The organism is Lelliottia sp. AC1, from assembly GCF_023278595.1.
Classification (GTDB): Bacteria; Pseudomonadota; Gammaproteobacteria; order Enterobacterales; family Enterobacteriaceae; genus Enterobacter; species Enterobacter nimipressuralis.
The window spans coordinates 1041840-1099510 of record NZ_CP025699.1 but is presented as its reverse complement, the minus strand read 5'-3'; the positions used below and the strand labels follow the sequence as shown (position 1 = coordinate 1099510).

Sequence of the window (57671 nt, the reverse complement as noted above, 5' to 3'; positions counted from 1 at the left end):
TCACCAAACACCCAGGAGAGGATTGCACCCGCAGTGGCTACCACGGTGTTCACAAAGGCCAGCGCGGCGATTTCGTTTGCAGCACTAGCTGAACCGGCGTTGAAACCGAACCAGCCAAAATAGAGGATTGCCGTACCGGTGAAGACCATCGGCAGGTTGTGCGGTTTAAACGCCTCTTTGCCAAAGCCCACACGCTTGCCAATCAGGTATGCCCCGACCAGGCCTGCAACCGCAGCGTTAATATGCACCACCGTGCCACCTGCGAAGTCCAGCGCACCGTGAGACGCCAGCAGACCGCCGCCCCAGACCATGTGTGCAATCGGCACATAAGAGAGCGTCAGCCACACCACCACGAAGATCAGCACGGCGGAGAAACGAATACGTTCTGCCAGCGCGCCGACGATCAGGCCGACGGTGATACAGGCGAATGACCCCTGGAACGCCACGTGGATGTACTGATAGAAGCTCCCCATCAGGGCAGTCAGCTGGATATTTTTCAGCATCGCCCAGTTGAAGTTGCCGAAGAAGGCGTTGCCTTCGCCGAAGGCCAGCGAGTAGCCGTAGACCACCCACAGGACGCAGACCAGCGCGAAGGTCACTGCGACCTGCGTCAGCATGGACAGCACGTTCTTACCGCGGATCAGACCGCCGTAAAACAGCGCGATGCCCGGAATTGTCATGAACAGCACCAGCGCGGTGCAGATCATCATAAAGGCGTTATCCGCCTTGTCGGCTACCGCAGGAGCCGCCATCGCCAGGCCCGGCAGCAGTGCCAGAGACCCCAGAGCTGTTTTGATTGTTGCTTTCTTCATTTTCTCGATCCCTATCACTGTGTGCCAGGAGTTACTTACAGTGCAGCTTCGTCAGCTTCGCCCGTACGGATGCGAATGACGCGCTGCAATTCGGCAACGAAAATTTTGCCGTCGCCAATTTTTCCGGTGTAAGCCGCTTTGCTCACCACATCAATCACCTCATCGAGTTGATCGTCAGCGATAGCCACATCAATCTTCACTTTAGGCAGGAAGTTGACGCTGTATTCGGCTCCGCGATAAAGCTCCGCATGGCCCTTCTGACGCCCAAAGCCTTTCACTTCGGTAACCGTCAGTCCCTGAATCCCCATTGAAGACAGTGCTTCACGAACGTCTTCGAGTTTGAATGGTTTGATGACAACCGTAACCAGCTTCATAGTTCCTCTCCAGTCAGAATTCGATAATGGCCGCGTTTTACAACAGAGGTATTGCAAGGGGTGTGCCAGAGTTTGAAAAGGCGAAGAAATCAGGCGGGAAAGGCAGGAAATGGCACTTCTGAAGAAATGGATAAAAAAAACGCACCATGACAGTGCAGGGTGCGTTTCATTTTTGCACCAACAGAAATCCCTGTTAGCGCGGTGCTTAATTTTGGTGCATCAGGCGCTCAGAGACTCCTCTTCGCGCGTGCTGGCGGCCAGCTCTTCTCCGGCCAGCTGCAGCTGGTACATTTGCCAGTATCGTCCTTTCGCTTCCAGCAGCTCGCGATGCGTGCCGCGCTCGACGGCTTGCCCGCGATGCAGCACCAGAATGGTATCGGCATCAACAATCGTCGACAGACGATGCGCAATCACCACCAGCGTGGTCTTCTCCCGCACTTCCGCCAGCGCCTGCTGAATGGCCTGCTCGGTGCCGGAATCAATGCTGGCCGTCGCTTCGTCTAGGATGAGCACCTGCGGCGTTTCAATCAAGACTCGCGCCAGCGCCAGCAGCTGCTTCTGCCCCACGGAGAGGTTATTGCCCTGCTCGCCCAGTTTGGTGTAGATCCCATCGCTCATGGTGCGTGCCAGCTCTGCCAGCTGGACTTTCTCAAGCACCGCCCATACCTGTTCCTCGCTAAACGGACGGCCCAGAGTGACGTTGGCAAAGAAGGAGTCGGCCATCACCACCGGGTCCTGCTGCACCATCGCAATCCCCTTACGCAGCACGTCGTGGCTCAGGGTGGAGAGCGGACGGCCATCAAGACGGATTTCACCGCTCGTGAGCGGGTAATACCCCATCAGCAGGCTGGCGAGGGTACTCTTACCGCTGCCCGTGTGACCTACCAGCGCGACAAAGCTGCGCGACGGGATATCGAGATGAATGTCCTGCAGCACCAGACGATCTTCGCGATAGGCAAAGGAGGCATGATCGATCTCGATCGTGCCGCTTTTCAGTTCGCGCTCGTCGTCGCCGTAGGTTTGTCGTGGACGATCCATCAGCTCGAAGACGCGTTCACCGGCGACCACCGCCTGCTGCAGAATGGATTGCTGTGTCGTCAGTTCGATCAGCGGCTCGTTCAGACGTCCGAGGTAGCTGATAAACGCGTACAGCACACCCACCTCAATCGTGCCGCCCGCGCCGAACCCAAACAGCATCAGCAGACCGCACAGCACCAGCGCCGAAAACAGGCTCAGCAGCGGACGCAGGAGGAAACCGTCCAGACGCAGGGTTTGCATGCGCGCCATATAGTGCGAGCGGCTCGCCTCGCCCATGCGTTCGCCAAAACGTGCCTGCTGGCGGAACTGCTGAATCACGCTCATGCCGTTGATGACTTCGTTAAAACCGTCGTTAATGTCCGCCAGATAAGTGCGAACCCGGCGCACAATCGGCGTGCTGTAACGCTGGTAAATCACCATGACGATCAGCACCGCCGGGAAGATGGTGATTGCCACCAGCGCCATACGCCAGTCGAGGCTGAACATCGCGACCAGCATGGCGCCGACGAGCGCGGCGCTGCGCAGCACCGTGGCGACCACGGTCACGTACAGGTCGCGAATCACTTCCGTATCGTTGGTGACGCGGGAGATCACCTGGCCGACGGGCTGGGTATCAAACTCGCTCAAGGGCTGGCGCAGAGCCGCATCCATCACGTCGGTGCGCAGCTGTTGCACTACGCCGACCGCCGCCTGGTTAAACAGCAGCGACTGAGCATAGTGCAACGACGCCGCCAGCAGCTGAAGCCCGACGTAAGCCGCGCCCAGTCCGGCAACCAGGCCCAGCGGCAAATAGCTTTTGGCGACCATGTTGTCGATGAAATAGCTGATCAGCAGCGGGCCACTGACTTCGGCAATCGCTGCCACCCACAGCATCACCACCGCGATAGAGAGCGGTTTTCGCCACGGCGAACCGTAGGCCAGCAGGCGTTTCAGGGTCGGCCACAGTTGGGTAAACTTACGCATGGGTGGCCTCCTCGTTAAGATCTGGCGCATCGTCCAGGGCCGCCTCCAGCTGTTGATAGCGGTGCATATCGCGATACCACCCGGGCTGTTCCGCAAGCTGATCGTGATGCCCGCGCTGGGCAATATGCCCGTGCTGCATCACCAGAATTTCGTTCGCTTCCGTCAGGGCCGAGAGACGGTGGGCGCTGATAATCACCGTCCGCCCTTCGCCCCACTGACGCAGGTTATGCAGGATCTGGTGTTCCGTGCGCCCGTCGACCGCGGAGAGTGCATCGTCGAGGATCAGAATTTCTGCATTCAGCAGCAGCGCACGCGCAATGGAAATACGCTGTTTCTGCCCGCCCGACAGCATCACGCCACGTTCGCCCACTTCGGTGGCATAACCCTGCGGCAGGCGCAGAATATCGTCGTGGACGCTGGCCAGGCGCGCTACGTGCTCAATCTCTTCCTGAGTCGCCGTGGGATGGCCCAGCGCAATGTTGTTGGCAACCGTATCCGAGAACAAAAACGGCGTCTGGCTGACGACCGCCAGGCGGCTGCGCCAGGCGTCCAGCTGCAGGCGCGTTAGAGGAATATCGTGAAAACGAATATCCCCCTGCGTGACATCAAAGTGACGCTGAATCAGCGACAGCACGGTGCTTTTCCCGGCACCGGTTGGGCCGCAGATCCCCAGCATCTGTCCTGGGCGCAGCGTAAAGTTGACGTTTTCCAGCGTCGGGCGTTCGGTTTGCGGATACGAAAACGCCGTAATCGCCACCTCCAGCACACCGCGCCCTTCCGGCACGGATTCGCTGCCGTCGTTCACCACCGGTGCTTCCGCCAGCATCGCGCGAATACGGCTGTACGCCGCGCTGCCGCGTTCGACGATATTAAACATCCACGCCAGCGCCAGCATCGGCCAGATCATCAGCCCGAGATACATGGCGAAGCTGGTCAACTGACCGAGGGTCATGGAGCCGTTGACCACCATCCAGCTCCCGCCGCCGATTGCCAGCAGATTGGCGGTGCCAATGGCGATATAAATCGTCGGATCAAAGCGCGCATCAATTCGCGCCACCCGCAGGTTTTTCGCCCCGGTGTCTGCGGCATCGGCGGCAAACTGCGCCGACTGGCGGTCTTCAAGGCCAAAGGCTTTGATCATGCGGATGCTGGTCATGCTCTCCTGCGTTCTGTCGTTCAGAGAGGAGAACGCCGCCTGGGCCAGCTTGAAACGCTCGTGTAACTGTTCGCCGAAGCGGTTGATCGCCAGCGCCATGAGGGGCATTGGCAGCAGGGCCAGCAGTGTAAGCTGCCAGCTGATTTGCGTCGACATCACGATCAGCACCGCGCAGCCCATCACCAGCGAATCAACCAGGGTTAACACCCCTTCCCCGGCGGCAAACACCACGCGATCCACGTCGTTGGTGGCGCGTGCGATCAGATCGCCCGTGCGGTGGCGCAGGTAGAATTCAGGATGCTGGCGGCTGAGCTGACGATAAAAATCTTCGCGTAGCTCCACGGCGAGCTGATACGACGCGCCGAAGAGCAGCACGCGCCAGACGTAGCGCAGCAGGTAGACAATCACCGCAGTCAGGACCAGCGTGCCGATCCACATCATCACCCGTGCGGTGGTGTAATGTTGTTCTGTGACGCCGTCCACCACATATCCCACCACTTTCGGCGGAATGAGCTGGAGAATGGCAATAATAATCAGCAGGGCCACTGCGCCGAGATAGCGTCGCCACTCCCGGCGGAAGTACCAGCTTAACTGAGCAAATAATCGCACGCGGTAAATTCCTGAAGGTATTGTTCCGGCAAGGCCTGGAAGTTATTCAATGGGTAAAGCGGTGGTGTATTTAATCTGTTCCATGGCGAAGCTTGAGGTGACATCCGACAAGCCCGGCACGCTGTTGACCAGCCGTTTGTAGAAGTCGTCATAGCGTTTCATGTCCGCCACCTGCACGCGCATCAGATAGTCGTATTCCCCTGCCATGCGCCAGAAACCGAGCACTTCGGGCATCTCGGAGACCTCGGTGACAAACCGGCAGTACCAGTCGCTGCTGTGGTGCTGCGTTTTTATCAGAACAAACGCGGTCAATCCAAGCCCCAGTTTTTCGGGATCGAGCAGCGCCACGCGGCCCAGCAAAACGCCGTCATCTTCCAGTCTTTTTAGGCGTTTCCAGCAGGGTGTGGTGGTCAGATTAACGGCATCAGCGAGCGCCTGCAAAGAGAGGGTGCAGTCCTTTTGCAGCAGAGAGAGCAGCTTACGGTCAATTTTATCTAACATACCCCGCCTCACAGAGAATAATTTTCTCCTGACATTCTATTTTAAAGGCCAGATAGCAACAATTTTTTCTGTGCTTTTCGCTATCCTAGGCACAAAATGACAAATGGATACACACGATGAATAGCACCTGGGTCAAACACGCAATCAGCGAAATCAATGCCGACTATCAGCGCTCGGCGGACACCCATCTTATCCGCCTCGCCCTGCCGGGGTTTTCCGGAATTCAGCTCTACCTGAAAGATGAAAGCACTCACCCGACCGGCAGCCTGAAGCATCGTCTGGCGCGTTCGCTTTTTCTGTATGGGCTGTGTAACGGCTGGATCAACGAGGGCACCACGATTATTGAGTCGTCGTCGGGTTCGACTGCCGTGTCCGAGGCCTATTTCGCCCGTCTGCTTGGCCTGCCGTTTATCGCCGTGATGCCCTCCTGCACCGCAAAACGCAAAATTGAGCAGATCGCGTTTTACGGCGGACGCTGTCATTTTGTTGAAAGCGCCTGCGAGATCTACGCCGCGTCAGAAATGCTGGCCCGCGAGCTGAACGGCCATTACATGGATCAATTTACCTTCGCCGAACGTGCAACCGACTGGCGCGGGAATAACAACATTGCCGACAGTATTTTCCGCCAGATGAAGAATGAACCGCATCCGGAACCGTCTTACATCGTGATGAGCGCGGGCACCGGCGGGACCTCTGCCACCATTGGCCGCTATATTCGCTGCCAGGGTTACGATACAAAACTGATGGTGGTTGACCCGCAAAACTCCGTGTTCCTCGACTACTGGCAAAACCGTGACGCCAGCCTGCGCAGCCCGGTGGGCAGTAAAATCGAAGGTATCGGCCGCCCGCGCGTGGAGCCGTCGTTTATTCCTGATGTGGTCGATGAGATGCTGCGCGTGCCGGATGCGGCAAGTGTCGCCACCGCTCACTGGCTGGAAACGCAGCTGGGCCGTAAAGTGGGGGCTTCCACGGGGACTAACATGTGGGGCGCGCTACAGCTGGCCGTGCGGATGCGCGAAGAGGGCAAGAGCGGTTCTATCGTCACGCTGCTGTGCGACAGCGGAGAACGTTATCTGGATACCTACTACAACGCGGACTGGGTGAAAGCCAATATAGGCGACATCGAGCCGTGGAAAGCGCAAATTGCGCAGATGACAAAATAAAAAAAGCCAGACCGATAAACATCGACGTCTGGCTTGCTGGAAGGGTCTCACTATTCGGGGGAATACGGGAGGTTTGGTTTATCCAGCCAATGAGTCAAAAAATGGGACACCGCTTCGTTACGGCAATGTCCGATAACCGGGAGATGCGACAGCTCAGCAATCAGCTGCGGCATCGCATTTCCCATAATCACACCGCGACCTACGCTGCCCAGCATTTCGCGGTCGTTCATGGCATCGCCAAATGCCATACAATCCTGCATCGTTAAACCGAGGTGTTCGCTCAGGACCGCCAGCGCAGACCCTTTGTTGCATCCCACCGGCAGCACTTCGAGACACTCCACCGCCGAGAAGGTCAGGTGCGCACGGTCGCCTAACGCTTCATTAAGCTGAATGCGCAGACGGCACAGATCGTCGTGATCGCCGCAGAAACAGATTTTCGTCACCGAGTGCGCAGGGATACGGCGCAGATCCGTCAGCTGGTAGCGAAAACCGCTGTAGACGTGCGCTTTCAGCAGTTCAGGGATCTCTTCGCCCGTCAGCCAGCCGGTGTCGTTAAACACGTGAATACTGGCCTGCGTATCCCAGGTGCTGTGCAGCACCAGATCCGCCACTTCCGGGTCCAGATCCTGACGATGCAACATTTCGCCTTCCACCGAGTGAATGCGCGTACCGTTGCCGGTGATGAGGAAAGCATCCATCGACAGTTTGCCGAGCAGGTGGCGCATCTCCAGAACATGACGGCCCGTGGCAAACGTCAGGGTGATATGACGCTCATGCAGCCGCTTCAGCGTGCTCAGGGTTTTCTCTCCTAAGCGGTGATCCGGCATTAAGAGCGTGCCGTCCATATCAAATGCTGCAAGCCGCGCCATGATGACTCCGAAAATGTGATGGGGTTAATCTGGGTATCAGTATTGCCCGCGATATACGGAAGTAATAGTGAATAGATGATTATTATTGTTCCGGGTTTTTTACAGGCGTTAAAAAACGCTGCGGTTGCAGCGTTTTGCTGGGGGAGAGTGTCAGGCGTGATTAAGAAGCAGGTGCTGAATAAATCCAACATGCAGTCTGACACCCGTCTGCAACGCCGCTTCATCCAGACGGAATCGCGGATTATGTACGCCGTAGGTCGCCCCGATGTGCTCATTGCCGCTGCCGATAAACAGGAAGCAGCCCGGTACTTTTTGCTGATAGGAAGAGAAATCTTCGCCGCCAAACAGGGGATGCGCAATCTCCCGCAGCGCCTGATCGCCGAGCGTGGCGCTAATCACTTTGCGGGCAATCGCACAGGCCTCGGGATGGTTATTGCCGCTGGCGTAACCCCGCGTCCAGTTCAGGGTAAACTGCGCGCCGTGCGCGGCGGTAATGCCCGCTATAATTTGCTCCATCCGCTGTGGCACCTGCTGACGCACGCTGTCGTGATGGGTTCGCAACGTCCCCGCCAGTTTGATGCGCTCCGGGATGACGTTATAGCTTTCGCCGCTCTGGAAGGTGGCGATGGTCAGGACCGGTACCTGAAGCGGATCGGTGCGACGTGACACCACATTCTGCAGGGCCGTCACCACTTCCGCGCCGATCACCACCGGATCAATGCACAGATGCGGCATGGAGCCATGCCCGCCCTTGCCCACAATGGTGATATCAAAATTATCCGTTGAGGCGCAGAAGACGCCCTCTTTCAGCCCGACTTCCCCCGTCGGGAAATTCGGCATCACGTGCAGCCCGAAGATTTTTTCCACCCCGTCGAGCACCCCGAGATCAACCAGCTCCTGCGCGCCTCCCGGCGGCACCTCTTCGGCGTGCTGGAAGATAAAACGCACCGAGCCATGCAGCATCGACTGGCACTGTGTCAGCACTTTCGCCGCCCCGAGCAGCATGGCGGCATGCGCATCATGGCCGCAGGCATGCATCACGCCCGGCACCGTCGAACAAAAGGCTTCGTCGTTCTCTTCCTGGATGGGCAGCGCGTCAATATCGGCGCGCAGCGCGAAGCACGGCCCGTCATACGCCCCTTCTAGATCGGCCATGACGCTGTTGGGCGTCAGGCGCGTCAGCGTTAAACCGCCAAAACTGGCCAGCGCATCGGCAATATAGTCCGCCGTTTTATGCTCCTGAAATGAAAGCTCTGGATGAGCATGAATGTGTCTGCGCCAGCGCAAAACGTCCTCTTTCACATCAGCCAGCATCGCTTCAATCGTAAATGCCATCACATGTCTCCTCAGTTAAGCCGCATCGCTCAAAGCGGGGCGCGTTTTCAGCGCCAGCGGCAACATGGCAAGCCCGGCAACCACCATTGCCAGCGCCAGAAAAACAAACGTCGAGAGGTAGTCGCGACTGACGGTAATCAAATACCCCATCGCAATCGGGGCAACAAAACCGCCCAGCGTCCCACCGGTGTTGATAATCCCCATCGCCGCGCCCATCACCTCCGGCGGCAGTCGTTTCATGGGTAAGGTAAATACGGTCACGAAAGCGGCCATCAGGAAAACATAACCAAAGAACAGCAGCAGCCCGGCGGTGAACGCCGAAGTGGAGGTGTAAACCAGCCAGATGCAAACTGCGCTTAGCAACGCGCAGCAAAAAATCACTTTTGGCTCCCTCCCCTGCATATAGCGCCCCACCAGCCATCCCGTCGCCAGCGACGAGATCCAGATACCCAGCCCTCCAGCGGCCACCACCAGCCCGGAAATATCCAGCGACATTCCGCGCTGCTGCACCAGATATTTCGGCAGCCACGCCATCAGGCCGTAGGACGGAATGTTGATGCAGAAGATCGCGACAAACAGCAGCACCACGATGGGATTTTTCAGCAGCTCACGATAGCCAGTGACTGCGCCGGAGTGCGTTTCGACCGGCGTCGGATTCGGTACCCACAGCATAATGGCGACGGCAATGGCAAAGGCCAGCAGACCGAGGATCGAAAAAGAGCCGCGCCAGCCGAGGGAATTCAGGCTGTAGACCGCAATCAGCGGCCCGGCGGTCATGGCGAAGCCGGCCGATGAGAGCAAAATCGACTGTGCGAAAGTTCTCTTCTCCAGGGAGAAGTTCGAGACCACCGCTTTGGCGCAGGAGCAGGGATAACCGGAATGGCCGATCCCGGATAAAAAACGAAAAGTGACCAGCAGCCCCAGGCCGAATCCCAGCATCCCAAAGCACAGGGCGAAGCCGCCGAGCAGACAGAGTGAGACGCTCAACACTTTCTTGTAGCCGAAGCGATCGTTCAGCCAGCCTGCGGGGATTTGAAACAGGGAATAGGCGAGAAAGAAGATCCCGGTGATATAACCCAACTGCTCAGGCCGAAGATCAAATTCACGTTCAATGGGCAACAGCGCAAAACCCATCACCGTCTTGTCGAGATACACCACCACATAACCGACAAAGAGCAGGAAGATCATCAGGAAACGATTTTTCATAGCCGATATCCCTTTTGTTATCACCCCGCCAGAGAGTTGTCGACAGGTGAAATTAAAATGCGACATGCATCACATAACAGACTGAACAACAACAGATTATGTGGATTCTTCATCGACGTTAGCAGCTTTGCCACCCGGCCATAAGATACAATTTTTGTACAGGTGATACTTTTTACTGATAGGGGTACGGGTTGCGCTATCTGCCGAAATTACAGCAACTGAAGGTTTTCCAGCAGGTTATCCGCAGCGGCAGTATTCGCGGTGCGGCCAGAGCTTTAGGGCAATCTCAACCGGCGGTCAGCAGAACGCTGCGCGAACTGGAACAGACTCTGGAGACGCGGCTGATTGTGCGCGGGAATCAGGGGATGACGCTGACGGAAACCGGGCGGGCGTTTTCTCAGCGGATGCAGTTTATTCTGGAGGAGCTGGAGCGAGCGGCCGATGAAATTCGCCAGATCGATCAGTTTTCCCAGGGGGCGGTGGCGATGGGCATTTCATCACTGCTGGCCCTGACGGTCTTTCCGGCGCTGAACGACGCCTTCCGGACACAGCTTCCTCACTCTACGCTGCTGGTAAAAGAGGGGCAGCTTTCGATGCTGTTGCCCGCGCTGCGGGAGGGACGACTGGATTTCGCCGTCGGAACGGCAGGCCCAGGCTTACCTCTGGACGATCTCGTGCGCGAGCCGCTGTTCAATGCCTCCTTCGGCATTATTGCCCGCAAAGGCCATCCTCTGGCGCAGGCCACCACCTTCGATGCGTTGCAAAATGCGCGCTGGGTGTTGCCGGAGACCGATATGGGGTATTACCAGCAGCTTCGGCTTTCAGCGAACGATTTTCTGCCACAGCTGGCGGAAACGCCCGTGCGCACGGACTCGATGATCTCAGGGCTGAGTCTGGTGTTACAGTCGGATTATCTGACCATTGTGGCGCGTGCGATGCAGGCTCCGTTCGGTTTACAGGATCAGCTCTGCCTGCTGAATATTGACGGCCTGCCGCAAGCCGAGTATCACGTGCTGTATTCGCAAAAATCGCCGCTGACGTTCGCGGCGCGCCGACTGCTGGATCTGCTGCGTCACCATTGTCAGGCGTATGACTGGCACTAACTTTTCAACGGGCACCGAAGATGCGTCAACTCAACAGACTGAATCAGTTTCAACGCCTCTGGCAGCCCTCTGCCGGTGAGCCGCAGCAAATTACCGTCGCGGAACTGGCGGAACGCTGCTTTTGCAGCGAGCGGCACGTGCGTACGCTGTTGCGCCAGGCGCAGGAGGCTGGGTGGCTGAGCTGGAAAGCACAGTCCGGGCGAGGCAAACGCGGCACCTTAACCTTTCACGTCACCCCGGACCGCCTGCGCAATGAGATGATGGAGCAGGCGCTGATGCGCGGGCAACAGCACGATGCGCTAGAGCTAGCGCAGCTGGCCGCACCGGAGCTGCGCGCCTTGCTGCACCCTTTCCTCGGCGGCCAGTGGCAAAACGATACGCCCACGTTGCGGATACCCTACTACCGCTCCCTTGATCCGCTCCATTCGGGCTTTTTACCGGGACGCGCGGAACAGCACCTGGTCGGACAGGTCTTTTCCGGGCTGACGCGCTTTGACGACGACAGCCGCGAACCTGCCGGGGATCTTGCCCATCACTGGGAAGTGTCAGCCGATGGCTTACGCTGGCATTTTTACATCCGTTCGACGTTGCACTGGCACAACGGCGATAAGGTCGAAACCGCACAGCTGCGCGCGAGCCTGATCGAACTCTTTGCCCTTCCCGCCCTGCGACGATTGTTTAACAGCGTGCTGAACGTTGAGGTAACGCATCCCCAGTGCCTGACCTTTGTATTGCATCAGCCTGATTACTGGCTGGCACATCGTCTGGCCAGTTATTGCAGCCGTCTCGCCCATCCGGAGCGTGCCCTGACGGGCTGCGGCCCGTTCCGGCTGACGGTGTTTGAACCCGATCTGGTGCGCCTGGAAAGCCATGAGCAATACCACCTCAGCCACCCGTTGATCAAAGCCATTGAATACTGGATCACTCCGCAACTGTTTGAGCAGGATTTAGGCACCAGCTGTCGTCATCCGGTACAAATCGCGATAGGGCAGCCGGACGAACTGGCTAATCTGCGTCTGGTCAGCAGCAGCACCAGTCTTGGCTTTTGCTATCTCACGCTCAAGCAGAGTGGCCGCCTGAGTAAAAGACAGGCGCAGCGGCTCATCACGATTATCCATCACACGACGCTTCTGCACACCCTGCCGCTGGATGAAAACCTGATTAACCCCGCGCACGAATTGCTGCCGGGCTGGACCATTCCCGAATGGCCGCAGTTGCGGGATGTTCCTCTCCCCGACACGCTGACCCTGATTTACCATTTGCCCGTTGAATTGCACACCATGGCTGAACAGCTCAAACAGTATCTGGCAAAGCAGGGTTGTACGCTCAACGTCATTTTCCATGATGCTAAAACCTGGGACGGCTGCGGCAATCTGGCCGAAGCGGATCTGATGATGGGTGACAGACTGATCGGCGAAGCGCCGGGATATACGCTTGAGCAGTGGCTGCGCTGCGATACCTTGTGGCCGCATCTGCTCAGCGCGCCGCAGTATGCCCATCTTCAGGCGACGCTGGATGCGGTACAGACGCAGGTCAGCGAGCACACGCGGCACAGCGGTTTGCAGTCGATTTTCACCCATCTGATGGAGAATGCGGTTTTAACGCCTCTCTTTAACTATCAGTATCAAATCAGCGCTCCGCCGGGAGTGAACGGTATTCGCCTTAATACCCGCGGCTGGTTTGATTTTTCGCAGGCCTGGCTTCCTGCCCCGAACGCGTGAAGAAGCTGGTCGCCACGCGTGCCAGACGTTACCATATTGTTTTTACCGATACTGTTGAGACCTATTTATGAAACGTGCCGTCGTCGTGTTCAGCGGAGGACAGGATTCCACCACCTGTCTGGTTCAGGCCCTGCATCAATATGATGAAGTGCATTGTGTGACGTTTGATTATGGTCAGCGCCATCGCGCTGAAATCGACGTGGCCCGCGAACTGGCGCTGAAACTGGGCGCACGTGCGCATAAAGTGCTGGACGTCACGCTGTTAAACGAACTGGCTGTCAGCAGCCTGACGCGCGACAGTATTCCTGTCCCTGACTATGAGCCTGATGCCAGCGGCATTCCCAATACCTTTGTACCGGGCCGCAACATCCTGTTCCTGACGCTCACCGCGATTTATGCCTACCAGGTAAAAGCGGAGGCGATCATCACCGGCGTGTGCGAAACCGATTTTTCCGGCTACCCGGATTGCCGCGACGAGTTCGTGAAAGCCCTTAATCACGCCGTGGATCTGGGTATGGCAAAAGAGATTCGCTTTGAAACGCCGCTGATGTGGCTCGATAAAGCCGAGACCTGGGCGTTAGCCGACTACTGGGGCAAACTGGATCTGGTGCGTAATGAAACGCTGACCTGCTACAACGGCATCAAAGGCGACGGCTGTGGGCAATGTGCCGCCTGTAACCTGCGCGCCAACGGTCTGAATCATTACCTGGCCGATAAGCCTGCAGTGATGGCGCTGATGAAGAAAAAAACCGGGCTGAAATAAGCCCTGGCGCGACCGGGTGAAGGACATTCACCCGGACGCAACATTATTCGATTAACAGATCGAGCTTCTCGCGTAACTCGCCTTCTAACGGCAGCGCTTTCTGCGTTTTTAAATCAATGCAGACAAAGGTAATCAGCGCATCAGCCACCACCTGCCCTTCGGGGTCCAGCGTCACGACCTGACTCAACACGCCGCTTTTACCGTTTAACTGCTGCAACTGGCTCGTCACCGTCAGGCGATCGCCCAGCACCGCAGGACGGCGGTAGTTGATATTGATATTGGCAACCACAAAAGCGATGTTGTGCGCCGTGAGCCACTGGAAGCTTTCGCTGTTTTCCAGCCCGTCCCAGCGAGCCTCTTCGAGGAATTCGAGATAACGAGCATTATTCACATGCTGGTAAACATCGAGATGGTAACCGCGTACTTTGATCTGAGTCTGCATAGCGCACTAGCCCTGAAATTGTTATAGGATGAGAGGTCATAACTGGTATGACCTCTTTATCCTGGCAAAATTTTGCCACTGTGCAAGTTATTGTGTGATTACAGTGTCAGGTGCGTGAGGTTGCGCTCAACCAGCGCGTTACCGATCCCCGGTACCTGCTTCAAATCATCGACGGTTTTAAACGGACCGTATTCGTCACGATAGCCGACAATGGCCTGCGCTTTTTTCAGCCCAACGCCATTCATGACGCGCGCCAGATCCTCTGCCGAGGCAGAGTTGATGCTGACCCTAGTACCTTCGTCGTCGGTCGCTTTATTGCTGGCGGTCGCCTTAGGCTGGGAAGCTGCCGCGTCCGGCGTGGTGGCTTCAGCCGTCGTCGCAACGGTATGCGCTTTCGCTGCCGGTGTCGCCGCCAGTGCGCTAAAACTCATCCCCGCTGTGGCGATCGCAAGCGTCATTAATAGTGCTTTGATTCCATGTTTCATGCTGTTTTCTCCTTGTTTGTTGACAGCGAAGCCACAATACCCGCCCTCAAAAACAACAACAAACAGCAGATTTCAGAAATGGAAAAGGCCGCGTAAGCGGCCTTTAAATATTGCAGTGCGTTGCGAAAATCTGCGAGCAGCGCCGTAATTACTGCTGCTGCGTGATGATATCGCCCAGCTTGATTTTAGCGTCTTTGCGCAGGTTGCTCATCAGTGCTTCGAAAGCGATCTGGGCGTTGTTCTGGGTGATGCCCTGAACCATCGCTTTTTTCTGCTCTTCCGGCATGGTGCCTGCTTTCACTTCGTCAAGCGCCAGCAGAACGATGTTGCCCTGCATGTCAGACGCCGTACCAAAGCTCGGTTTGTCTTTCGCAGGCAGGCTCAGGCCAAACGCCGCCTGGCTCACCGGATCCTGACCTGTACGGCTCAGGGTTTTCGCCTCACCGAAGCTCAGACCCGCCGCTTTCAGCGCCGCATCACCTTTACCTGCTTTCAGCTCAGCCAGCAGTTTTTCTGCATCCAGCTTCGCCTGCTGTTCAGCTTTGGTGTGTTTGACCAGAGTAGCAATCTGATCTTTCACAGCATCCAGCGGTTTGATGGTTTCGGCTTTATGCTCCGCAATACGCAGAACAAACGCACGATCGCCGTCAACGGTGATGATGTCAGAGTTGCTGCCCGGCGTACCGTTCTCACCCACCAGACCACCGTTGAAGATGGCATCGGCAACCGGTTTGAAGTTCAGCTCTTCAGGCAGGTTGTCGTGACCGAACCAGCCCGTTTCTACGGCTTTCACGCCAGCAGCCTGCTCAGCACCCGCCAGAGATTCGTTGTCGTTGCTTGCCGCGTCGCTCACTTTCTGCTGCAGCGCGTAGTACGCATCCAGCGCTTTCTCTTGCTTCACTTTCGCGGCGATATCATCGCGAACGTCAGCCAGCGGTTTAGTTTTAGCAGGCTGGACATCATCCAGACGCGCCACCAGGAAACCGACAGAGGATTTGATCACACCGGACAGCTGGCCTTTCTCTTTCAGGCCCGCGTTTTTCAGCTCGTCTGGTGTGGTAGCGTCTTCCAGCCAGCCCATATCACCGCCGTTTTTCGCAGAGATGATGTCGGTGGATTTCGTTTTGGCCAGTGTCGCAAAGTCGGCGCCTTTAGCCAGCTCGTCGACAACCGCCTTAGCATCGGCTTCAGTTTTGGTCTGAATGACGCTGTAACGGTTACGCTGCGCCTGAGTGAACTGATCCTGGTGCTGGTCGTAGTAAGACTGTACTTCGCTGTCAGACGCTGTTTCCGGCATCGCTGCGGCATCCAGCTTGATGTAGCTCACACGGAACTGCTCAGGTGCGGTGAAGTTGTTTTTGTTCTGCTCGTAGTAGGCTTTGATCTCGTCGTCGCTGACTGACTGTTTTGCCGCCAGTGCGTTGACATCAATCGTTGCGGTGCGAACGACACGCTGCTGAGCCACCAGGGCTGCCAGCTCGTCGGTTTCGCCCTTAAGCATGAAATCGGTACCGACTACCGCGTTAATCAGTTGCTGTGTGGTCAGCTGATTACGCAGCGCCTGAGCGTATTGATCCGGCGTCATCCCCATCTGATTGACGATGGCGGTGTAGCGGGAGTTATCGAATTTACCGTTAGACTGGAAAGCCTGGGTCGCGAAAATGGCCTTTTTGACCTGCTCATCGCTAATGCCCAGCCCCAGGTGTCGGGAATACTGATCGAGCAGCGCTTCGTCGATAAGACGATTCACGGTCTGCTGACGGAGGGTTTTCATGTAGCCTTCGTTCGCTGCAAGCTCAGAGAACTGTTCGCCCAGCTGTTGCTGCATGCGATTACGTTCCCCGGCAAAGGCATTTTCAAACTGCCCGCGGCTGATTTCCTGGCCATTCACTTTCGCGGCGTAGTTGCTACTACCGCCAATCAGGTATCCACTCACACCGGTCAAAATAAACGACACGATAATGATACCGAAAATAATCTTGAGCACGAGACTGTTAGCAGCCGTGCGTAAGTTGTCCATCATGGTGAAACCACACTCCGCTGTAGGTGACTGGTGACCTCACGCTGGGGAAAATCCTGACCGCAGCGCGTAAGGTTGTATTGTGACAAGAAACCGGGGTAAATGTCAGCCCACAACGCGCATAAACTCGCATAAAGTCGCGCTGGACAAACAAAAAAGGCACATCAAATGATGCGCCCTTGTACTTTTCAACTTCCCTTGAACGAGAAAGCGATCAGTTTACTGCGTCTTTCAGTGCTTTACCTGCACGGAAACCTGGCACTTTAGCGGCAGCGATGGTGATCTCTTTACCGGTCTGAGGGTTGCGGCCAGTACGGGCAGCACGCTCTTTAACAGCAAAAGTACCAAAACCTACCAGCGCAACGTCATCCCCGGATTGCAGAGATTCAGTTACAGAGGCAATTAATGCATCTAACGCACGTCCAGCCGCAGCTTTAGAGATATCAGCACCCGCAGCAATTTTGTCAATCAGTTGAGATTTATTCACTGTTCTCTTCCTCTCTTTATAATTTATATCGCGCCTGAATCCTTCACGACGCGACCGCGCAGCAGTTATATCAGGCCTGCCATGACCTTACAACACCCGTTGTTGATGGCTAACCCAATCAGCAATCTAAATTAGCTATACAAAAAAAGGCTGGCAAGTGAGAAATCACCTGTCAGCCTTGTTTTTCTTAGCGCTCTTTGCGCGAGGTCACTATTTTGCGGTTACGACCTGCATTCCAGAGGGCTCATTCTGCAGCGCAAGGCTCAGAACTTCCTCAATGCGTTTCACCGGATGGATATCCAGATCGGCGATTACATTGTCAGGAATCTCTTCCAGATCACGTTTGTTCTCATGCGGGATCAATACGGTTTTAATACCACCGCGGTGTGCAGCCAGCAGTTTTTCTTTCAAACCACCGATCGGCAGCACCAGACCACGCAGCGTGATCTCACCCGTCATCGCCACATCAGCGCGAACCGGGTTACCCGTCAGACAGGAGACCAGCGCGGTACACATCGCGATACCGGCACTTGGGCCGTCTTTCGGCGTAGCCCCTTCAGGAACGTGGACGTGAATGTCGCGTTTTTCGTAGAAGTCTGGATTAATACCCAGCTTCTCCGCACGCGCACGGACCACGGTCAGCGCTGCCTGAATGGACTCCTGCATAACTTCGCCCAGAGAACCGGTGTAAGTCAGCTTGCCTTTGCCTGGCACACAGGCGGTTTCGATGGTCAGCAGATCGCCGCCCACTTCCGTCCATGCCAGACCGGTCACTTGGCCCACGCGGTTTTCGTTATCGGCACGGCCATAATCAAAGCGCTGTACGCCCAGATATTCGTGCAGATTGTCGCCGTTGATCTCGATGTGCTTCAGGGATTTATCCAGCAGAAGCTGTTTAACCGCCTTACGACACAGTTTAGAGATTTCACGCTCAAGGCTACGCACGCCCGCTTCACGAGTGTAGTAACGAATAATGCTGATAATCGCACTGTCGTCGACCGTAATCTCGCTCTCTTTCAGCGCGTTACGCTCAATCTGTTTCGACAACAGATGGCGCTTGGCAATGTTCAGTTTTTCGTCTTCGGTGTAACCGGACAGACGGATCACTTCCATACGATCCAGCAGCGGAGCCGGAATGTTCATGGAGTTGGAGGTCGCAACAAACATCACATCGCTGAGATCGTAGTCCACTTCCAGATAGTGATCGCTGAACGCCACGTTCTGTTCTGGATCTAACACTTCAAGCAGAGCAGACGCCGGATCGCCACGCATGTCCGAAGACATTTTGTCGATCTCATCGAGCAGGAACAGCGGGTTTTTAACGCCCACTTTCGCCATTTTCTGAATCAGTTTACCCGGCATGGAGCCGATGTACGTGCGACGGTGACCGCGAATTTCCGCTTCATCACGCACGCCGCCGAGCGCCATACGGATGTATTTACGTCCGGTAGCTTTGGCGATGGACTGACCCAGAGAGGTTTTACCCACACCAGGAGGCCCTACCAGGCACAGAATCGGGCCTTTCAGCTTGTTCACACGGCTCTGAACCGCAAGATACTCAAGGATACGGTCTTTGACGCGCTCAAGGCCGTAGTGGTCGGTATCAAGGATCTCTTGCGCCTGACGCAGGTCTTTTTTGACCTTGCTACGGGCATTCCACGGTACCTGTACCATCCATTCGATATAGCCGCGAACCACGGTCGCTTCAGCCGACATCGGAGACATCATTTTCAGCTTCTGCAGTTCTGCTTCGGCTTTCTCTTTTGCCTCTTTCGGCATTTTCGCCGCGTCGATCTTACGCTTCAGCGCTTCGTTTTCGTCTGGCGCGTCGTCCATCTCGCCGAGCTCTTTCTGAATGGCTTTCATTTGCTCGTTCAGATAGTACTCGCGCTGGGATTTCTCCATCTGCTTTTTGACGCGGTTGCGAATGCGTTTCTCAACCTGCAGCAGGTCGATTTCGGATTCCATCATCGCCATCAGATATTCCAGACGCTCGTTCACGTCGGACATCTCCAGCACGGACTGTTTATCAGCCAGCTTCAGCGGCATGTGTGCAGCGATGGTGTCCGCCAGACGCGCAGGATCGTCGATGCTATTGAGCGACGTCAGCACTTCTGGTGGGATTTTTTTGTTCAGCTTGATATAGCCTTCAAACTGGCTAATCGCCGTGCGCACCAGCACTTCCTGCTCGCGCTCGTCGAGCTGTGGCGACTCAAGGTACTCCGCTTTGGCAGAGAAGTGTTCGCCATCGTCAGAAAGCGTAGTGATACGCGCACGCTGCAAGCCCTCTACCAGCACCTTCACGGTGCCGTCAGGCAGCTTCAGCATTTGCAAAATAGAGGCCACGGTCCCGACGGTGAAAAGATCGTTTACACCCGGCTCATCCGTTGATGCTTCTTTCTGCGCCACCAGCATGATTTTCTTATCATGATCCATGGCGGCTTCAAGGCAACGGATAGATTTTTCCCGCCCTACAAATAAGGGTATGACCATGTGCGGATAAACCACCACATCGCGCAGCGGCAATACGGGGATTTCAATGCGTTCAGAACGCTCAGGATTCATAGAGCTCTCTCTTAGTTTAGTGTCCGCCAGGTAAGCAGGTCATGTCACTGTGTTACACAACCATAAACATGTAACCAGTATATGGGGATGTTTCCCACACATTCAACGCTATGAATAAGGAAAAATAAAAGGGGAGATAAAATCCCCCCTTTTTGATTAACTGCTTGTATGATTTGGCTAATTATTCGCCAGACGCCTGCTGGGCTTCCGGTTTGCCATACATCAGCATTGGTTTAGATTGGCCGCTGATAACGGATTCGTCGATCACCACTTTTTCGACATCTTCCATGGACGGTAAATCGTACATGGTGTCGAGCAGCGCCGCTTCAACGATTGAGCGCAAACCACGCGCACCCGTTTTACGGACCATCGCTTTCTTCGCGATAGCGACCAGCGCTTCGTCACGGAACTCCAGATCCACGCCTTCCAGATTGAACAATGCCTGATACTGCTTGGTCAGCGCATTTTTCGGCTCTTTCAGGATCTGAATCAGCGCATCTTCACTCAGCTCATTCAGCGTTGCCACTACCGGCAGACGACCGATGAATTCAGGAATCAGACCAAACTTGATCAAATCTTCTGGCTCAACCTGCGACAGCAGTTCGCCTTCGTTCGCTTTCTCGGACTTGGCTTTCACCGTCGCGCCAAAACCAATGCCGGAGCCGGTTTCAACACGGTTGGCGATCACTTTATCCAGCCCTGCGAACGCGCCACCGCAGATGAACAGGATCTTAGAGGTATCGACCTGCAAGAACTCCTGCTGCGGATGTTTGCGTCCACCCTGCGGTGGAACGGCGGCAACCGTACCTTCGATAAGCTTCAGCAGAGCCTGCTGCACGCCTTCGCCCGATACGTCACGGGTGATGGACGGGTTATCGGATTTACGAGAGATTTTGTCGATCTCATCGATATATACGATACCGCGCTGGGCTTTCTGCACGTCGTAGTCACACTTCTGCAGGAGCTTCTGAATGATGTTTTCAACGTCTTCACCCACGTAACCGGCTTCGGTCAGCGTGGTAGCATCAGCCATGGTGAACGGAACATCCAGCAGACGTGCCAGCGTTTCGGCCAGCAGCGTTTTACCGGAACCCGTTGGGCCGATCAGCAAAATGTTACTTTTGCCAAGCTCAACGCCATTGCTGGTATCGCCGTTACGCAGACGTTTGTAGTGGTTGTACACTGCAACTGCCAGCACCTTTTTCGCCGGTTCCTGGCCGATGACGTAATCATCAAGATGATGACGGATCTCGTGCGGAGTCGGCAATGCGCTGCGCTCACGATGAGGCGCTACTTCTTTAATCTCTTCGCGGATAATGTCGTTACATAAATCGACACATTCGTCGCAGATATACACGGACGGCCCGGCAATCAGTTTTCGCACTTCATGCTGGCTTTTGCCGCAAAAAGAGCAGTACAGCAGTTTGCCCGAACCATCTTTGCGTTTATCTGTCATGAGTCCAAACCTCTTTTTAAGTTCTTTGTGCCGCACATGACGACGCAAATGCCATTCTCAGACGCAAGTTACTGTGAAGCAAAATGCCGCCTACCTTAGTATAGCGGCACACTCGCGCCGTGGGCATCAATTACGATGGGTCAAAATGGAGTCGACTAAGCCGTACTCAACTGCCTCTGATGCGGAGAGGAAGCGATCGCGCTCGGTATCACGCTCGATCTGCTCAAGTGATTGACCCGTGTGGTGCGCCATAAGTTCATTCATGCGCCCTTTCACTTTCAGAATTTCACGCGCATGAATTTCAATGTCTGTCGCCTGGCCCTGGTATCCGCCCAGCGGCTGGTGAATCATCACGCGGGAATTTGGCAGACAGAAACGTTTGCCTTTTGCCCCTGCGGTCAGCAGGAACGCACCCATCGATGCCGCCTGCCCCATACAAATGGTGCTAACGTCAGGCTTGATGAACTGCATGGTGTCATAAATGGACATCCCGGCAGTGATCACGCCGCCAGGGGAGTTAATATACAGGTAAATGTCTTTTTCCGGGTTTTCCGCTTCCAGGAACAGCATCTGCGCCACGATCAGGTTCGCCATATGGTCTTCCACCTGGCCGGTCAGAAAGATAACGCGTTCCTTGAGCAGACGGGAATAGATATCAAAAGAACGTTCACCGCGAGAGGTCTGTTCAATAACCATTGGCACCAGAGCCATATGGGGTGCAAAGTTATCTCGTTCGCCACTGTATGACATTTCCGTCTCCTGGATAAAAATTGGAAAATACCTGCTGTACTGATTGTAACCTTATGGACGGATTATCAGCCAGTCTCATTCATCGTGATTACACACTTATGGGGACGGCATCGCCATATTTCAAGCATAACAATCTTTTGGTGTAACGCTAACACTGAAAGGGCGTTTTAGCACTCTTCCTGGGCTATTACTGCGATAAAAAAAACCCGTTACCAAATGGCAACGGGTTTTTGTTCAAACTTTAAACCGTTGGGGCAGAATTACGCCTGCTGGTTCATCAGTTCGTTGAAAGAAGTGGCTTTTTCAGTCACTTTTGCTTTAGCCAGAACCGCTTCAACAGCCTGCTCTTCCAGGGCTACGTTGCGCATGTTGTCCATCAGCTCTTTGTTGCTGCCGTAGAACTCAACCACTTCACGCGGATCTTCGTAAGCAGAAGCCATCTCTTCGATCAGGCCTTTCACGCGATCTTCGTCAGCTTTCAGCTCGTGGGTACGAATCACTTCGCCCAGCAGCAGACCGACTACAACGCGGCGTTTAGCCTGCTCTTCGAACAGTTCGCGAGGCAGTTCCAGCGCTTGCTGCTGGTTGCCACCGAAGCGCTGTGCAGCCTGGCGACGCAGAACGTCGATTTCGCTGTCAATCAGTGCTGCAGGAACGTCGATTTCGTTCGCTTTCACCAGACCTTCGATAGCCTGAGATTTCACACGGTTACGCACGGCGCCGTTCAGCTCGCGCTCCATGTTTTTACGCACTTCTGCACGCAGACCGGCTACGGAGCCATCTTCAACGCCGAAACGTTTGATGAACTCTTCAGTCAGTTCTGGCAGTTCGCGCTCTTCAACTTTCTTCAGGTTGATAACGAACTTCGCTGCTTTACCTTTCAGGTTTTCAGCGTGGTATTCTTCAGGGAAGGTCACGTCGATGGTGAACTCTTCGCCCGCTTTGTGGCCTTTGATACCGTCTTCGAAGCCTGGGATCATACGACCCTGGCCCATCGCCAGTACGAAGTCAGTCGCTTTGCCGCCTTCGAACTCTTCGCCATCTACAGAGCCGGAGAAGTCGATGGTGACACGGTCTTCTGCTTCAACAGCGCCGTCTTTGTCTTTCCAGTTCGCCTGCTGCTTACGCAGAGTATCCAGCATGCCGTCAACGTCGGTGTCGGTCACTTCAACGATTGGTTTTTCAACTTCGATGGTGTCCAGACCTTTCAGCTCAACTTCTGGGTAAACTTCGAACTCTACGGAGTAGGTGAAGTCTTCGCCCAGTTTGTATTCGCCCGGAACGTAGTTCGGTGCGCCGGCTGGATTGATTTTTTCTTTGATGATGGCATCAATGAAGTTGCGGCTCATCAGGTCACCCAGCACGTCCTGGCGAACAGAAGCGCCATAACGCTGAGCAACGACATTCATCGGTACTTTACCCTTACGGAAGCCGTCAATACGTACTTTTTTTGCTACGTTGACCAGCTCGCTTTTCACAGCAGTTTCGATGCTGTCAGCAGCGATAGTAATCGTTACACGGCGGCCAAGGCCTTGAGTGGTTTCAACTGAAACTTGCATCTTGTTACCTCAAAAAAATCACAGTGCTCGGTCAACTCTGAATTTGTCTCGCAATACCGGGATGCTCACTATTTAGCAGATTCACATTCCCTGTCGCCAGAATCATCCCGAAGACATTCATTAAGACGCGGCATTATAGCGGCATCACTTGGGTGAGTCGAGAACGGTTGGGGCATCTAGCTGCGGCTTTTTTCACAATTTAAGGCTATTTTTGGCCTAAAATTCGCCCCACACGTTCAAAACGCAGACAAAACAAAACGGCCCGCAGGCCGTCTTGACATCATTCTGTATGCAACATACTGGAAAAACTCCAGCGGTTGCAACCCGGATCGATTACGCGATGCTTCCCGCACCCCGACAAGGTGGTGAGGCGAAGATCGTATCCTGCAACCCTTCCCACTCCTTAATGGTGTAGGTATGAAGGGCCAGCGCATGCACTGTGGAGGAGAGTTCTTCCGTCAACGTTCCGTAGATCATACGGTGACGATTAAGGAAGCGTTCCCCTACGAAGCGGTCGCTAACCAGTACAACTTTGAAATGGCTTTCAGAACCGGCCGGCACGTTATGACGGTAGCTCTCATCGACAACTTCGAGGAACACGGGATTAAACGCTGTCCTTAGTTTTTCTTCGATCTGTTCACGTATCATCATGATATTACTCCTCTGACAACGCTGAGATGTCACCCATCCCTTTAAATGTTAGCCGCTTTTACCGCTTCCATTACATCAAGACAACAAATATTTAGCTTTCGTCTGATTTCCTCATTCAAATGGATGAAGTTCACTGTCTCCCTCATACGTTTTGTCCCTGGTGCAGTAAAGAAAATGTCAGTGGTGGTCAGATTTCAGACAAGACGATGAATTTACATGCGTTGACCACTTCCCCTTGCCGTTAGCGATGTTATGATGGCGGCAATTTTTCTCTGTATATGCTAACGATCCGTTGAGAACCTGAAATGTTAAAAAAACTCTTCTTTCCGCTGGTAGCTCTCTTCATGCTGGCTGGTTGCGCCACTCCGCCGACCACCATTGACGTTTCGCCAAAAATTACCCTGCCACAGCAGGACCCAAGCCTGATGGGCGTCACCGTGAGTATTAACGGTGCCGATCAGCGTCAGGATCAAGCGCTGGCGAAAGTGACTCGCGACAACCAGCAGGTGACGCTGACCGCTTCCCGCGACCTGCGCTTCCTGCTGCAGGAAGTGCTGGAAAAACAGATGACCGCTCGCGGTTATATGGTTGGCCCAAGCGGTGCTGTTGATCTGCAGATCATTGTCAACAATCTGTATGCCGACGTTTCTCAGGGCAACGTGCGTTACAATATCTCCACCAAAGCGGATATCGCCATCATCGCCACCGCGAAGAACGGCAACAAGATGAACAAAAACTATCGTGCAAGCTACTCGGTTGAAGGTGCCTTCCAGGCCTCCAACCAGAACATTGCTAACGCAGTGAATAGCGTGCTGACGGATACCATCGCCGACATGGCGCAGGACACCAGCATTCACGAATTCATCAAGCAGAACGCGCGTTAATCCCGCACACTGACCCGGCGCTTCGCCGGGTCAGTCATATAGAAACATGTCCAGTCATTACTTGCGTATTTTCCAGCGGCCAAAATCAGCGATATTGCTGATCCTTGGTTTCGCCTCCGGTTTACCTCTCGCCCTCACGTCCGGCACGCTTCAGGCCTGGATGACGGTCGAGAATATCGATCTCAAAACCATTGGGTTCTTCTCACTTGTCGGCCAGGCCTATGTCTTTAAGTTTTTATGGTCGCCGGTGATGGACCGCTATACCCCGCCATTCCTCGGCAGACGCCGTGGCTGGCTGGTGATGACTCAGATTCTGCTGTTGCTGGCGATCGCCGCGATGGGGTTCCTGGAGCCGTCAACACAATTACGCTGGATGGCCGCTCTGGCGGTGGTGATCGCCTTCTGTTCAGCCTCGCAGGATATCGTTTTTGATGCCTGGAAAACGGATGTACTACCGGCAGAAGAGCGCGGGACCGGCGCGGCGATTAGCGTTCTGGGCTATCGCCTGGGGATGCTGGTGTCCGGCGGGTTAGCTCTGTGGCTGGCCGACTGCTATCTCGGCTGGCAGGGGATGTACTGGCTGATGGCCGCCCTGCTTATCCCTTGCATTATTGCGACCTTTTTTGCCCCTGAACCGAGCGATGTTATCCCGGTTCCCCGCACGCTCGAGCAGGCCGTCGCCGAACCGCTGCGGGACTTCTTTGGGCGCAACAATGCCTGGCTGATTTTACTGCTGATTGTCCTTTATAAGCTCGGCGACGCGTTTGCCATGAGCCTGACCACCACGTTCCTGATTCGCGGTGTGGGGTTTGATGCAGGTGAAGTCGGCGTGGTGAATAAAACGCTGGGTCTGTTCGCAACCATTTTAGGCGCGCTGTATGGCGGCGTGTTGATGCAGCGTCTGTCGCTGTTCCGCGCACTGCTGATTTTCGGCATTTTGCAGGGCGTCTCCAACGCCGGTTACTGGCTGCTCTCTATTACCGATAAACAGATGTTCAGCATGGCTGCCGCCGTGTTCTTTGAAAACCTGTGCGGCGGGATGGGGACAGCAGCATTTGTCGCCCTGTTAATGACGCTCTGCAATAAGTCGTTTTCCGCGACACAGTTTGCGCTGCTCTCTGCCCTATCCGCTGTCGGTCGGGTGTATGTCGGGCCGATTGCAGGCTGGTTTGTCGAAGCGCACGGCTGGCCGACATTTTATCTGTTCTCCGTTTTTGCCGCGGTCCCAGGAATATTATTGCTGCTCGTCTGCCGACAGACGCTGGAATATACCCAGAAGACGGATCACTTTATGCCGCGCACAGAATATCAGGGCGCTTATCGTTTTGCCCTGCGGCTGTTGCTGGTCGGCTGTGTGATGCTGGCGCTGTGGCTGATCCTGTTGATTATCAACGCCTCCACGTCACTTGAACTGCCGTTTGAAGCAATCCTGCTGGACGTCGGCGGGTTACTTGCTGTCATCGGGATTGTCACCGGGGGTCTTCTCGATTTCATGGCACTGCGTAAAACGCGGCTGACCTGAAGCTAAAACCGAAAGGTTATTTACCGTGGTAATAACGACACGAAATTATAACGGAGAAATAACCGACCTCGGCCAGAAAAAATATTTGTTGTTTTGTGCTGGATAGGTTCCGGAAATTATTGGAACCTCCCCTGCTTCGCTATTTTTCGTTAAACGATTCAGCTTCTGGCAGATTAAATTTTCGTATTTCAATTGTCTTTTAATTGATGCTTTTTTGTTAATTTATTGTTTATTTTTAACAATGGTTATACCAATTGCCCCGTTTGCGGTATCCTTGTAAGCCCTTTCGTTATAACTCCCGTACCATCGGGCTTTTGTCTTAAAAATAGACATAATTTGCAACACATGTGACACGTGCGGCAGAACCCGGTAACACCTTCCTGACACAGGGCTAATGATGTTTACAGTAATGTAACCTTCCCGTAAAATGCCCCCACACTTTAAACGCCACCAGGTCCCCGTGGAATTGAGGTCGTTAAATGACACTTAGGAAATACAATAAAAGTTTGGGATGGTTGTCGTTATTTGCAGGCACTGTTTTACTCAGTGGCTGTGATTCTGCGCTTCTCGACCCCAAAGGACAGATTGGACTGGAACAACGTTCACTGATTCTGACGGCCTTCGGCCTGATGATGATTGTCGTTATTCCTGCCATTTTGATGGCAGTTGGTTTCGCCTGGAAGTACCGTGCGAGCAATAAAGATGCGAAGTATAGCCCTAACTGGTCACACTCCAATAAAGTGGAAGCTGTGGTCTGGACGGTGCCTATCCTGATCATCCTGTTCCTTGCCGTGCTGACATGGAAAACCACTCACGCGCTTGAGCCGAGCAAACCGCTGGTTCACGATGAAAAACCGATTACCATTGAAGTGGTCTCCATGGACTGGAAATGGTTCTTCATCTATCCGGAGCAGGGCATTGCTACCGTGAATGAAATCGCCTTCCCGGCGAACACTCCGGTGCAGTTCAAAGTCACTTCTAACTCCGTGATGAACTCCTTCTTTATTCCGCGTCTGGGCAGCCAGATCTACGCGATGGCCGGTATGCAGACAAACCTGCACCTGATCGCGAATGAAGCAGGCACCTACGACGGTATCTCCGCCAGCTATAGTGGCCCGGGCTTCTCAGGTATGAAGTTCAAAGCTATCGCGACGCCGGACCGTGCCGCTTTCGACCAGTGGGTCGCAAAAGCGAAACAGTCTACTAACACCATGTCTGACATGGCGGCATTCGAGAAAGTGGCAACACCTAGCGAATACAACAAGGTGGAGTACTTCTCTAACGTGAAACCTGATTTGTTTAAAGACGTTGTGAACAAATTTATGGACCACGGGAAGAGCATGAACATGACTCAGCCAGAAGGTGAGCACAGCTCGCACGAAGGTATGGAAGGCATGGACATGAGCCACGCGGAAACCTCTCACTAAGGGGCCGAGGAAGAAAATGTTCGGAAAATTGACACTGGATGCAGTGCCGTACCATGAACCGATTATCGTGGTTACGATTGCTGCAATTATCATTGGTGGCGCGGCCTTACTGGGCCTGATCACTTACTTCGGTAAGTGGAGCTACCTGTGGAATGAGTGGCTGACTTCGGTTGACCACAAAAAACTCGGTATCATGTACTGCATCGTCGGTATCGTCATGTTAATTCGTGGCTTTGCCGATGCAATCATGATGCGTAGCCAGCAGGCACTTGCTTCGGCAGGTGAGGCCGGCTTCCTGCCACCGCACCACTACGACCAGATCTTTACCGCGCACGGCGTGATTATGATCTTCTTCGTGGCGATGCCGCTGGTTATCGGTCTGATGAACGTGGTTGTGCCGCTGCAAATCGGCGCGCGCGACGTAGCGTTCCCGTTCCTGAACAACCTGAGCTTCTGGTTCACGGTTGTCGGCGTTATCCTGGTTAACCTGTCACTGGGTGTGGGCGAATTCGCACAGACCGGCTGGCTGGCTTACCCGCCGCTTTCGGGAATTGAATACAGTCCAGGCGTAGGCGTCGATTACTGGATTTGGGCGATTCAGCTCTCCGGTATCGGTACGACCCTGACCGGTATTAACTTCTTCGTGACCATTATCAAGATGCGTGCCCCAGGCATGACCATGTTCAAGATGCCGGTATTTACCTGGGCATCTCTGTGCGCCAACATCCTGATTATTGCCTCCTTCCCAATTCTGACGGTTACCGTCGCGTTGCTGACCCTGGATCGTTATCTGGGCACCCATTTCTTCACGAATGATATGGGCGGCAACATGATGATGTACATCAACCTGATTTGGGCATGGGGTCACCCTGAAGTGTACATCCTGGTTCTGCCGGTCTTCGGTGTGTTCTCCGAAATCGCCGCGACCTTCTCGCGTAAACGCCTGTTTGGTTACACCTCACTTGTGTGGGCAACCGTGTGTATTACCGTCCTGTCGTTCATCGTTTGGCTGCACCACTTCTTCACCATGGGTGCGGGCGCGAACGTAAACGCCTTCTTCGGTATTACCACCATGATTATCGCCATCCCGACCGGGGTGAAGATCTTCAACTGGCTGTTCACCATGTATCAGGGCCGTATCGTGTTCCACTCAGCAATGCTGTGGACCATCGGCTTCATCGTCACCTTCTCTGTAGGTGGGATGACCGGCGTACTGCTGGCGGTGCCAGGTGCTGACTTCGTTCTGCACAACAGTCTGTTCCTGATTGCGCACTTCCATAACGTTATCATCGGCGGCGTCGTCTTCGGCTGCTTCGCTGGCGTAACTTACTGGTGGCCTAAAGCGTTTGGCTTCACGCTGAACGAAACCTGGGGCAAACGCGCGTTCTGGCTCTGGATCGTTGGTTTCTTCGTGGCCTTCATGCCGCTGTACGTGCTCGGCTTCATGGGTATGACCCGTCGCCTGAGCCAGCAGATTGATCCACAGTTCCACCCAATGCTGGTTGTTGCAGCCTGTGGTGCGGTACTGATTGCAATGGGTATCGCATGCCAGCTGATTCAGTTCTACGTCTCTATTCGCGACCGCGAGCAGAACCGTGACCTGACCGGTGACCCATGGGGTGGCCGTACGCTGGAGTGGGCAACCTCTTCCCCGCCTCCGTTCTATAACTTTGCCATTGTGCCGCAGATCCATGAGCGCGACGCATTCTGGGAAATGAAAGAGAAAGGCGAAGCGTACAAGCAACCTGAGCATTACGAAGAGATCCACATGCCGAAAAACAGCGGTGCGGGCATTGTGATTGCCGCCTTCGCAACGGTATTTGGCTTCGCCATGATCTGGCACATCTGGTGGCTGGCGATCGCGAGCTTCGCTGGCGTGATCATTAGCTGGATTGTGAAGAGCTTTGACGAGGACGTGGACTACTACGTACCAGTCCGTGAAGTCGAAAAACTGGAAAACCAGCATTTCGATGAGATTTCTAAAGCGGGGCTGAAAAATGGCAACTGATACTTTGGCGCACCCAACTGCCCATGCGCATGACCACGCGCACCACGATACAGGGCCGATGAAAGTCTTCGGCTTCTGGATCTACCTGATGAGCGACTGCATTCTGTTCTGCTGTCTGTTCGCGACCTATGCCGTTCTGGTGAACGGCACAGCGGGCGGCCCGACTGGCAAGGACATTTTCGAGCTGCCGTTCGTTCTGGTTGAAACCGCTCTGCTGCTTTTCAGCTCCATCACCTACGGCATGGCGGCGATCGCCATGTACAAAAACAACAAGAGCCAGGTTGTCTCCTGGCTGGCGTTGACCTGGTTGTTTGGTGCTGGATTTATCGGGATGGAACTCTATGAATTCCATCACCTGATTGCTGAAGGCATGGGCCCGGATCGCAGTGGCTTCCTGTCAGCGTTCTTCGCACTGGTAGGGACCCACGGTCTGCACGTAACATCTGGTCTGATCTGGATGGCGGTGCTGATGTTCCAGGTTTATCGTCGCGGCCTGACCAATACTAACCGCACCCGTATCATGTGCCTGAGTCTGTTCTGGCACTTCCTGGACGTGGTGTGGATCTGCGTGTTCTCGGTTGTCTATCTGATGGGGGCGATGTAATGAGTCATACTAACGATCATGGCGCTTCCCACGGTAGCGTGAAAACCTATATGACAGGTTTCATCCTGTCGATCATCCTGACGGCGCTCCCGTTCTGGATGGTGATGAGCGGAACGGCTTCTCACACGGTGATTCTGGGCACTGTCCTGATCTCCGCTGTGGTGCAGATTCTGGTGCATCTGGTTTGCTTCCTGCACATGAACACCAAATCCGATGAGGGCTGGAACATGACGGCCTTCATCTTTACCGTGATTATCATCGCTATCCTGGTAGTCGGTTCCATCTGGATTATGTGGAACCTGAACTACAACATGATGGTTCACTAAGAGCGGCGAGTATGTTTAAGCAATACCTGCAAGTAACGAAACCAGGCATCATCTTTGGCAACCTGATCTCCGTGATCGGAGGGTTCCTGTTGGCCTCTAAGGGCAGCATTGACTACACCCTCTTCGCATCCACGTTGATTGGCGTGTCACTGGTGGTTGCGTCCGGTTGTGTATTTAACAACTACATCGACATGGATATCGACAGGAAGATGGAAAGGACCAAGAATCGGGTGCTTGTCAAAGGCCTGATATCTCCTGCCGTCTCGCTGGTGTACGCCACCTTGCTGGGCTTTGCTGGCTTTATGCTGCTGTGGTTTGGTGCCAACCCTCTGGCCTGCTGGCTGGGGGTGATGGGTTTCGTGGTGTATGTGGGCGTTTACAGCCTGTATATGAAACGTCACTCCGTCTACGGTACGCTGATTGGTTCTCTCTCCGGCGCTGCGCCGCCGGTGATTGGCTACTGCGCCGTCACGAACGAGTTCGACAGCGGTGCGCTGATTCTGCTGGCTATCTTTAGCCTGTGGCAGATGCCGCACTCGTACGCCATTGCGATTTTCCGCTTCAAGGATTATCAGGCAGCGAACATCCCGGTTCTGCCGGTCGTGAAAGGTATTTCAGTCGCCAAGAATCACATCACGCTGTACATCATCGCCTTCGCTGTGGCGACGCTGATGCTCTCTCTCGGAGGCTACGCTGGATACAAATATCTGGTGGTGGCTGCTGCGGTGAGCGTCTGGTGGCTCGGTATGGCGCTGCGCGGGTACAAAGTGGAAGACGATAAAGTGTGGGCACGTAAGCTGTTTGTGTTCTCGATTGTCGCTATCACCTCCCTGTCCGTGATGATGTCCGTCGACTTTATGGTGCCTGATTCACACAATCTGCTGACTTACGTCTGGTAAGCACGCTGATATGAACAAGCCGGGTGATGATAACCCGGCTTTTTTTTGCCCTGTCGCGCTCTGGTTGCACAGGCCTGCGCAACCGCCAGGCCGGGTAAAATGAAGCCGCCACCGGCAATGTTCAGCCCCCGTAATATCTCTTAAACAAACACCTATTTACCGCACTTAACACCCCGCCTACACTAGTGCCTGCTTTTGAACAGAGGTGGTAATGAACGATTATAAAATGACACCAGGCGAACTGCGCGCAACCTGGGGTTTAGGGACTGTTTTCTCGCTGCGCATGCTTGGCATGTTTATGGTCCTGCCTGTTCTGACTACCTATGGTATGGCACTTCAGGGCGCCAGCGAGGCGTTAATTGGTCTGGCAATTGGCATCTACGGCCTGGCCCAGGCGATATTTCAGATCCCCTTCGGGCTGCTTTCCGATCGCGTGGGCCGTAAGCCACTGATTGTCGGCGGCCTGCTGATCTTTGTCCTCGGCAGCATTATTGCCGCGCTGTCACACTCCATCTGGGGCATTATTCTTGGCCGTGCGCTACAAGGCTCAGGGGCGATTGCCGCCGCTGTAATGGCGCTGCTCTCGGATTTAACCCGCGAACAGAACCGAACCAAAGCGATGGCGTTTATTGGCGTCAGCTTTGGCGTCACCTTTGCTATTGCCATGGTGCTTGGCCCGATCATTACCCATAAGCTGGGCCTGAATGCCCTCTTCTGGATGATTGCCGTACTGGCGACGGTTGGCATTGCGCTAACGATTTGGGTGGTGCCGGACAGTAAAAATCACGTTCTGAACCGTGAATCGGGCATGGTGAAAGGCTGCTTCAGCAAAGTCATCGTTGAACCGCGTTTGCTGAAGCTCAACTTCGGCATCATGTGTCTGCACATCCTGTTGATGTCCACCTTCGTGGCCCTCCCCGGCCAGCTGGCGGCAGCCGGATTCCCGGCGGCGGAGCACTGGAAGATTTATCTGGTAACGATGCTGATCTCCTTCGTTTCCGTGGTGCCGTTTATCATCTACGCCGAAGTAAAACGCCGTATGAAGCGCGTATTTCTGGGCTGTGTGGCACTGTTATTAATCGCAGAAATTGTGCTGTGGGGCTCAGGCCCGCACTTCTGGGAGCTGGTGCTGGGCGTGCAGCTGTTCTTCCTCGCCTTTAACCTGATGGAAGCCCTGCTGCCATCGTTAATCAGCAAAGAATCCCCAGCCGGATACAAAGGCACGGCGATGGGCATTTACTCCACCAGCCAGTTTTTGGGCGTCGCCATCGGCGGTTCGTTCGGCGGCTGGGTAGACGGATTATTTGATTCGCAGACCGTGTTTCTTGTCGGCGCGCTGCTGGCGATGGTCTGGCTGCTGGTTGCCAGCACCATGAAAGAGCCGCGCTACGTAAGCAGCCTGCGGGTGGAAATCCCGGACGGTGTGGAGATAAGCGACGCGCTGAAACAGCGGCTGGAAACAACAGAAGGGGTCAGCGAAGTGCTGATCGTCCCAGAAGAGCGTAGCGCTTACGTCAAAATCGACAGCAAAGTCACCAATCGCTTCGAAGTGGAACAGGCTATTAAAGCCTGAAAAAATGCCCGGCTTGCCGGGCATTTTCGTTTTTAATCGCGGAAGTTCTTAAACTGGAACGGCTGTCCCAGGTCGCCGCCGCGCACCAGCGCCATCACGGCCTGCAGATCGTCGCGCGCTTTACCGGTGACACGAATCTCTTCGCCCTGAATTTGCGCCTGCACTTTCAGCTTACTGTCTTTGATGAGCTTAACGATTTTCTTCTGCATCGCGCTCTCAATACCTTGCTTAAGTTTGGCTTCAACAAACCAGGTTTTGCCGCTGTGCACGAACTCTTCCGGCACATCCAGAGACGTCCCTTCAATGCCGCGTTTTAACAGCTTGGCACGCAGAATATCCAGTAACTGATTGACCTGGAAATCGGACTCGCTCAGCACCTTGATGGTCTTATTCGCGTCGTTCAGCTCAAAACTCGCCTCTACACCACGAAAATCGAAACGTGACTCAACTTCACGGCTGGCGTTATCCACACCGTTGCGGACTTCCTGGATATCAACTTCTGAAACAATATCGAAAGATGGCATCTTTTCTTCTCCCTTTACTTTTGTTGCGTTGCATAATACCCGCAACGAGGCATAACTCAACAGAAGCTTAGCTGACGGCGCTATACTTAACCGACACGCCTGGCGCAGTTGCAGGTGAGGAGGAACAATGAAAATTACCGTGCTCGGATGCGGAGCCCTGGGCCAGCTTTGGCTCACCGCATTGTGCAAACATGGACACGAGGTACAAGGCTGGCTACGCGTCCCCCAGCCGTATTGCAGTGTAAACCTGATCGATGAAGATGGAAGTATCTTTAACGAATCGCTCACCGCCAACGATCCTGATTTCCTGGCGCAAAGCGATCTGCTGCTGGTTACCCTTAAGGCCTGGCAGGTCTCGGATGCCGTCAGAGCGCTGGCGAACACCCTGCCCCGCACCACGCCCATTCTTCTGGTGCATAACGGCATGGGCACCCTCGAAGAGCTCAACAGCATCCCACAACCGCTGCTGATGGCGATCACCACCCATGCGGCCCGTCGCGACGGTAACATCATCGTGCACGTGGCAAGCGGCGTCACCCATATGGGACCGGCGCGCGAGCAGGATGGCGATTACAGCTATCTCGCCGACGTGCTGCAACATGTGCTGCCCGATGTGGCCTGGCACAACAACATTCGCCCACAGCTGTGGCGCAAACTGGCGGTGAACTGCGTGATCAACCCGCTGACGGCGCTTTTGGACTGCCCAAACGGTGAACTGAAAAACCATCCGCAGGAAGTAGCGGCCCTTTGCGCTGAAGTCGCGGCCGTGATTGAGCGTGAGGGCATCCACACCTCAGAAGACGATATCCGTTATTACGTCGAGCAGATTATCGACAGCACTGCTGAAAATATCTCATCGATGCTGCAGGATGTGCGCGCACAGCGGCACACAGAAATCGACTACATCACCGGCTATCTGCTCAAACGAGCCCGCGCACATGGCATCAACGTGCCGGAAAATATCCGTCTGTATGACCTGGTTAAACGTAAGGAGAGTGAGTATGAGCGCGTCGGCACTGGTATGCCTCGCCCCTGGTAGCGAAGAGACAGAAGCAGTCACGACCATTGATTTGCTGGTTCGCGGCGGGATAAACGTCACCACCGCCAGCGTCGCCAGCGATGGCAATCTGACTATCGTCTGCTCGCGCGGCGTGAAGCTGCTGGCCGATGCACCGCTGGTTGAAGTGGCGGACGGCGATTTCGATGTGATTGTTCTGCCCGGCGGCCTGAAAGGAGCGGAGTGTTTTCGCGACAGCCCCCTTTTGGTCGAAACCGTGCGCCAGTTTCATCTCTCCGGGCGAATTGTCGCCGCCCTCTGCGCTGCGGCAGCCACCGTACTGGTTCCCCATGACCTCTTCCCCATCGGCAACATGACCGGCTTCCCGACCATGAAAGACCGCATCCCCGAGGGACAGTGGGTCGATAAACGGGTGGTCTGGGATCCGCGCGTCAACCTGCTGACCAGCCAGGGGCCGGGAACCTCGATTGATTTCGCACTCAAGATTATCGATCTGCTTGTCGGGCGAGAAAAAGCCTATGAAGTCGCGTCCTCGCTGGTGATGGCCGCAGGGATTTATAACTACTACGAGGCGTAAATAGACGCTGTAATTCCCCTCAGGCTGGCCATCGCGCCGGCCTTTATTTTCTCTGCTGATAATTGCGGCGGGAATCACAATTCTTATCTTTCTTTCTGACACTGATTCTCATCACGCCCTTTCACCGTGACTAAAACTGCGTATTTTCATTGAGATACGGATTCCCTTTATCGTTTTCACCCTGTTTGACAGCCACAAGCTTCCGTGAAAAACTCATTTCAACTGGCATATACCAGTTAAACACTTCGCCCACTAAAGCGGTCTGGAAATGAAGAATGGCGAAGAACAGAAATCTCTTCTGGAGTAAGCAATGTGATTACATTTCTTGAGAACAGAGTCATTCCTGTCCTGATTCGCGTCGGTGAAAACAAAATCCTGGTGGCGGTGCGTAACGGCATTGCCCTGACGCTCCCCTTCACCATTACCGGCAGTCTGTTTCTGATCCTCGCGAATTTACCGATTCCGGGCTGGACCGACTGGCTTGGCCCTTACGCCGAGAAGCTCAGCGCACCGGTTGCCGTAACCTTCGGCGCCATCGGGCTGATTTCAGCCATCGGCATCAGCTACAACCTGGCGAAAGAGTACAGCCTCAACGCCCTGACCTGCGCCATCATCACCATGGTGGTCTTTTTACTGGCCCAGCTTAACGATAAGTACCAGCTCAATGTCGATAACCTGGGGGCTGCAGGGCTTTTCTCCGCCATTATTCTCTCGATTCTGACGGTGCAAATTGTCCGTTTCTTTATTCATCATAACGTGGTGATTAAACTCCCCGAGGGCGTCCCCCCTGCGGTCGCCCAATCTTTCGCAAGCCTGATCCCGGCGGCGGTGGCGATTACGTTAATCTGGTTCGTTAGGGTCATTCTTAACTTCGATATTAATAATTTCTTTACGCTTATTCTCAGCCCGCTGGTCACCGGCTTAGGATCGCTTCCCGGCATGCTGGTCTTAATCTTTTTGATCTCACTGCTCTGGTGTTGCGGTATTCATGGCGACAACGTCCTCTCCGGCATCACCGCACCGATCTTCCTGAAATACATCGCCGAAAATACCCAGGCCTATTTACACCACCAGCCTATTCCGCACATCACCGCCGACGGGTTTTATATCGTCTTTATGTGTCTCGGCGGCACCGGTGCGACGCTTGGGTTAGTCATGGCGATGATGCGCTCGCGCAGCAAGCTGTATAAATCGGTCGGCAAACTCTCTTTGCCCTCAGCGATATTTTGCATCAATGAGCCGGTGATATTTGGCTGCCCGATTGTCTTTAACCCGTTACTGATGATCCCCTTTACCTTAACTCCGATGATTCTCTGTACGTCGACTTACGCGCTGATGTATTTCGACATTATTGGCCGCCCGGTACTGCAGATCCCCTGGACTATGCCGCCTATTTTCGCGGCCTGGTTTGTCACCGGAGGCAATATTCCGGCCGTGATTTGGTCAGTCTGCACCATTGCCATTTCAGCCCTCGTCTGGCTGCCGTTTTTCAAACTCGCAGAACGCAAACAGTTAGAAACAGAAGCGGCGGAAGAACACTCGCGCCGTGAAGCTGAAAAACTCCCCGATCCCATCTTGTAAAAAGGATTCACGATGAAAAAGCTCAAAATTGTCACGATTGGTGGTGGCTCAAGCTATACGCCGGAATTGATCGATGGATTTATCAAACGCTACGACGAACTGCCGGTCACCGATTTCTACCTGCTGGACATTGAAGAAGGGAGAGAGAAGCTGGAGATCGTCGGCAAGCTCGCCCAGCGCATGGTGGCGCAAGCGGGTATCCCGATGAACATTCACCTGACGCTGGATCGGGAAACGGCCCTGAAAGATGCCGATTTCGTTACTACTCAACTGCGCGTCGGCTTCCTTGATGCGCGCATTAACGATGAGAAAATCCCGCTGAAATACGGCGTACTCGGCCAGGAAACCACCGGGCCAGGCGGTTTTATGAAAGCCCAGCGCACCATTCCTGTGCTGCTGGATATCTGCAAAGCGATGGAAAAATGGTGTCCGAACGCATGGCTTATCAACTTCACTAACCCGGCGGGCATTGTGACAGAAGCCATCACTCGCCACTCTGCGATTAAGACCATCGGGATCTGCAGCGGTGCAAACAGCATGATGATGGACATCGCCAAAGCCTACGATGTCCGCAAAGCGGATATCTACGCGCGGATCATCGGCCTGAACCACCTGATCTTTGCCGATAAAATTTACGTGAAAGGCGACGATTGTACCGATGATTTTATCGAAAAACTGGCCGTTGGCAGTGCCAATAACTCGCTGAAAAATATCCCGGATATCGGCTTTACCGCGCGCTTTGCCCGCGCGCTGCACATGTATCCGATCTCCTATCTCAAGTATTACTTCCTGACCCGCGAAATGACGGAAACGGCTATCCGCGATTCCGCAAATAAGGGCACACGCGGTGAGCAAACACGTGAAATCGAGCGCAAACTGTTTGAGCTGTACCAGGACCCGAACCTGAACCACAAGCCGAAAGAGCTGGAGCAGCGCGGCGGCGCGTGGTACTCCGACACGGCCTGCTCGATCATCAGCTCGATTTTCAACGACAAAAAAGAAGTGCACGTGGTCAACACAGTGAATAACGGCGCGACGCCAGACCTGCCGGATCACGTCACCCTGGAAACCAATGCCGTCATCGATAAAAACGGTGCCCATCCGCTGGCCTACGGCAGACTGCCGGTGAAAATTCGCGGGTTAATCCAGAGTGTCAAAGCCTACGAAGAGCTGACCGTCGAGGCCGCCGTCACCGGAGATTATGCCACCGCCCTGCTGGCGCTGAGCATCAACCCCATCGTGCCCTCCGCCGCCATTGCCGAGCAGATCCTCGATGAGTATCTGGAAGTGAACCACGCCTATTTGCCGCAATACACGAAACGCTAAGGAACTGCGATGAACGTTGAAATTGTTGAAGATTACCGGGCGCTCAGCGCCACTGTGGCCCAGCGCGTGATCGACACCGTCACCCGCAAACCGGATGCCCTGATCTGCATTGCCGGGGGCGATACGCCGCTGGGGGTGTTTGATGTTCTGGTTCGTGCCAGCGAAGAGGGCAACGTCGATTTTTCCCGCGCGGCGTTTGTCGGCCTGGACGAGTGGCTGGGGCTGGGCAAAGCCGATAAGGGCAGCTGTCGCGAGATGGTCTGGGGGCATTTCTTCAGCCGTCTGACGTTACGTGATGAACAAATCTGCTTCTTTGACGGCCTTACGACCGACCCTGAGCAGGAGTGCCGCCGCGTAGATCGTTTCATTGCGGGCCACGGGAGCATTGATATTATCGTGCTCGGCATCGGCATGAATGGTCATATCGGCTTTAATGAGCCAGGCGCGGCACAGGATACGGAGTGTCACGTTGTCGATCTGGATGAGGTCACCCAGTCGGTTTCCGTGAAATATTTCGGCCAGGCGCGCGACGTGAAACAGGGGATTTCTCTGGGGATGAAAACGATTCTGGCGGCGAAGTCAGTGGTTGTGATGGCCAGCGGCGAGAAAAAGGCCGCTATCGTGGCGCAGACTCTGCGCTCAGATATCGACGCCAGTATTCCGGCGACCCTGTTAAAAGCCCATCCGCAGGTGCAAATGCTGGTAGATAAAGGCGCTGCAGCTCAGCTATAAACGCTCCGACAGGCGCGCTCGCGCCTGTCATCTTTCAATGCGTAGATTCTTAACCCGAAACAGATCCGCACGGTTATAGCTAATCGAATAGTTAAAGGCTTTTTTATCACTCAGGCGGGTGACTTCCGTAATTTTCAGCATCGCTTGCCCCGGTGTAATACCCAGAATCTTAGCCAGCTCGCGGTCGAACAGCGCCGCTTCAATTAACGAATCCGCATCGCTGATTTTTTTCCCGGTGTACTCTTCGATATAGCCATACAGCGACCCTTTTTCGAGAACGGACTGTGGGATCACCGCGATGGTTTGCACTGGAATATTGGTGTCTTCGACCAGAACCGGCTGCCCATCCAGAAGACGCACGCGGCGGATAAACCAAACGTCGTCGCCAGGCTTAATCTCAAGGTGTTGTGCCAGCGAGGGATCGGCCTGAATAGTTGTGAAGGTAATTAAGCGGCTGGTGACCTTGACCCGCCCCTGGAATTCGCGAGAAAACCCCAGAATACTGTCGCTCTTTTCATTGTTGAGAATATAAATATTGCTGGCGGTATTTTTCAGCACAAACATGCCTTTACCATGAATGCGCTCGATATACCCTTCCTGAACCAGATTCGCCATCGCTTTTTGTACCGTCACCCGCGTCACGTTATACACGCTGGCGAGATCGCGCTCGGAGGGAATACTTTCTCCGATTCGATATTTCTGATCGAGAATATCCTTTTTTATCTTTTCTTTTATTTCCAGGTATTTATGCATACTACCCTCGCGGCGTCCTGACGGATCGTTACTTTACCATGGGCGCATAATTTGGAAATAAAAAAGCCGGGTAGCGGCTTCGCCTTACCCGGCCTGTTCGTGCAGCGCGTCCCGAAGGGCATTGTTTACGGGCGATATACCTTCACATTGGTAAAGCCCTGCTCGCGCAGGTAGAGCGCCTGCAGGCGGCTCATTACGCCACGCTCGCACCACAGGAGATAGGTTTTGTCCTTCTCCAGATCGCCAAACTTGGTGCTCAGCTTGTAGAACGGCAGAGAGACAACTTCAACGCCCTCCACGCTCAGCGGGCTGGCATCCTGCTCGTCGATGGCGCGGATATCCACGATCACGTCGTTGGCGCTGAATCCGCTTACGGTTTCTACTTCCACCACGTCCTGATCGGTCTGCTGCGCAATTTCACGGATATCAACGTTCGTTGCTTCAGCAACCACTTTTTCGAGGATCTCGAAATCGAAGTTTTGCTCTTCCGCTTCGATCTTCGCCTTCACCGCTTTCACGGTCGGGCTTTTCGAGATCACACCGCAGTATTCCGGCATGGTACGGGCAAAATCTTCCGTACCGATTTTGCGCGCCAGATCGATGATGTGCTCTTTGTCGTGGGAGATCAGCGGACGGAGGATCAGCGTATCCGAGACGTTATCGATCAGACGCAGGTTGGTCAGGGTCTGGCTGGAGACCTGGCCCAGGGCTTCGCCTGTTACCAGCGCCTGCACGCCGTAGCGCTCGGCCACTTTCGACGCCGCACGCATCATCATGCGTTTCAGCACCACGCCCATCTGACCGTCGTCCACTTTTTCGAGGATTTCACCGACCACAGGCTCAAAGTTGATCGCCACAAAACGCACGCGGTGGGAACTGCCAAAACGGTTCCACAGATAATGCGCGACCTGACGAACGCCGATCTCGTGCGCCGCACCGCCCAGGTTAAAGAAGCAGTAATGCACGCGGCAACCGCGACGCATCAGCATGTAGCTGGAGACGCCAGAATCGAAACCACCGGAAATCAAGGACAGTACATCTTCTTGCGTCCCAATCGGATACCCGCCAATCCCTTCGTAGCGGCCTTTGACCAGCAGCAGGCGATCGTTTTCGATCTCCAGATTGACGGTCACTTCCGGGTTGGTCAGCTTCACGCGCGCCGTTTCAACGTGCTGGTTCAGACCGCCGCCAACATAACGTTCGGCTTCGATCGAGCTGAATTCATGTTTACCGCGACGCTTTACGCGCACGCAGAAGGTTTTGCCTTCGATCTGATCGCGGTACTGGGCCAGCGACAGTTCAAAAATATTGTGCAGTGAGGTAAAGGGAACGTCCTCAACTTCCAGAATATGGTGAATCCCGGGAATGCGGGTCAGCGCATCGCGAATATCCAGACGCTTGTTTTCGTCCTTGGCGCGCACTTCGACGTGATCCCAGTGACGAACCACGGCAAGGGTTTCGTCATAATTTTTTAAAACGTTACGAATGTTTCCGGTCAGAATTTTAATAAAGCGCAAACGCACAGATTGGCTTTTGATGGTGATTTCCGGGAACAATTTAATGATAAACTTCATGGCGGCAATGTTTCGTTGGCAAGCCCGTAAAGGCTTGTGATGGAAAAGAGTACAGCAGCCCACACCCGTGGCTGCATCCAGGCGCGGAAGTATACCACTATAGCGGTGCTCCTGTGCACATTGCGCGTTATTTGCTTATCCGCCCGAGTCCGCTACCATGACGGGGCTGAAAATATGAGAGTCTACATTCACTATGCCGAAGAAAAATGACGCACCAGCCAGTTTCGAAACTGCGCTGAGTGAGCTGGAGCAAATTGTGACTCGTCTGGAAAGTGGCGACCTGCCGCTGGAAGACGCGCTCAATGAATTCGAACGCGGCGTGCAGCTTGCGCGCCAGGGGCAGGTTAAATTGCAGCAGGCCGAACAGCGTGTGCAAATTCTGCTGTCCGATAGCGAAGACGCCGCCACAACCCCTTTTACACCGGACGCTGAGTAAATGGATTTCGCCAAAGCGCTTCAGGAATGTGTGGAACGTGCCAACGACGCGCTGCGTCGTTTTATTGAACCACAGCCTTTTCAGAACACTCCACTGGTTGAAGCCATGCACTATGGCGCACTCTTAGGTGGAAAGCGTCTGCGCCCGTTTCTCGTCTATGCTACGGGCAATATGTTTGGCATCAGCAATGACACGCTGGATGCGCCAGCGGCCGCCGTTGAGTGCATTCATGCCTACTCGCTGATCCACGATGATTTACCGGCGATGGACGACGACGATTTACGTCGCGGCCAGCCGACCTGCCATATCAAGTTTGGCGAAGCCAATGCCATTCTGGCCGGTGATGCTCTGCAGACGCTGGCGTTCTCTATTCTGAGCGATGCGCCGATGGTTGAAGTGGCCGATCGTGACCGTCTGGCGATGGTTTCTGAGCTGGCGATGGCCAGCGGCATCGCTGGTATGTGCGGTGGTCAGGCGCTGGATCTGGAAGCGGAAGGTCGTCAGGTTAATCTGGAACAGCTTGAGCGCATCCACCGTCATAAAACAGGTGCGCTGATCCGTGCAGCCGTTCGCCTGGGCGCGCTGAGCGCGGGTGAACAGGGGCGTAAAGCCTTGCCCGTTCTGGACAGATACGCCGAAAGTATCGGTCTGGCTTTCCAGGTTCAGGATGACATTCTGGATGTGGTGGGCGATACTGCAATATTGGGAAAACGTCAGGGTGCAGACCAGCAGCTTGGCAAAAGTACCTACCCCGCCCTGCTGGGCCTTGAGCAAGCCCAACGTAAAGCCCGGGACCTGATCGATGATGCCCGCCAGTCGCTGAATCTGCTGGCCGCACAATCGCTTGATACCTCGGCACTGGAAGCGCTAGCGGACTATATAATCCAGCGTGATAAATAAACATACTAAATCTCGATGAGCCTTTGATGAGTTTTGATATTGCCAAATACCCGACACTGGCGTTGGTTGACTCCACCCAGGAGTTACGTCTGTTGCCGAAAGAGAGCCTGCCGAAGCTGAGCGACGAACTGCGTCGTTACCTGCTCGACAGCGTGAGTCGTTCCAGCGGACATTTCGCCTCCGGGCTTGGCACGGTGGAGCTGACCGTTGCGCTGCACTACGTCTACAACACCCCGTTTGACCAGCTGATCTGGGATGTCGGTCATCAGGCTTATCCGCACAAAATTCTCACCGGCCGTCGCGATAAAATTGGTACGATCCGCCAGAAAGGCGGGCTGCATCCGTTCCCATGGCGCGGTGAGAGCGAGTACGACGTCTTAAGCGTCGGCCACTCTTCTACATCAATTTCTGCGGGTATCGGCATTGCCGTGGCGGCGGAAAAAGAGAATAAACAGCGCCGCACCGTCTGCGTGATTGGCGATGGCGCGATCACGGCGGGTATGGCGTTTGAGGCGATGAACCACGCGGGCGATATCATGCCCGATATGCTGGTGATCCTTAACGACAATGAAATGTCGATCTCAGAAAACGTCGGTGCGCTCAACAACCACCTGGCGCAGCTGCTCTCCGGCAAACTCTATTCCACTCTGCGTGAAGGCGGTAAAAAAGTCTTCTCCGGCGTGCCACCGATCAAAGAGCTGCTGAAACGCACCGAAGAGCACATCAAAGGCATGGTGGTTCCCGGCACCCTGTTTGAAGAGCTGGGCTTTAACTACATTGGCCCGGTGGACGGGCATGACGTGCTGGGTCTGGTCTCTACGCTCAAGAACATGCGCGACCTGAAAGGCCCGCAGTTCCTGCACATCATGACTAAAAAAGGGCGTGGCTACGAGCCAGCGGAAAAAGACCCGATCACCTTCCACGCCGTGCCTAAATTCGATCCGACCAGCGGCTGTCTGCCAAAAAGCAGCGGCGGGATGCCAAGCTATTCGAAAATTTTCGGCGACTGGCTATGCGAAACAGCGGCCAAAGACAACAAGCTGATGGCCGTGACGCCTGCCATGCGTGAAGGCTCCGGCATGGTTGAGTTCTCCAAAAAATTCCCGGGTCAATATTTTGACGTGGCGATTGCCGAACAGCATGCGGTGACGTTCGCAGCCGGTCTGGCAATTGGTGGCTATAAACCGATTGTGGCTATCTACTCGACTTTCCTGCAGCGCGCCTACGATCAGGTGATCCACGACGTCGCTATTCAGAAGCTGCCGGTGCTGTTTGCTATCGATCGTGCAGGTATCGTCGGTGCCGACGGGCAGACGCACCAGGGGGCGTTTGATCTCTCCTTCCTGCGCTGTATCCCGGACATGGTCGTGATGACGCCAAGCGACGAGAACGAATGCCGTCAGATGCTCTTTACCGGCTATCACTATCAGGACGGCCCAAGCGCAGTGCGTTATCCGCGCGGCAACGCCGTGGGCGTCGAGCTGGAACCGCTGGCGAAATTACCTATCGGGAAAGGCATCGTTAAGCGTCACGGCGAAAAACTGGCAATCCTCAACTTCGGTACATTGATGCCAGAGGCGGCGAAAGTCGCGGAATCGCTCAATGCGACCCTGGTGGATATGCGCTTTGTTAAACCGCTGGATGAAACGTTAATTCTGGAGATGGCGGCGCGTCACGATTCGCTGGTCACCCTGGAAGAGAACGCCATTATGGGCGGCGCAGGCAGCGGCGTGAACGAAGTGCTGATGGCACATCGCAAGCCAGTTCCGGTGCTGAATCTCGGCCTGCCAGACTACTTTATTCCGCAAGGAACTCAGGACGAAGCCCGCGCGGCGATTGGCCTGGATGCAGCCGGAATTGAAGCTAAAATCCGCAGCTGGCTGGCGTAACATCTCCTCTCTTTTCCCTCCTGCTATGCTTAAAGATAGTATTTTAAGCAATCAGCAGGAGTGGAAGCATGCAATACAACACGTTAGGAAAAACAGATCTTAAGGTTTCCCGTCTTTGTCTGGGCTGTATGACATTTGGCGAACCTCAACGGGGAAACCATGCCTGGACGCTGCCGGAAGAGAGCAGCCGCCTTATCATCAAACACGCCCTCGACGGCGGCATTAACTTCTTCGATACGGCAAACAGCTACTCCGACGGCAGCAGCGAAGAGATTGTGGGCCGCGCGCTGCGGGATTTTACCCGTCGCGACGAAGTGGTGGTTGCCACCAAGGTTTACTATCCCTCAGGCGATTTAACTGAAGGGCTGTCCCGCGCGCAAATCCTGCGTTCGATTGATGCCAGCCTGAAGCGCCTGAACATGGATTATGTCGATCTGCTGCAAATCCACCGTTGGGACTACAACACCCCGATAGAAGAGACCCTTGAAGCGCTGGACGACGTAGTAAAAGCGGGTAAAGCGCGCTACATCGGTGCGTCGTCAATGCACGCCTCGCAGTTTGCCGAAGCGCTGGATCTTCAGAAGCAGCACGGCTGGGCGCGATTCGTCACTATGCAGGATCACTACAATCTGATCTATCGCGAAGAAGAGCGCGACATGCTGCCGCTGTGCTATCAGGAAGGCGTGGCGGTGATCCCCTGGAGTCCGCTGGCACGCGGTCGTTTAACCCGTCCGTGGGGAGAAACCACCGCGCGCTCCGTTTCCGATGAAGTGGGTAAAAATTTGTATAACGATACCCAGGCGAGCGATGCGCTGATCGCCGAACGTCTGGCAGGTATCGCCGAGGAGACGGGCGCTACCCGCGCGCAGGTGGCGCTGGCGTGGCTTCTGAGCAAACGCGGAGTGGCGGCACCGATTATCGGCACGTCGCGGGAAGAACAGCTGGATGAACTGCTGAATGCGGTCGATTTGACGCTGACGCCGGAGCAGATTGCCGAGCTGGAAACACCCTATCAGCAACATCCGGTCGTCGGATTTAAATAAAAAAAGCCGGGCGGCGGCTTCGCCTTACCCGGCCTGCAATGCATGTGATTTTGTTAGCCGGGAAGCCCAGCGCGACCCGGCAGCAAACCGCACGACATTATGCGAAGTGATCGTACCCTTTCCAGTCGAGTGTCACAGGGGTGCCGTTTTGCACAAACTGCATCCCCTCGCTCTCAGGCAAAATCTGCCCGATACAGGTAAACGGCGCACCGAGATTACCCAGCGCAACATCCAGCGTACCGCGATTCAGCTCCGGGACGGTAAAGCACAGCTCGTAATCTTCACCGCCGGACAGCGCCCAGCGCAGCGCCTGCTCAGGCTCGACGTGTTTACGCATCTGCTCTGACAGCGGGAAGGTATCGAGATCAACTCGCGCCCCGACGCCACTTGCCTTAAGAATGTGCCCGAGATCGGAAATCAAACCGTCAGACAGATCGATCGCCGAGCTGGCGCGCTCGCGCAGTGCCTGGCCGTGCAGAATGCGTGGGGTTGGGCGCAGGTGGCGTTTCACCAGATACGCTGCGTCATCGGCGTCGTTCACGGTTAAACGATCCTGCAAAATCGCCAGCCCCGCCGCGCTGTCGCCGGGCGTACCGGTGACATAAATCCAGTCGCCCGGCCTCGCACCCGAGCGTTTCAGCGCGCGTCCGACTGGCACATAGCCATGGATCGCCAGCGTCATCGACAGCGGACCGGCCGTGGTATCACCGCCAATCAGCTGCATATCGTAATAGTTCAGTTGTTCAAACAGCGCGTCGCTGAAGGCTTCAAGCCAGGATTCATCGACGCTCGGCAAGGTAAGTGCCAGCGTCAGCCACGCCGGATCGGCGCCCATCGCCGCCAGATCGCTTACGTTCACCGCCAGCGCTTTGTAGGCCAGATCGGCCGGATCGATATCCGCCAGGAAATGGCGCCCATACACTAAGGTATCGGTGCTGATAGCCAGGGTCTGTTTTTCGGGAATATTGAGAAGTGCGCAGTCGTCGCCAATGCCCGTTTCAACATCAAGACGGGAGCTACGAACGCGGTCAAAATAACGGGCAATCAGGGAGAATTCGCCGCATGCCATACGTTATGCCTCAGCAAATAAAAATAAAAAAACCGGAGCCGCACAGCCAGGCGGCAGTGCGAAACTCCGGTTTGCGGATCACTTTTTGTGGGGACGGATCGCAGGTGCGGCTTTATCCAGCACGCCATTCACAAATTTGTGGCTGTCTTCAGCACCGAAGGTTTTTGCCAGTTCGATAGCTTCATTGATGGCCACTTTGTATGGCACATCCTGACGTTTAGACAGCTCAAACAGCGCAATGCGCAGCACTGCTTTTTCAACCTGGCCCAGCTCTTCAAGCAGACGGGACAGGTACGGCTTCATCAGACCGTCGAGATACGCGCTATTAGTCGCCACTCCCGACAGCAGTTCACGGAAGTACAGGACGTCAACGTCTTTGACGTCTTGTTCCGCCAGGAACTGGTATTCAACATCAGCGATGTCGTTCTGGGACAACTGCCAGGAGTAGAGCGCCTGGACGGCACACTCACGGGCGCGGCGACGAGCAGCAGGTTTCACGGAATTCCCCTTACAAAAAAATCAGGCCTTAATGGCTTTCAATACGTTGATCATTTCAAGCGCGGTCAGTGCAGCTTCTGCACCTTTGTTACCGGCTTTGGTGCCAGCGCGTTCGATGGCTTGTTCAATACTTTCAGTAGTCAGTACGCCGAATGCGACAGGAATTTCAGCATCCTGTGCCACGTGCGCCAGACCATTGCTTGCACCACCCGCAACGTATTCGAAGTGAGCAGTACCGCCACGAATCACCGTACCCAGCGCAATCACCGCGTCGTATTTACCGGTTTTCGCCAAAGCGCCCGCTGCCAACGGCAGTTCGTAGGCACCTGGAACCCAAACAACGGTAATATTGTCATCTTTAACCTGGCCAATACGTTTCAGGGCGTCAATCGCACCGTCCAGCAGGCTTTCGTTGATGAAGTTGTTGAAACGCGCAATAGTGATGGCGACGCGAGCGTCCGGGGTAGCAACAGCAGCTTCAATAATATTCATACTCTTCCTTTACGGGTTCATTTGGCCCCGCAGGGGGGCGGATTTTATCATAATACTTCGCGCACTGCTTCTCTATTTCAGAAAGCCTCACGCAGGGATTAAATGCAGGCACACGTCGGGGCCAACCTGCCGAATTTCGCTGAATTTGAGTTGCGGCGCATCGGCCAGTTTTTCAAGGCCGGGCAGCACAAACAGGCCACGCGCATCGGCACCTAACAGTTTAGGCGCAACGTAGACAATCAGTTCATCCACCAGCCCTGCCTGCAATAACGCACCGGCAAGCGTAGGCCCGGCCTCAACCCAGATGCTGTTCACCTGCTGTTTACCCAGCAGCATCATCAGCACCACCAAATCGATATGACCGTGATGCTCCGGCACCATAATGCTGCGCACCGCGTTCGGCCATTCACGACTGTCTTCTTGCGTACGTGCAATCCAGGTTTCACCCGGCTGCTGCACGATACGGTGTTCGGGCGTCAGGCGATTCTGACGATCCAGCACAATACGCAGCGGCTGGCGCAGATTTTCCTCGGGATAGAGCGCCCGGGTATCGGCATCAAGCTCTTCCCAGCGCACGGTCATCGCCGGATCGTCTGCCAGCACCGTCTCACTGCTGGTGAGAATAGCATGGCTTTGCGCGCGCAGACGTTGCACATCGCGCCTTGCCTGCGGGGAGGTGATCCACTGGCTTTCACCGCTGGCCATCGCCGTGCGACCGTCAAGAGAGGCGCCCAGCTTCAGCTGTATGTAGGGGAAGCCGGTCCGCATCCGCTTGAGAAACCCCTTATTCAGCGCCTCAGCATCGTTCATCATCAGCCCGTGGCTGACGTCGATGCCTTCCTGCTGCAGGCGATAAAGACCGCGCCCCGCCACCTGCGGGTTCGGGTCCTGCATGGAGGTCACCACGCGCGCCACGCCTGCGGCAATTAATGCTTCGCAGCACGGCGGCGTGCGGCCATGATGGCTGCAGGGTTCAAGGGTCACATAGGCCGTTGCGCCACGGGCCTTTTCGCCCGCCATGCGTAACGCATGCACTTCAGCATGCGGCTCACCGGCGCGATAATGGAAACCCTCGCCCACAATAACGCCGTCTTTGACAATCACGCAGCCCACGTTCGGATTGGGATGGGTGGTGAAGCGTCCGCGCTGCGCGAGTTTCATCGCTCGCGCCATGTAAATCTCATCCTGCATGGGCTTAATCCTGTAGGCGGGCGATCTCTTCGCCGAACTCTTTGATGTCTTCGAAGCTGCGATAGACGGAAGCAAAGCGGATGTACGCCACTTTATCGAGCTTTTTGAGCTGCTCCATCACCAGGTTGCCGATCATTTTGCTCGGCACTTCGCGCTCGCCGGTGCCACGCAGATGCGATTTAATGTGATTAAGCGCCATTTCGACGTCATCTGCGCTGACTGGCCGTTTTTCCAGTGCTTTTAGCATCCCTCTGCGCAGTTTCTCTTCGTTAAATGGCTCACGTACATCGTTACTTTTCACCACGCGCGGCATCACCAGCTCTGCCACTTCGAAGGTGGTGAAACGTTCGTTGCAGACCAGACACTGCCGACGACGACGGACAGAGGAGCCTTCACCTACAAGACGGGAGTCGATTACTTTGGTATCCACAGCGGAACAGAATGGGCAATGCATACGGTGTCCTGGCTATCTGGTTAACTGAACTCTATTTTACCCTGAACTGGGCCGACAACAAAGGAAGAGCGCTTTTGAGACAAAGGATCTATACCTGACGGCGAGTTACTGGCTACCATTAGGACATCCGTTATTTCAAGGAATTAAACGCAATGACAAGACGTTACCTAAGAATTCTCGTGGTGGGAAGTCTCTTCACCCTTAGCGCCTGCGCACAGCAAAGCGAAGTTCGCCAGATGAAACAGAGCGTTAATACGCTCAACACGGCGATGACTAAGCTGAACCAGGAAACGGTTAAAATCACGCAGCAAAATGCCCTGAATGCGAAATCCAGTAGCGGCGTTTATCTGTTGCCGGGCGCCAACACGCCTGCACTGTTGAAAAGTCAAATTGGTACGCTGCGCATGTCGGTGGTCAATGTGGCACCTAACGCCGACGGCACACACGCCACCCTGCGCATCCAGGGCCAGTCCAACGATCCGCTGCCAGCCTTTAGCGGCACGGTCGAATGGGGCCAGCTGCAGGGAACGACCGAAAGCTATCAGGAGGTTAACGTGCAAAACCAGCTGATTACCGCCCCTGCCAGCGTGCTCGCACCGAGCGATGTCGATATCCCACTGCAGTTAAACGGTACCACGCCAGAGCAGTTAGGTTTCATCCGTATCCACGATATTCAGCCTGCCGCCCAGTAACACTCTTTAGCGGAACGTTTACCGCGTTCCGCTCTCTCTTACATCCCGAAACATTGGCAAGATAAATGATTGCCGTTACAATCCCCGCCGTTTAAAGTACGCAAACGTGAACGCAATCGATTACGCGCATGAGAGATATGTGAAACAACACATATTTTTGTGAGCAGGGATTCCTATAATAGGCTCCGCAGAAACACGAAATATTTAGAAACGCAATTCGCGCATCTTTCACATCCCGAAAGGGATTTTCAATCAGTGGCATGATTATGAAAAAAACATTACTAGCAGCCGGTGCAGTTCTGGCACTGTCTTCCGCTTTCGCTGTAAACGCAGCTGAAAATTCAAAACCTGAATATGTTTCCGACTGGTGGCACCAGAGCGTCAACGTGGTTGGTAGCTACCACACTCGCTTCGGACCACAGATCCGCAACGATACCTATCTGGAGTACGAAGCTTTCGCCAAGAAAGACTGGTTTGATTTCTACGGTTACGCCGATGCACCGGTCTTCTTCGGTGGTAACACCGATGCGAAAGGTATCTGGAACCACGGTTCTCCGTTGTTCATGGAAATCGAACCGCGCTTCTCTATCGACAAGCTGACGGGCGCAGACCTGAGCTTCGGTCCGTTCAAAGAGTGGTATGTCGCGAACAACTACATCTACGACATGGGCCGCAACGCATCGGGCCGTCAGAGCACCTGGTACATGGGTCTGGGTACTGACATCGACACCGGTCTGCCGATGAGCCTGTCCATGAACGTGTATGCCAAATACCAGTGGCAGAACTACGGTGCCGCGAACGAAAACGAGTGGGATGGCTACCGTTTCAAAGTGAAATACTTTGTGCCAATTACCCAGCTGTGGGGCGGTAACCTGAGCTATATCGGTTTCACCAACTTTGACTGGGGTTCAGACCTGGGCGACAACGACTTCCGTGACCTGAACGGTAAGAAAGCGCGTACCAACGACTCCATCGCCTCCAGTCACATCCTGGCGCTGAACTACGATCACTGGCACTACTCCGTGGTTGCTCGTTACTGGCACAACGGTGGTCAGTGGAACGACGACGCGAGCCTGAACTTCGGTAACGGTGATTTCAGCGTACGTTCCACCGGTTGGGGTGGTTACCTGGTTGTAGGTTACAACTTCTAATCCTGCCGCAGGCCGGATAAGCGAACCGCCATCCGGCATCAAAAAGCCAGCGCAATGCTGGCTTTTTTGTTAGTTGCAGACCAGCGCCCGGCCCTGATCCAGCAGCCACGGACGTAAATAGCCGACGGTATTGGACATCGGCAGCACCTCATCCGGCAGCCTGATTCCGATGTGCTCGGCAATGTATGCCCGACGCGCCACAATGCGCTGCCAGAGCGCGGGGTAGTCGCTTGCCAGCGTCTGACGCAGCGTGTCATCCGCTAGCGCAACGGTATCTTCAATGCTGGCCCCGGCGTATCCCGCTCTCGACGGAATAATGTCGATTTGCAGGAGCATTCCACTTTTCAAGGTCGCGGCCGAACCGGGACCAATGGGCGAACAGAGCCACTCTTCATCCGCCACCAGATGCCCCGGATTCAGGTGCCAGTGATACTCGGCTTTTGGTAATACCCGCTCAATTACGTCATACATCTCGCCGCCTTTCATTCCGATGTGCAGATGTTCAAGCCAGGCGACGACCGCACAGAAATAGGGTTTTGCCACCACCTCGAGATAGTCAGCGACGTCGGGCGCAAGCTCCGACGCATTCGCCACGACATATGCCGCTCTGCTGGTCAGCCCGCCTTTGTAGCTGGTGGTGAGGGAGAATTTATCACCGCGCTGAATAACTTTGTCACCGGGATAAAGGTTAGCCCAGGCAAAGCGATCGCCCGTCGCGGCGATAGTGACGACATTATTCGGCTGACCTTCTGCCGCCAGCAGCGCCGCGATCTGTTTTTCGGTTTTACCGGGTTCGATGGCATTTAGCGCCGTCAGGATCGCCGTTGAGGCCAGATTCGCACCATATTCGTAGTGCGCCAGTTCGTTGGCGTTGTTGACCGTACGCGCGCCGCCGTCAGGATCGATAAAAATACCCGTGGCATTGCGCAGCTGCGCCGTCCCCTCTCCCGCCAGGCGAATGGCATCGACAATAAAAGCGGGTAAATCAAACATCTGATGCGCATCGTCACCCGAGCCGGTAAACAGCTTCCACCCCGCAAGCCCAAGCGTTTTACCTGCCGTTACGCCCGCTTCCTTCAGCAGTTCCGGCAGCGGTTTTTTGTTATCCATCGGCTGATTGGGCAGCGAAAACCACGGAGCATGGATCACCCGGTTTGTGAGCCGTGCATAGGCGGCCAGCTTCAGGTTTTCATTGCCCAGCACCAGCACCGCCTCCCCCGAAGCCTGCAGCACCAGTAGCGCCTCTTCAAAGCGGGGAATAAACCCGGTCAGATATTCGAAGTTACCGCCGTGCTCTTTATCCGCGTAGACAATCAGCGCGTCCAGCCCGTGCTGTTGCATCTTGCTCAGTACATTGGCTTTTCGCTGACGCAGAGTTTCGTCGCTCAACGTTACGGAAGGCACGCCATGCCAGACGGCAGGCTGGGGAATGGAAGAAAGGGTGACCATCGGCATTACTCCATGTCATTGCGATTCACAATGCGAGAGTAACCAAATTTGAGATAGCTGTAATAAAAAAATCCCGGCCTTGCGACCGGGATTCCGTTATCAGATTGCTGTTGCCGTTACGGCAGGATGGACGGCTGATCCGCCCCTTCCTTTTCAACTTTCTGCTGCAGCAGATGCTCACGCTTCATGCCCAGTTTCAACGCCAGCGCGGACGCGACGTAGATAGAAGACGCTGTACCGATAGACACACCGATCAGCATGGTCAGCGAGAAGCCTTCCAGAATCGGGCCACCGAAGAGGAACAGCATCAGGATAACCATCAAGGTTGTCCCGGATGTGATCAACGTACGGTGCAGCGTTTGGGTCAGAGAAACGTTAAAGATTTCGTACGGCGTACCGCGACGGATCTTACGGAAGTTCTCACGAATACGGTCAGATACCACGATGCTGTCGTTCAGTGAGTAACCGATAACCGACATCAACGAGGCCACGATGGTCAGGTCAACCTCAATATGGAACAGAGACAACACACCCATGGTGATAACCACGTCGTGCGCCAGTGCGATAACCACACCGGCCGCCAGACGCCATTCGAAACGGAAACCAACGTACACCAGAATCGAGATCAGCGCGGCCAGCAGTGCCAGAGCACCATTCTGCGCCAGATCTGCCCCAACGCTTGGGCCGACGAATTCGATACGTTTAACCGTGGCGTCCTGGCTGGTCGCTTCGTTAATCACGTTAACGACTTTGCTGCCCAGCTCCTGGCTGCCATTGGCATCGTGAACCGGAGGCATACGCACCATGATGTCGCGGCTGCTGCCGAAGTTCTGCAGCTGCGGCTCTTCGAAGCCCGCTTTCTGCAGCGCCAGACGCATCTGGTCCATATCAGCCGGTTTTTCGAGGGTAATTTCGATCACCGTACCACCGGTGAAGTCGAGACCCCAGTTAAAACCACGGACACCGATAATGGCGATAGACACAATCAGGAGGAAACCTGAAATGCCGAAGGCCCAGTAGTCCCAGCGCATAAAGTCCCAGACTTTACGGCCATGGTTCAATTGTTCAACAGTATATTCCTGTGCCACAACGCACTCCTCAGATAGACAGCTTTTTGACGCGCTTGCCGCCATACAGCAGGTTCACGATGGCACGGGTGCCGACAATAGCGGTAAACATTGACGTTGCCACACCGATACCGGTGGTGATAGCAAAGCCTTTGATCGCGCCAGTACCCACTGCATACAGGATCAGAACCTTAATCAGTGTTGTCACGTTCGCATCGAAGATGGAGCTGAATGCGCCTTTATAGCCTTCATCGATCGCTTGTTGTACGGAGCGACCGTTGCTCAGTTCTTCTTTAATACGCTCGTTTATCAATACGTTGGCGTCAACCGCCACCGCAAGGGTTAGAACGATACCCGCAATACCCGGCATGGTCAGCGTCGCCCCTGGCAGCAGGGACATGATACCGATGATCAGCACCAGGTTTGCAATCAGCGCGGTAGTCGCAATCAGGCCAAACTTCTTATAGAAGAAGAGCATGAAGATGATTGAAACCGCCAGACCGGCCAGACAGGCTTCCAGACCCTGAGTGATGTTTTGCATACCCAGCGTTGGACCGATAGTACGCTCTTCAACAATCTGAATCGGCGCAATCAACGCACCGGCACGCAGCAGCAGAGAGAGCTGACGCGCTTCGTTCGGGTTGTTGATGCCCGTAATACGGAAGCTGTTGCCCAGGCGAGACTGGATGTTGGCGATGTTAATCACCTCTTCCTCTTTCACCAGAACCGCACGACCGTTGGCATCTTTCTTACCGCTGTCTTTGTACTCCACGAACAGAGTCGCCATCGGTTTACCGATGTTATCCTTCGTGAAGTTGGACATGATGTTACCACCCGCGCTATCAAGCGAGATGTTAACCTGCGGCTGGTTGTATTCATCCTGGTTCGAAGTGGAATCGGTGATGTGGTCACCGGTCAGAATCACGCGTTTGTACAGCACAACAGGCTGACCTTCACGTGTCTGTTTCACTTCGGAGTCACCTGGAACACGACCCGATGCCGCAGCGGATTGATCCACGTTGGTGTTCACCAGGCGGAATTCCAGGGTGGCTGTCGCACCCAAAATCTCTTTGGCGCGCGCGGTATCCTGGATACCTGGCAGCTCAACCACAATACGGTCAGCACCCTGACGCTGTACCAGTGGCTCAGCAACACCCAGCTGGTTCACACGGTTACGCAGGATATTGATGTTTTGCTGAACCGCGTATTCGCGCGCTTCGCTCAGACGCGTATCGGTCATGACGGCACGCAGCTGATTGCTACCCTGGCGAGAAATCACCAGATCGCGATGACGTGCAGCCAGATAATCGACCGCCTGATCGCGAGCCGTTGCGTCACGGAAGGTGATGCTCAGACCATAGTTATCGTCCTTACGCACGGTGGTGTAAGGAATGCTTTTTTCACGCAGATCGCTGCGCAGGCTATCAATGTTCTGTTCCTGCAGCTTGCCGAGCGCGGTATCCATATCCACTTCCATCAGGAAGTGAACGCCGCCACGCAGATCAAGACCGAGTTTCATCGGCTCTGCATTGATAGAGGCTAACCAACGCGGGGTTGCAGGAGCAAGGTTTAACGCCACGACATATTTGTCACCCAGCACGCCCATCAGCGCTTCACGTGCGCGGAGCTGCGTGTCGGTGGTGTCGAAGCGAGCAAGAATTGCGCCCTCTTCCAGTGCCACAGACTTAGCGGTAATTTTTTCTTCTTGTAACGTTTTCTGGACCTGGATCAGCGTTTGCTCACTGGCGGCGACACCGCGCGCGCCAGTGATTTGAACGGCCGGATCCTCACCATACAGGTTGGGAAGTGCGTACAGCAGGCCGACGATAATCACGACGACCAGCATGATGTACTTCCACAAAGGATAACGGTTTAACACGGCAGTTCCCTTTGGGAAAAGTTGGATTACAGCGCCTTCATCGTGCCTTTCGGCAGTACGGCAGCAACGAAGTCACGTTTGATAACCACTTCAGTGGTGTCGTTCAGTGCGATAGAGATGTAGCCAGTTTCAGCCACTTTCGTCACACGACCCACCAGACCGCCATTGGTCAGCACTTCGTCGCCTTTCGCGATGGAGTTCATCAGGTTTTTGTGTTCTTTGGTACGTTTCTGCTGTGGGCGCAGGATCATGAAGTAGAAGATCAGACCAAACACCACCAGCATCAGAATCAGAGACATCGGGCTGCCCTGCGACGGAGCGCCTGTTGCTGCTACCGCATCAGAAATAAAAAAGCTCATTCAAATTCCCTCATTATTAAATTAGTCAACGTTCAAAGGTGGAACATCACGACCCTGGCGTTGGTAAAAATCAGTCACGAAGCTCTCTAATTTACCCTCTTCGATAGCCTTACGTAAACCAGCCATTAAGCGCTGATAATAACGAAGGTTATGAATGGTATTGAGACGCGCGCCTAAAATCTCATTGCAACGATCAAGATGATACAAATATGCGCGAGAATAGTGACGACAGGTATAACAATCACACTCAGCATCCAGCGTGCTGGTGTCATTTTTATGCTTCGCGTTACGGATTTTCACCACACCGTCGGTAACAAACAGGTGTCCGTTACGCGCGTTGCGGGTTGGCATGACGCAGTCGAACATATCGATGCCGCGGCGCACACCTTCAACCAGATCTTCTGGTTTACCCACGCCCATCAGGTATCGCGGTTTATCCGCAGGGATTTGCGGGCAAACATGCTCCAGAATACGGTGCATGTCTTCCTTCGGCTCACCCACAGCCAAACCGCCGACAGCGTAGCCATCAAAACCTATCTCTACCAGACCTTTAACAGAGATATCGCGTAAATCTTCGTAAACGCTGCCCTGAATAATCCCGAACAGCGCATTTTTGTTTTCCAGCCCGTCAAAACGGTCACGGCTACGCTTCGCCCAACGCAGAGACATCTCCATGGAACGCTTCGCGTAATCCCAGTCTGCAGGATATGGCGTGCATTCGTCGAAGATCATCACGATGTCAGAGCCGAGATCGTACTGAATTTCCATGGATTTTTCAGGATCGAGGAAGATCGGATCGCCGTTGATCGGGTTACGGAAGTGTACACCTTGTTCGGTGATTTTACGGATATCACCCAGGCTGAACACCTGGAAACCGCCGGAGTCGGTCAGGATTGGACCTTTCCACTGCATGAAATCATGCAGATCGCCGTGCAGTTTCATCACTTCCTGGCCTGGGCGCAGCCACAGGTGGAAGGTGTTACCGAGGATAATCTGTGCGCCGGTCGCTTCAACTTCTTCCGGCGTCATCCCTTTTACGGTGCCGTAGGTGCCCACAGGCATAAAGGCTGGCGTTTCAACCACGCCGCGATCAAACACCAGGCGGCCACGGCGCGCGCGTCCGTCGGTGGTATCGAGTTCAAATTTCATTTTTTCTCCAGCGTCAGAAAAACAGTCCGACGTTTTCATACGGTGTCGCGGAATCAGTCCCCGACACGCTCATTCAAAGCCTGCGGATTGTACGTGATAAACATCGCGTCCCCGTAGCTAAAAAAGCGATAATTTTGTTCTACCGCAGCCTTATAGGCGTTCATTGTATGCTGATAACCGGCAAACGCCGACACCAGCATAATCAAAGTCGATTCAGGCAGATGGAAGTTCGTCACCAGCGCATCGATCACTTTGTATTGATAACCTGGGTAAATAAAGATTTGCGTGTCGCCAAAGAACGGCTCAATCAGGTCGGTTTTGGCCGCCTGCGCCGCGCTTTCCAGCGAACGAACGGAGGTCGTGCCGACCGCAATCACGCGGTTGTTGCGCGCTTTGGCGGCGAGCACAGCGTCAACCACCTCTTGCGGCACTTCCGCGTACTCGGAGTGCATGATGTGGTCTTCGATAGAATCCACGCGCACCGGCTGGAACGTCCCCGCGCCGACGTGCAGCGTGACAAACGCCATCTCGATGCCTTTCTCGCGCAGTTTTTCCAGCAGCGGTTCATCAAAGTGCAAACCGGCAGTCGGTGCAGCA

At 54.7% G+C, this 57671-nt stretch carries 54 protein-coding genes (2 of these 54 cut by a window edge); 23 read left to right on the top strand and 31 right to left on the bottom strand.

Annotation, left to right across the window (positions count from 1 at the left end; genetic code table 11):
• From amtB to C0560_RS05110, 5 genes are all read right to left on the bottom strand, one after another.
• A protein-coding gene (amtB, locus tag C0560_RS05130; protein ID WP_100777392.1) for an ammonium transporter AmtB crosses the window boundary here: on the bottom strand, positions 1-812 show its 5' portion. It extends 475 nt beyond the left edge of the window; 812 of the gene's 1287 nt are visible here — the first part of the coding sequence; its start codon is at positions 810-812; its stop codon lies off the left edge, out of view.
• A gap of 35 nt (positions 813-847) precedes the next feature.
• Complete coding sequence (gene glnK / locus C0560_RS05125; RefSeq protein ID WP_012016323.1) at positions 848-1186, bottom strand: P-II family nitrogen regulator; 339 nt, start codon at positions 1184-1186, stop codon at positions 848-850.
• A gap of 219 nt (positions 1187-1405) precedes the next feature.
• On the bottom strand, positions 1406-3187 hold the full coding sequence (locus tag C0560_RS05120; protein ID WP_248859759.1) for a SmdB family multidrug efflux ABC transporter permease/ATP-binding protein: 1782 nt from the start codon (positions 3185-3187) through the stop codon (positions 1406-1408).
• A complete protein-coding gene (locus C0560_RS05115) occupies positions 3180-4952 on the bottom strand; it encodes a SmdA family multidrug ABC transporter permease/ATP-binding protein (protein ID WP_100777394.1) in 1773 nt (590 codons plus the stop codon). Before C0560_RS05115 ends, C0560_RS05120 begins: the two co-directional genes overlap by 8 nt.
• A 42-nt stretch (positions 4953-4994) precedes the next feature.
• Positions 4995-5453 carry an Lrp/AsnC family transcriptional regulator gene (locus tag C0560_RS05110; protein ID WP_012016320.1) on the bottom strand — a complete coding sequence of 153 codons (459 nt, stop codon included), beginning with the start codon at positions 5451-5453 and terminating at the stop codon, positions 4995-4997.
• A 116-nt stretch (positions 5454-5569) separates the two neighbouring features.
• Here C0560_RS05110 and C0560_RS05105 point away from each other — a divergent pair, with 116 nt between their 5' ends.
• Positions 5570-6616, top strand: coding sequence for a PLP-dependent cysteine synthase family protein (locus C0560_RS05105; protein WP_100777395.1), 1047 nt, complete (start codon positions 5570-5572; stop codon positions 6614-6616).
• Between the two features lie 50 nt (positions 6617-6666).
• Here the strand turns inward: C0560_RS05105 and cof are convergent, their stop codons facing one another.
• From cof to C0560_RS05090, 3 genes are all read right to left on the bottom strand, one after another.
• The gene (cof, locus tag C0560_RS05100) at positions 6667-7485 is read right to left on the bottom strand and encodes an HMP-PP phosphatase (protein WP_248859757.1); all 819 of its coding nucleotides are present in this window, start codon (positions 7483-7485) and stop codon (positions 6667-6669) included.
• A gap of 150 nt (positions 7486-7635) precedes the next feature.
• Positions 7636-8820 carry an amidohydrolase gene (locus C0560_RS05095; RefSeq protein ID WP_248859756.1) on the bottom strand — a complete coding sequence of 395 codons (1185 nt, stop codon included), beginning with the start codon at positions 8818-8820 and terminating at the stop codon, positions 7636-7638.
• A 15-nt stretch (positions 8821-8835) separates the two neighbouring features.
• Positions 8836-10026, bottom strand: coding sequence for an MFS transporter (locus tag C0560_RS05090; RefSeq protein ID WP_248859755.1), 1191 nt, complete (start codon positions 10024-10026; stop codon positions 8836-8838).
• A gap of 191 nt (positions 10027-10217) precedes the next feature.
• Here C0560_RS05090 and C0560_RS05085 point away from each other — a divergent pair, with 191 nt between their 5' ends.
• From C0560_RS05085 to queC, 3 genes are all read left to right on the top strand, one after another.
• Positions 10218-11129, top strand: coding sequence for a LysR substrate-binding domain-containing protein (locus C0560_RS05085; RefSeq protein ID WP_100777398.1), 912 nt, complete (start codon positions 10218-10220; stop codon positions 11127-11129).
• Positions 11130-11149: 20 nt separating this feature from the next.
• Positions 11150-12850 carry an SgrR family transcriptional regulator gene (locus tag C0560_RS05080; RefSeq protein WP_248859754.1) on the top strand — a complete coding sequence of 567 codons (1701 nt, stop codon included), beginning with the start codon at positions 11150-11152 and terminating at the stop codon, positions 12848-12850.
• A 67-nt stretch (positions 12851-12917) separates the two neighbouring features.
• Positions 12918-13613 carry a 7-cyano-7-deazaguanine synthase QueC gene (gene queC, locus C0560_RS05075; RefSeq protein ID WP_100777400.1) on the top strand — a complete coding sequence of 232 codons (696 nt, stop codon included), beginning with the start codon at positions 12918-12920 and terminating at the stop codon, positions 13611-13613.
• Positions 13614-13656: 43 nt separating this feature from the next.
• Here the strand turns inward: queC and C0560_RS05070 are convergent, their stop codons facing one another.
• From C0560_RS05070 to bolA, 9 genes are all read right to left on the bottom strand, one after another.
• Positions 13657-14055, bottom strand: a complete 399-nt coding sequence (locus C0560_RS05070; RefSeq protein ID WP_095281007.1) for a YbgC/FadM family acyl-CoA thioesterase — start codon at positions 14053-14055, stop codon at positions 13657-13659.
• Positions 14056-14153: 98 nt separating this feature from the next.
• Entirely contained in the window at positions 14154-14540 is a 387-nt protein-coding gene (locus C0560_RS05065; protein WP_248859753.1) for a helix-hairpin-helix domain-containing protein, read from the bottom strand.
• A gap of 148 nt (positions 14541-14688) precedes the next feature.
• Positions 14689-16563 carry a peptidylprolyl isomerase gene (gene ppiD, locus C0560_RS05060; RefSeq protein ID WP_248859752.1) on the bottom strand — a complete coding sequence of 625 codons (1875 nt, stop codon included), beginning with the start codon at positions 16561-16563 and terminating at the stop codon, positions 14689-14691.
• 211 nt (positions 16564-16774) lie between these two features.
• Positions 16775-17047, bottom strand: a complete 273-nt coding sequence (hupB, locus tag C0560_RS05055) for a nucleoid-associated protein HU-beta (protein WP_010428111.1) — start codon at positions 17045-17047, stop codon at positions 16775-16777.
• 210 nt (positions 17048-17257) lie between these two features.
• Positions 17258-19612 carry an endopeptidase La gene (lon, locus tag C0560_RS05050; RefSeq protein ID WP_100777403.1) on the bottom strand — a complete coding sequence of 785 codons (2355 nt, stop codon included), beginning with the start codon at positions 19610-19612 and terminating at the stop codon, positions 17258-17260.
• Between the two features lie 181 nt (positions 19613-19793).
• Complete coding sequence (clpX, locus tag C0560_RS05045) at positions 19794-21068, bottom strand: ATP-dependent protease ATP-binding subunit ClpX (RefSeq protein WP_095281003.1); 1275 nt, start codon at positions 21066-21068, stop codon at positions 19794-19796.
• A 126-nt stretch (positions 21069-21194) separates the two neighbouring features.
• On the bottom strand, positions 21195-21818 hold the full coding sequence (clpP, locus tag C0560_RS05040; RefSeq protein ID WP_003021624.1) for an ATP-dependent Clp endopeptidase proteolytic subunit ClpP: 624 nt from the start codon (positions 21816-21818) through the stop codon (positions 21195-21197).
• Between the two features lie 260 nt (positions 21819-22078).
• Positions 22079-23377, bottom strand: coding sequence for a trigger factor (tig, locus tag C0560_RS05035; RefSeq protein ID WP_100777404.1), 1299 nt, complete (start codon positions 23375-23377; stop codon positions 22079-22081).
• Between the two features lie 333 nt (positions 23378-23710).
• On the bottom strand, positions 23711-24028 hold the full coding sequence (gene bolA / locus C0560_RS05030) for a transcriptional regulator BolA (RefSeq protein WP_100777405.1): 318 nt from the start codon (positions 24026-24028) through the stop codon (positions 23711-23713).
• Between the two features lie 305 nt (positions 24029-24333).
• Between bolA and C0560_RS05025 the strand changes: the two genes are divergently transcribed.
• The 8 genes from C0560_RS05025 (at position 24334) to C0560_RS04990 (ending at position 33271) form a co-directional block, all read left to right on the top strand.
• Positions 24334-24912 (top strand): lipoprotein, encoded by a 579-nt coding sequence (locus tag C0560_RS05025; RefSeq protein ID WP_100777406.1) that lies wholly within the window; start codon positions 24334-24336, stop codon positions 24910-24912.
• Positions 24913-24958: 46 nt separating this feature from the next.
• Entirely contained in the window at positions 24959-26434 is a 1476-nt protein-coding gene (gene ampG, locus C0560_RS05020) for a muropeptide MFS transporter AmpG (RefSeq protein ID WP_248859751.1), read from the top strand.
• A gap of 479 nt (positions 26435-26913) precedes the next feature.
• On the top strand, positions 26914-27861 hold the full coding sequence (gene cyoA, locus C0560_RS05015; protein WP_100777408.1) for a cytochrome o ubiquinol oxidase subunit II: 948 nt from the start codon (positions 26914-26916) through the stop codon (positions 27859-27861).
• A 16-nt stretch (positions 27862-27877) separates the two neighbouring features.
• Entirely contained in the window at positions 27878-29869 is a 1992-nt protein-coding gene (gene cyoB, locus C0560_RS05010; protein ID WP_100777409.1) for a cytochrome o ubiquinol oxidase subunit I, read from the top strand.
• Complete coding sequence (locus tag C0560_RS05005) at positions 29859-30473, top strand: cytochrome o ubiquinol oxidase subunit III (protein ID WP_095280996.1); 615 nt, start codon at positions 29859-29861, stop codon at positions 30471-30473. The genes cyoB and C0560_RS05005 overlap by 11 nt, the downstream gene beginning before the upstream one ends.
• Complete coding sequence (locus tag C0560_RS05000; RefSeq protein ID WP_100777410.1) at positions 30473-30799, top strand: cytochrome o ubiquinol oxidase subunit IV; 327 nt, start codon at positions 30473-30475, stop codon at positions 30797-30799. Before C0560_RS05005 ends, C0560_RS05000 begins: the two co-directional genes overlap by 1 nt.
• 11 nt (positions 30800-30810) lie before the next feature.
• Complete coding sequence (cyoE, locus tag C0560_RS04995) at positions 30811-31698, top strand: heme o synthase (protein ID WP_100777411.1); 888 nt, start codon at positions 30811-30813, stop codon at positions 31696-31698.
• 211 nt (positions 31699-31909) lie between these two features.
• Positions 31910-33271, top strand: coding sequence for an MFS transporter (locus C0560_RS04990; RefSeq protein WP_248859750.1), 1362 nt, complete (start codon positions 31910-31912; stop codon positions 33269-33271).
• Positions 33272-33303: 32 nt separating this feature from the next.
• Here the strand turns inward: C0560_RS04990 and C0560_RS04985 are convergent, their stop codons facing one another.
• Positions 33304-33795, bottom strand: a complete 492-nt coding sequence (locus tag C0560_RS04985; RefSeq protein WP_095280993.1) for a YajQ family cyclic di-GMP-binding protein — start codon at positions 33793-33795, stop codon at positions 33304-33306.
• A 127-nt stretch (positions 33796-33922) separates the two neighbouring features.
• Between C0560_RS04985 and panE the strand changes: the two genes are divergently transcribed.
• From panE to C0560_RS04960, 5 genes are all read left to right on the top strand, one after another.
• Complete coding sequence (gene panE, locus C0560_RS04980; protein WP_100777413.1) at positions 33923-34834, top strand: 2-dehydropantoate 2-reductase; 912 nt, start codon at positions 33923-33925, stop codon at positions 34832-34834.
• Entirely contained in the window at positions 34797-35390 is a 594-nt protein-coding gene (gene yajL / locus C0560_RS04975; protein ID WP_248859749.1) for a protein deglycase YajL, read from the top strand. Before panE ends, yajL begins: the two co-directional genes overlap by 38 nt.
• Before the next feature lie 312 nt (positions 35391-35702).
• Complete coding sequence (locus tag C0560_RS04970) at positions 35703-36971, top strand: PTS sugar transporter subunit IIC (protein ID WP_102104298.1); 1269 nt, start codon at positions 35703-35705, stop codon at positions 36969-36971.
• Between the two features lie 12 nt (positions 36972-36983).
• Positions 36984-38297 carry a 6-phospho-beta-glucosidase gene (locus C0560_RS04965; protein WP_107704151.1) on the top strand — a complete coding sequence of 438 codons (1314 nt, stop codon included), beginning with the start codon at positions 36984-36986 and terminating at the stop codon, positions 38295-38297.
• 9 nt (positions 38298-38306) lie between these two features.
• Positions 38307-39029: a glucosamine-6-phosphate deaminase gene (locus tag C0560_RS04960; protein ID WP_100777417.1), complete on the top strand. Its 723-nt coding sequence runs from the start codon at positions 38307-38309 to the stop codon at positions 39027-39029.
• A 27-nt stretch (positions 39030-39056) separates the two neighbouring features.
• On the opposite strand, the gene C0560_RS04955 is transcribed toward C0560_RS04960, so the two are convergent.
• Together C0560_RS04955 and thiI are read right to left on the bottom strand one after the other, a co-directional pair.
• Complete coding sequence (locus C0560_RS04955) at positions 39057-39782, bottom strand: GntR family transcriptional regulator (RefSeq protein ID WP_248859748.1); 726 nt, start codon at positions 39780-39782, stop codon at positions 39057-39059.
• Between the two features lie 125 nt (positions 39783-39907).
• On the bottom strand, positions 39908-41356 hold the full coding sequence (thiI, locus tag C0560_RS04950; protein WP_102104302.1) for a tRNA uracil 4-sulfurtransferase ThiI: 1449 nt from the start codon (positions 41354-41356) through the stop codon (positions 39908-39910).
• Between the two features lie 193 nt (positions 41357-41549).
• On the opposite strand from thiI, the gene xseB reads away from it, so the two are divergent.
• The 4 genes from xseB (at position 41550) to C0560_RS04930 (ending at position 45624) form a co-directional block, all read left to right on the top strand.
• Entirely contained in the window at positions 41550-41792 is a 243-nt protein-coding gene (xseB, locus tag C0560_RS04945; protein WP_100777420.1) for an exodeoxyribonuclease VII small subunit, read from the top strand.
• Positions 41793-42692 carry a (2E,6E)-farnesyl diphosphate synthase gene (ispA, locus tag C0560_RS04940; RefSeq protein WP_102104303.1) on the top strand — a complete coding sequence of 300 codons (900 nt, stop codon included), beginning with the start codon at positions 41793-41795 and terminating at the stop codon, positions 42690-42692.
• Between the two features lie 26 nt (positions 42693-42718).
• Entirely contained in the window at positions 42719-44581 is a 1863-nt protein-coding gene (gene dxs / locus C0560_RS04935) for a 1-deoxy-D-xylulose-5-phosphate synthase (protein ID WP_129035473.1), read from the top strand.
• Between the two features lie 68 nt (positions 44582-44649).
• A complete protein-coding gene (locus C0560_RS04930) occupies positions 44650-45624 on the top strand; it encodes an aldo/keto reductase (RefSeq protein ID WP_107704155.1) in 975 nt (324 codons plus the stop codon).
• Between the two features lie 97 nt (positions 45625-45721).
• Here C0560_RS04930 and thiL read toward each other — a convergent pair whose 3' ends face one another.
• The 5 genes from thiL to nrdR all read right to left on the bottom strand — a co-directional run bounded on the left by thiL (position 45722) and on the right by nrdR (position 49328).
• On the bottom strand, positions 45722-46693 hold the full coding sequence (gene thiL / locus C0560_RS04925) for a thiamine-phosphate kinase (RefSeq protein ID WP_248859746.1): 972 nt from the start codon (positions 46691-46693) through the stop codon (positions 45722-45724).
• A gap of 78 nt (positions 46694-46771) precedes the next feature.
• Positions 46772-47191 (bottom strand): transcription antitermination factor NusB, encoded by a 420-nt coding sequence (nusB, locus tag C0560_RS04920; protein WP_100777425.1) that lies wholly within the window; start codon positions 47189-47191, stop codon positions 46772-46774.
• Positions 47192-47212: 21 nt separating this feature from the next.
• Positions 47213-47683 carry a 6,7-dimethyl-8-ribityllumazine synthase gene (ribE, locus tag C0560_RS04915; RefSeq protein ID WP_100777426.1) on the bottom strand — a complete coding sequence of 157 codons (471 nt, stop codon included), beginning with the start codon at positions 47681-47683 and terminating at the stop codon, positions 47213-47215.
• 87 nt (positions 47684-47770) lie between these two features.
• A complete protein-coding gene (gene ribD, locus C0560_RS04910) occupies positions 47771-48874 on the bottom strand; it encodes a bifunctional diaminohydroxyphosphoribosylaminopyrimidine deaminase/5-amino-6-(5-phosphoribosylamino)uracil reductase RibD (RefSeq protein ID WP_181827410.1) in 1104 nt (367 codons plus the stop codon).
• A gap of 4 nt (positions 48875-48878) precedes the next feature.
• On the bottom strand, positions 48879-49328 hold the full coding sequence (gene nrdR / locus C0560_RS04905) for a transcriptional regulator NrdR (protein ID WP_064325018.1): 450 nt from the start codon (positions 49326-49328) through the stop codon (positions 48879-48881).
• Positions 49329-49480: 152 nt separating this feature from the next.
• Between nrdR and C0560_RS04900 the strand changes: the two genes are divergently transcribed.
• Together C0560_RS04900 and C0560_RS04895 are read left to right on the top strand one after the other, a co-directional pair.
• Positions 49481-50020, top strand: a complete 540-nt coding sequence (locus C0560_RS04900) for a DUF3251 domain-containing protein (RefSeq protein ID WP_248859745.1) — start codon at positions 49481-49483, stop codon at positions 50018-50020.
• Positions 50021-50286: 266 nt separating this feature from the next.
• Positions 50287-51171, top strand: coding sequence for a nucleoside-specific channel-forming protein Tsx (locus C0560_RS04895; protein ID WP_123429442.1), 885 nt, complete (start codon positions 50287-50289; stop codon positions 51169-51171).
• A 69-nt stretch (positions 51172-51240) separates the two neighbouring features.
• Here the strand turns inward: C0560_RS04895 and C0560_RS04890 are convergent, their stop codons facing one another.
• From C0560_RS04890 to queA, 6 genes are all read right to left on the bottom strand, one after another.
• Positions 51241-52626: a M24 family metallopeptidase gene (locus C0560_RS04890; protein WP_248859744.1), complete on the bottom strand. Its 1386-nt coding sequence runs from the start codon at positions 52624-52626 to the stop codon at positions 51241-51243.
• A gap of 110 nt (positions 52627-52736) precedes the next feature.
• Positions 52737-53708: a protein translocase subunit SecF gene (gene secF, locus C0560_RS04885; protein ID WP_100777430.1), complete on the bottom strand. Its 972-nt coding sequence runs from the start codon at positions 53706-53708 to the stop codon at positions 52737-52739.
• A 10-nt stretch (positions 53709-53718) separates the two neighbouring features.
• Complete coding sequence (gene secD / locus C0560_RS04880) at positions 53719-55566, bottom strand: protein translocase subunit SecD (RefSeq protein WP_248859743.1); 1848 nt, start codon at positions 55564-55566, stop codon at positions 53719-53721.
• Positions 55567-55592: 26 nt separating this feature from the next.
• Positions 55593-55925: a preprotein translocase subunit YajC gene (gene yajC / locus C0560_RS04875; protein ID WP_064325012.1), complete on the bottom strand. Its 333-nt coding sequence runs from the start codon at positions 55923-55925 to the stop codon at positions 55593-55595.
• Positions 55926-55946: 21 nt separating this feature from the next.
• Complete coding sequence (tgt, locus tag C0560_RS04870; protein ID WP_100777432.1) at positions 55947-57074, bottom strand: tRNA guanosine(34) transglycosylase Tgt; 1128 nt, start codon at positions 57072-57074, stop codon at positions 55947-55949.
• 53 nt (positions 57075-57127) lie between these two features.
• Positions 57128-57671 carry the 3' portion of a tRNA preQ1(34) S-adenosylmethionine ribosyltransferase-isomerase QueA gene (gene queA, locus C0560_RS04865; RefSeq protein WP_123429390.1) on the bottom strand. It continues 527 nt past the right edge of the window, so only the last 544 of its 1071 coding nucleotides appear in the window; its start codon lies off the right edge, out of view; it ends in the stop codon at positions 57128-57130.

Excerpts from the sequence above, each read along its gene's own strand:
- glnK (WP_012016323.1), bottom strand. The coding sequence starts at position 1,186 with ATGAAGCTGGTTACGGTTGTCATCAAACCATTCAAACTCGAAGACGTT.
- C0560_RS05120 (WP_248859759.1), bottom strand. The coding sequence starts at position 3,187 with ATGCGTAAGTTTACCCAACTGTGGCCGACCCTGAAACGCCTGCTGGCC.
- C0560_RS05110 (WP_012016320.1), bottom strand. The coding sequence starts at position 5,453 with ATGTTAGATAAAATTGACCGTAAGCTGCTCTCTCTGCTGCAAAAGGAC.
- C0560_RS05105 (WP_100777395.1), top strand. The coding sequence starts at position 5,570 with ATGAATAGCACCTGGGTCAAACACGCAATCAGCGAAATCAATGCCGAC.
- cof (WP_248859757.1), bottom strand. The coding sequence starts at position 7,485 with ATGGCGCGGCTTGCAGCATTTGATATGGACGGCACGCTCTTAATGCCG.
- C0560_RS05095 (WP_248859756.1), bottom strand. The coding sequence starts at position 8,820 with ATGGCATTTACGATTGAAGCGATGCTGGCTGATGTGAAAGAGGACGTT.
- C0560_RS05090 (WP_248859755.1), bottom strand. The coding sequence starts at position 10,026 with ATGAAAAATCGTTTCCTGATGATCTTCCTGCTCTTTGTCGGTTATGTG.
- C0560_RS05080 (WP_248859754.1), top strand. The coding sequence starts at position 11,150 with ATGCGTCAACTCAACAGACTGAATCAGTTTCAACGCCTCTGGCAGCCC.
- queC (WP_100777400.1), top strand. The coding sequence starts at position 12,918 with ATGAAACGTGCCGTCGTCGTGTTCAGCGGAGGACAGGATTCCACCACC.
- C0560_RS05070 (WP_095281007.1), bottom strand. The coding sequence starts at position 14,055 with ATGCAGACTCAGATCAAAGTACGCGGTTACCATCTCGATGTTTACCAG.
- C0560_RS05065 (WP_248859753.1), bottom strand. The coding sequence starts at position 14,540 with ATGAAACATGGAATCAAAGCACTATTAATGACGCTTGCGATCGCCACA.
- ppiD (WP_248859752.1), bottom strand. The coding sequence starts at position 16,563 with ATGATGGACAACTTACGCACGGCTGCTAACAGTCTCGTGCTCAAGATT.
- lon (WP_100777403.1), bottom strand. The coding sequence starts at position 19,612 with ATGAATCCTGAGCGTTCTGAACGCATTGAAATCCCCGTATTGCCGCTG.
- clpX (WP_095281003.1), bottom strand. The coding sequence starts at position 21,068 with ATGACAGATAAACGCAAAGATGGTTCGGGCAAACTGCTGTACTGCTCT.
- clpP (WP_003021624.1), bottom strand. The coding sequence starts at position 21,818 with ATGTCATACAGTGGCGAACGAGATAACTTTGCACCCCATATGGCTCTG.
- tig (WP_100777404.1), bottom strand. The coding sequence starts at position 23,377 with ATGCAAGTTTCAGTTGAAACCACTCAAGGCCTTGGCCGCCGTGTAACG.
- bolA (WP_100777405.1), bottom strand. The coding sequence starts at position 24,028 with ATGATGATACGTGAACAGATCGAAGAAAAACTAAGGACAGCGTTTAAT.
- C0560_RS05025 (WP_100777406.1), top strand. The coding sequence starts at position 24,334 with ATGTTAAAAAAACTCTTCTTTCCGCTGGTAGCTCTCTTCATGCTGGCT.
- ampG (WP_248859751.1), top strand. The coding sequence starts at position 24,959 with ATGTCCAGTCATTACTTGCGTATTTTCCAGCGGCCAAAATCAGCGATA.
- cyoA (WP_100777408.1), top strand. The coding sequence starts at position 26,914 with ATGACACTTAGGAAATACAATAAAAGTTTGGGATGGTTGTCGTTATTT.
- cyoB (WP_100777409.1), top strand. The coding sequence starts at position 27,878 with ATGTTCGGAAAATTGACACTGGATGCAGTGCCGTACCATGAACCGATT.
- C0560_RS05005 (WP_095280996.1), top strand. The coding sequence starts at position 29,859 with ATGGCAACTGATACTTTGGCGCACCCAACTGCCCATGCGCATGACCAC.
- C0560_RS05000 (WP_100777410.1), top strand. The coding sequence starts at position 30,473 with ATGAGTCATACTAACGATCATGGCGCTTCCCACGGTAGCGTGAAAACC.
- cyoE (WP_100777411.1), top strand. The coding sequence starts at position 30,811 with ATGTTTAAGCAATACCTGCAAGTAACGAAACCAGGCATCATCTTTGGC.
- C0560_RS04990 (WP_248859750.1), top strand. The coding sequence starts at position 31,910 with ATGAACGATTATAAAATGACACCAGGCGAACTGCGCGCAACCTGGGGT.
- C0560_RS04985 (WP_095280993.1), bottom strand. The coding sequence starts at position 33,795 with ATGCCATCTTTCGATATTGTTTCAGAAGTTGATATCCAGGAAGTCCGC.
- panE (WP_100777413.1), top strand. The coding sequence starts at position 33,923 with ATGAAAATTACCGTGCTCGGATGCGGAGCCCTGGGCCAGCTTTGGCTC.
- yajL (WP_248859749.1), top strand. The coding sequence starts at position 34,797 with ATGAGCGCGTCGGCACTGGTATGCCTCGCCCCTGGTAGCGAAGAGACA.
- C0560_RS04965 (WP_107704151.1), top strand. The coding sequence starts at position 36,984 with ATGAAAAAGCTCAAAATTGTCACGATTGGTGGTGGCTCAAGCTATACG.
- C0560_RS04960 (WP_100777417.1), top strand. The coding sequence starts at position 38,307 with ATGAACGTTGAAATTGTTGAAGATTACCGGGCGCTCAGCGCCACTGTG.
- C0560_RS04955 (WP_248859748.1), bottom strand. The coding sequence starts at position 39,782 with ATGCATAAATACCTGGAAATAAAAGAAAAGATAAAAAAGGATATTCTC.
- thiI (WP_102104302.1), bottom strand. The coding sequence starts at position 41,356 with ATGAAGTTTATCATTAAATTGTTCCCGGAAATCACCATCAAAAGCCAA.
- xseB (WP_100777420.1), top strand. The coding sequence starts at position 41,550 with ATGCCGAAGAAAAATGACGCACCAGCCAGTTTCGAAACTGCGCTGAGT.
- ispA (WP_102104303.1), top strand. The coding sequence starts at position 41,793 with ATGGATTTCGCCAAAGCGCTTCAGGAATGTGTGGAACGTGCCAACGAC.
- dxs (WP_129035473.1), top strand. The coding sequence starts at position 42,719 with ATGAGTTTTGATATTGCCAAATACCCGACACTGGCGTTGGTTGACTCC.
- C0560_RS04930 (WP_107704155.1), top strand. The coding sequence starts at position 44,650 with ATGCAATACAACACGTTAGGAAAAACAGATCTTAAGGTTTCCCGTCTT.
- thiL (WP_248859746.1), bottom strand. The coding sequence starts at position 46,693 with ATGGCATGCGGCGAATTCTCCCTGATTGCCCGTTATTTTGACCGCGTT.
- ribE (WP_100777426.1), bottom strand. The coding sequence starts at position 47,683 with ATGAATATTATTGAAGCTGCTGTTGCTACCCCGGACGCTCGCGTCGCC.
- ribD (WP_181827410.1), bottom strand. The coding sequence starts at position 48,874 with ATGCAGGATGAGATTTACATGGCGCGAGCGATGAAACTCGCGCAGCGC.
- nrdR (WP_064325018.1), bottom strand. The coding sequence starts at position 49,328 with ATGCATTGCCCATTCTGTTCCGCTGTGGATACCAAAGTAATCGACTCC.
- C0560_RS04900 (WP_248859745.1), top strand. The coding sequence starts at position 49,481 with ATGACAAGACGTTACCTAAGAATTCTCGTGGTGGGAAGTCTCTTCACC.
- C0560_RS04895 (WP_123429442.1), top strand. The coding sequence starts at position 50,287 with ATGAAAAAAACATTACTAGCAGCCGGTGCAGTTCTGGCACTGTCTTCC.
- C0560_RS04890 (WP_248859744.1), bottom strand. The coding sequence starts at position 52,626 with ATGCCGATGGTCACCCTTTCTTCCATTCCCCAGCCTGCCGTCTGGCAT.
- yajC (WP_064325012.1), bottom strand. The coding sequence starts at position 55,925 with ATGAGCTTTTTTATTTCTGATGCGGTAGCAGCAACAGGCGCTCCGTCG.
- tgt (WP_100777432.1), bottom strand. The coding sequence starts at position 57,074 with ATGAAATTTGAACTCGATACCACCGACGGACGCGCGCGCCGTGGCCGC.